This is a genomic window from Rothia kristinae NBRC 15354 (genome assembly GCF_001570865.1).
GTDB classification, from domain to species: Bacteria; Actinomycetota; Actinomycetes; order Actinomycetales; family Micrococcaceae; genus Rothia; species Rothia kristinae.
Genome location: NZ_BCSM01000008.1, coordinates 1 through 57,671, shown reverse-complemented (window position 1 = coordinate 57,671; position 57,671 = coordinate 1). Strand labels below are relative to the sequence as shown.

Below are 57,671 nucleotides of genomic sequence, written 5' to 3'. Positions count from 1 at the left end.
GCTTCTGCGGCCAGGCGGAAGGAGTCCCCGGTGTTCTCGTTGCGGCGGGAGGAGGTGCGCCGCCAGATGCGATTGTGCCCGCCGGCGGCGAGGATCACGGCGTCGGCCTGGATGACGTAGCGCAGGCCGGTCTCCTGGTCGAAGCCGTACGCGCCGAAGACCGCGCCGTCCTCGTTGACCAGCAGCCGGGTGATGTACACGGTGTCCAGGACGGGGATCTCCAGCTGCTCGGCCCGGTGGATCAGGGTCCGCTGGATCTCCAGGCCCGTGTAGTCCCCGGCGAAGGAGGTGCGCCGCCACGTGTGCGCGCCGAAGAAGCGCTGGGAGATCCGCCCGTCCTCCTCCCGGGCGAAGTTCATGCCGTATCGCTCCAGGTCCCGGATGCCCTGCTCGGCCCCCTGGGTGACGATCTGCACGATATCCGGGTGGGCCAGGCCGTAGCTCTCCCGGATGGTGTCCGCGACGTGCTGCTGCCAGGAGTCCTCCGGGTCCATGGTGGCCAGGGCCGCGTTGATGCCGCCGGCGGCCAGGGAGGTGTGGGCGTCGGCCTTGGGCCTCTTGCCCACGGCCAGCACGTCCCGGCCCAGCTCGGACAGCTCGATGGCGGCGCGCAGTCCCGCGCCTCCCGTGCCGATGACGAGCACCTCGGTGCTGACGTGACGCTCCTGGGCGGCCTGGTCCAGGCTCATGGCGAACTCCTTCGTTCGGGGGTGGTGGGTTGGGGGTGGTTTCGGGCGTGGGCCGCAGCGTCGGCGGCGACGGCGCGCGGGCCCGGGGTGCCGTCGGGGCTGGTGGTGGGGGTCTGGAGGCGGGGTGGGGGCGGGTTCCGGGTCCTGGTTCCTGATTCCGGGGTCCGGGTTCCGGGTGGAAGGGGCCTGCGGATCACCTGGGGCTGCCGGTCAGAACACGTCGGCGTGGTGCAGGTGCAGCCGGGTGTGGCGGTGGATCAGGTCCTGGCACAGGCCGGTGACCTCGGGCCAGTCGCTGCCGCCCACCCAGATCAGCTCGGGGCCGGGGTCGTCGGATCCCTCGGCGGGGACCCATTCGGCGACCCAGGCGGTCACGGCGTCGATGAGTCTGGCGCCGGGCTGCGGCGTCGGGCTCTGGGCGCTTTCCCGCACGAGCCAGTGCACGGCGAGTCCGGCGGGGACCTCGAGCTCCTCGATGTGGGCGGGTTCCCGGACCTCCACGAGCACCTGCCCGTGCACCCACGGCGGCAGCTGGCGGATCAGCTCCGCCATGAGGTCGATGTCGGAGCGGTTGCCGGCCAGCAGGACCGGTGCCTCATGCTGCATGGGGTTCCTCATCGACGGGGACATCACACCGCAACGGTAGTGCGAACCTCACGCTTAGGCCAGCCTTGCCTAACTTACTGACGAAGTGTCGGAGCTGAGGGGAGGGTGCCGCGCCCCGTGCGACCCTTCCCCTGCCTCTGACGCCTCCGGCCTCCCGCGAGACGGCGCATCCGTTCCCGCCCCTTCCCGCGAGACGGCGCTCTCGTTCCCAAAAACATGGAATCCGGGAACGAATGCGCCGGGTCGGCGAGGGAGGTGCCGCGGGAGAGAACGTCCGCGCCGAGTCATCACTTTCGTCGAGGCAGGCTCCGCGAGTCATCACTTTCGACCGGAAATCCGCGGTTTTTCGGTCGAAAGTGATGACTCGACGCTCGGGGGCGGGATCAGCGGAGGATGAGCACCAGTACGACGACGACCGCGAGCACCAGCACCGCGATCGTGCCGAACAGCGCCCCGCGGCCTTCGGACTCCCGACGCTGCACGTTGGGCCCGGTCATGAACTCGCTGCCGCTGGACCCGTCCAGGAAGTCGTAGGCGTTGTGCCCGGCGTTCTCGCGCGGGGTCTCCTGCGGTGGCCGGTGGCCTTCGTCGCTGTGGTGACGGCGGGATTCTGCGGACATCTTGGCTCTCCTCGATTCATCGGGGGGCTAGGCCCCCACACTAGCAACCGGTGTGTTCCGGATGACGTTCACCTATGCGGCACCCCGCGCCACCCGTCGAAACCGCACGGTCACCCCGATGCCCCCCCCCGTACCGACGCCGCCGCCCTCCGCGACCCGGCGCATCCGTTCCCAGCCCCTTCCGCGAGGCGGCGCATCCGTTCCCGAAAACGCGGAATCCGGGAACGAAAACGCCGGGTCAGCAAAAGGGGTGCTCCCGGGTGGGAACGAATGCGCCGGGTCGGTGAGGGGGATGGGGGATGAGGCCCGTCCGGACGCGAGACGGCGCTCTCGTACCCGGCCCTCCGCGAGACGGCGCATCCGTTCCCGGAAACACGAAATCTGGGAACGGATGCGCCGAGTCAGCGAAGTGGTGGCCGCAAGAGGGAACGAATGCGCCGGGTCGGCGTCGGCGGACGGGCGGCCCGGACCGGCCCGTCCTATCCGGACCACCCCCGCCCCGGTCACCGGTCCTCGAAGCGGGGCTTGCGCTTCTCGGCGAAGGCGGCCATGCCCTCCTTCTGGTCCCGGGTGGAGAACAGCGCGTGGAAGGCCCGGCGCTCGAAGAGCAGGCCCTGTTCCAGGGGCATCTCGAAGGCCGCGGCCACCGCTTCCTTGGCGATCATCGTCGCCGGGCGGGACTGGGCCGCGATCGTCCGGGCCACCTCGAGGGCGGTGTCCAGGACGGCGTCGTCGGGCACCAGGCGGGAGACCAGACCGGCCCGCTCCGCCTCCGCCGCGTCCATCATCCGGCCGGTCAGCACCATGTCCATGGCCTTGGCCTTGCCCACCGCGCGGGTCAGCCGCTGGGAGCCGCCCATCCCCGGGATCACGCCCAGGGTGATCTCCGGCTGCCCGAACCGCGCGCCTTCCCCGGCCACCAGGATGTCGCACATCATCGCCAGCTCGCACCCGCCGCCCAGGGCGTAGCCGTTCACCGCGGCCACCACCGGCAGACGCACCCCGGCGAAGCGCCGCCACCGGGAGAACCAGTCCGCGGCCAGCATCTCCGGGTAGCTCCTGCCCGCCATCTCCTTGATGTCCGCCCCGGCGGCGAAGGCCTTCTCCGACCCGGTCAGCACGATCACCCGCACCTGCGGGTCCGCCTCCCACGCCTCGGCGGCCTCCACCACCGCGTCCATCACCTCGGCGTTCAGCGCGTTCAGCGCCTTCGGCCGGTTCAGCCGCAGCAGCCCGACGCCGTCGCGCACCTCGGTCGGCACCACCGGCTCCGCCTGCTGTTCCCGTTCCCCGCTCATCTCCCGCTCCTCGCTCATCTCGGGTTCCTCCTCCGTCGCGGCGCCGCCGTGGCCCGGCGGCTCACCGGGCCCGCCTCACCGACCCTCAGGCTCCCTCGGCCGGCTCCTCCGGGGCCTCCTCCAGCCCCAGATCCGCCTGGCCCGGCACCGGGGCGAAGAACCCCAGCACCGCCTCCCGGGTGACCTCCTCCAGGGTGGCCGGCTCCCACCGGGGGTTCCTGTCCTTGTCCACCACCTGGGCGCGGATGCCCTCGGCCATGTCGTGGCCCAGGATCGCGTGCCCGCTGGTGCGGAAATCCTGGTCCAGGGTCGCCGCGATGCTCATCTCCCGGGCCCGGCGCAGCGCCTCCAGGGCCGTCTTCATCCCGGTGGGGCTGTTGCGGCGGATCGCCGCGAGCGCCTGGGCCGCCAGCTCATCCTCCGGCACCTGCTCCACCCGGCGGATCAGCCCGTCCCGGATCTGCTCCACGGTCTCCCCGGCGAAGACCTCGTCCACCCACACCCGGGCCTCCTCCAGCCCGGAGACCGGCGGCTCGACGGCGAAGCCCTCGACGACGTCGGCCACCCGCTCCGGATCCGCCACCGACTCCAGCGCGCGGGCCAGCTCCGCCAGCCTCTCCTCCGGCACGTACGCATCGGCCAGCCCGAGGTACAGTGCGTCCGCGGCGTCCCCGTGCCGCCCGGTCAGGGCGAACAGCTCCCCCGTGCGCCCCGGCGCCTGGCCCAGATGCCAGCTGCCGGCCACGTCCGGGGAGAAGCCGATTCCGGTCTCCGGCATCCCGATCCGCGTGGTCTCGGTGACCACCCGCACCTGCGCGGGCGCGGACACCCCGACGCCGCCGCCGAGCACCAGCCCGCTCATGAACGCCACCACCGGCTGCGGGTGCTCGGCGATGCGCAGGTCCAGGGCGTACTCGGCGCGGAAGAACGCGAAGCCCTGCTCCGGGTCCTCGGTGCACGCCCGGTGCAGGGCCCGGATGTCCCCGCCCGCGCACAATCCGCGCTCCCCCGCCCCGCGCAGCAGCACCGCGCGCACCGCATCATCCCGGGCGAAGGCGTCCAGGGCGGCGTCGGTGCGGCGCACCATCTCCGTGTCCATCGCGTTGACGGCGCGCGGCCGGTTCAGGGTGATGATCCCCAGATGCCCCCGGGTCTCGACGAGGACGGTGGGCTCGGTCTCCGGTGCGCTTGCAGGTGCGGTGGTGCTCATCGACTGCGGTTTCCCTTCCCGATGCTCTGTGCGGTGGTGGATGGTTCGAGGCGCGGCCGCTCAGCCCTCGCGCTGGCATCTGGACGCGGCGGCCGCGGCCTTGCCCTGCGCGGCGATCTCCGCCCAGTCGGCCTCGGACAGGGCCGTCAGCGGGGAGAAGGTGGAGGGCCCGGCGAGCATCTGCGCCCCGTCCATGACGATGTTCTGCCCCGTCAGGTACTCGCAGGCGTCGGACAGCAGGAAGATCACCAGATTCGCCAACTCCGCCACGGTGCCCGCGCGCCCGGCCGGCACGGCGTCCAGATCCGTCATGTCCCCGCGCACCCGCCGCCCCGAGCCCAGCACCACGGAGGTGTACTCGGTGGGGATGGCCCCCGGGGAGACGGCGTTCAGGCGGATCCCGTGCCGGGCCCACTCCACCGCCAGGGACCTGGTCATCGCGAGCACCGCGGACTTCGCCATCGCGCTGGGAACCACGAAGGCCGAGCCGGTGTGCACCCAGGAGACCAGGGTGGACAGGACGGTCCCGGGCAGCCCCTGCTCGATCCACCGGCGCCCGACGGCGTGGGTCACATGGTAGGAGCCCTTCATCACGGTGTCCGTGATCGCCGCGAAGCCGCGGGGGGAGAGCTTCTCCGTGGGGGAGATGAAGTTCCCGGCGGCGTTGTTGATCGCCCCGGTCAGCGGACCGTGCTCCTCCCAGATCCGCTGCACCGCGGCCTCCACGGCCTCGGCATCCCGCACATCCACAGATCGGAAGGTCACGACGCCGGGGTGCGGCCGGTCCGCGATCCCCCGGGTGATCTGCTCCGCGGCGTCGGCCAGCACGGACTCCCGGCGGCCCCAGATCTGCACGTGCGCGCCGTGTGCGGCCAGCTGCTCGGCCACACCGCGGCCCAGGCCGGTGCCGCCGCCGGTGAGCAGGATGCGCTGCCCGGCCAGCAGGTCCGCCCGGTAGGGCGAGGGCGGGCCAAGCGCGTCAGCAGCGCGGGCTGAGGGTGCGGCGGCGGATTCGGTCACGGTGGGGCTCCTTCCAGCGGCTCGCCCCGACGGCGCTGCCGGGGCGGCAGGCGAGCCCGCCCACGGCGTGCCGCCCATCACAGCCACCCTACCGGGGACGGCGGAAGATCGCCCCCTCCTGCGGGTGCAGGGTCACGCGCCGCGGGGCCGGCTCCCCCGCGGCATCCACCAGCCCGGCGGGGACCCGGACCCTGGCCCGCCGGGCCCCCGCCCGGAAGTTCACGGCGGCCCAGCCCTGTTCGAAGCGGCGGGACCACACGGCATCGCGCCGATGCCCGCGCCCCACCGCGGCCCCCAGCTCCCAGTGCTGCTCCGGCAGGAACGGCGCACCGGAGTAGTCGTCATGGGCGGTCGCGGTCACGGCCGTGCGCCCGCCCCCGCCGAAGACCCACAGTGCGGCGACGGCGTAGCGCAGCCGCGCGGCATCCTCCCGCCCGGCGGCCGGCACCCGGGCGATGCACAGCCGGTCCCCGCGCAGCGGCGGGATCTGCGCCTGCACCGTGGGCGGGTCGAAGAAGTCCTCCGGGGACCACCCCAGCCACACCTCCTCGAAGCCCCCGCCGTAGGCGCTGTGCCGCTCCCACCGCCCCTCCTCCCGCCGCGACTCGGCGATGTTGGGCACCAGCAGCCGTCCGATCCCGTTGAGCGCGACCCCCGCCTCCTCCACCAGGGTCTGCACCCCGGCCCGGATCTGCGCCATCGTCTCCACATCGCGCAGGGGCAGGCCCAGACCGTAGTAGTCATCGAACACGTCGTTGTCCGCCATGACGCCGTGGAAGGGGGAGCCGCGCATCTCCTCGACCACGTTGCGCACCCACCGGCGGCGATAGGACGGGTCCCAGACCCGCATCTGCCAGTGCCCGCCGTAGCCGTTCCACTGGATGCGCGAGCCATCCCGCCGACGGGCGAACCACGCGCCCTCCCGCTCGGCTTCGGCCTCCCGGCGGGAGACCCCGGAGCTGAAGACCGGGCCCGGTTCGTAATCGCGAACCGAGGACAGGCATTTGTAGCTCAGCAGCAGGGTCCCCGGGCTGCGCTCCCGCAGGTACGCGGCGGCCCCCGTCTCCCAGGGCTGCAGGATCGCCACCGCGTAGCGTCCGACGGCGGCCTCCAGCTGCTCCCGGGGGATCGGGCCGCCGTAGCGGACCCACGCCGCTCGGGAGCCGGGCCCAGGCCCGGGATCCACCGCGTCGGGGCGGAACCGCCCCGGAGGGAAGGCCGGAGGGAACTGCCCCGGGTGGCCGGCGGGCGCGCCCCTCGCCTCCCCCCTCCCCGGGTTCACCGGATCTCCAGGGCCCGGCGGGCCCGCTGGCCGCTGAGCTCACCGGAGAGGACCCGCTGCTCCACGGACGGGAACCCGCCCAGCTCCCGATAGAGGTCGTTGTACCGGGCCATGACGTCCGACAGCTGGAAGAATCCCTCCACGCGTCCCCGGGCGCTGGCCGCGAGACGGGCGTACCGCGCCGGATCCGAGATCACCCCGGCCACCGCATCGGCCAGCATCGGCGCGTCCCCGGGCCGGGTGAGCACCCCGCACCCCTGCCAGGTGCGACCGTCCGGGTGGGTCAGCTCGTCGTCGATCAGCTGGGACATCCCGCCGACGTCGGAGCCGATCACGGGGATGCCCGCGCTCATCGCCTCCAGCGCCACCACAGGCTGGCCTTCGTTGTAGGAGGGCATCAGCAGCAGGTCGTAACGGCCCAGCTGCGCCCGCACGTCCACGGTGCCGCGGAAGCTCACCCACCGCTCCAGGTGCAGCTCCTCGATCTTCTGCCGGCACAGCTCGTAGTACTCCGGCACGTGATCCGTGGGCCCCAGCACATCCAGGGTGAAGTCCTCCACCCCGCGGGAGATCAGCAGGTGCAGGGCATCCAGCAGGTCCGCGAGCCCCTTGATGGGCACCACGCGGGCGATGAACACCAGCTTCCAGGTGCGTCGGGCGGCCCCCTCCGGGGTCAGGGCAGCGATCCGCTGCGTCTCCTCCAGGCGCAGGGCGTACTGCTCGTTGAACTCGGAGAGCACCGTCCCGTTGGGCAGGATGCTCACCCGCCCGGGGTCATCCACCGGAGCATCCAGTCCCCGCGCCTCCTCCAGCGCCTTGGGGTACAGGTAGGTGATGCGATCCGTGCTCGGATAGCAGAACCGGCCCATCTCGATCCACCAGGCCATCCACGCCCGCTGCACGGGCGTGACCGCCTCGAAGTCCCGGTAGTCCCCGGTGCGCACCGGCAGGGCCATGTTCCGGCCCAGGAGGGTGTTGACGGTGTCGCGCACGTAGAGGTTGTGCTCGGTGAGCAGGAACGCGGCGTCGTGGTCCCGGGCCGCGGCCGCCGCGACCAGCGACGCGTACCCGGTGGTGTGCGCGTGGTATACCCGAGCCCGCGGCATCGTCTCGGCCAGCAGCGCATAGAGGATGGACATGAAGTCCCGCACCAGCCAGAACGTCTCGGACAGGGACAGACCCAGCCCGGACAGCCGCTCGCGCACCGCCGTCATGAACTCCTGCGTGCCCAGCACCCGCCAGGCCTCCATGGTGCGGGTGCGCGGGTTGAATCCGGCGTCGTAGAGCCGCCACAGCGGCTCCGGGTCCCCCGTGCGCGCCAGCGTCCGGATCCCGTCGAAGAACCAGCCGGAGACCCGCCGACGCTGCCCCCGGTCCATCCCGACGGCGCGCGCTCCCGCGGCTTTGAAGTCCTGCGCATGCTCCTCCATGGACAGGTGGATCAGCCGCACCCACCGCACGTTCTCCGGCATCCCGTACAGGTCCTCGCTCGGGGCGGCGGAGTCCCAGGCGATGTGGATGATCCCGTAGGAGATGTCCGGATTCATGGTGACGATGTCATGCACCACCGCCGAGACCCCGCCCTTCAGGAAGGGGTAGGTCGATTCCATGATGATGGCGACGTCCACATCCTCGCAGTCCTCGCTCGACGTGTGCACGCGCGGCTGCCTCGGTGTTCCAGTCTGCATATCCGTCCCCCAGACGATGATTGATGTGCGGCCCCCAGCGGGCCGCCGGTGGCGCCGCGTCCCGGCGCCGTGGATCGCGCGTTCCTCGGAAACGCCGGCAGGTGACCCCCGCCGCGCTCCGGCTCCCCTCCCGGTGCGCGGGGCGGGCTCACCAGGCGAGGGCCTGGCGCCAGAACAGCGTGTACTCCGGCACGGACCATACCCGCCGGTAGCCGACGTAGGCGGCCACCGCCAGGACGGCGTCCACCCCGATCAGCACCGGATACGCCCCGGCCGGTCCCAGCAGCGCCAGGGCCAGGCAGCAGGCCGCCAGATGCACCGCGCAGAGCACCTGGGCGCCGACGCGCCGCCCGATGTAATCCAGCTGGTAGGTCAGCAGCGTCACGGTCATGAACAGCCAGGACGCCGCCAGCACGCTCAGTCCCCACGGGAAGGACCCGGGCAGCGCCGCCCCCAGCACGAGCGCCGTCGGGATGGCCCCCACCGCCCCGATCGCCAGGGTGCGGCGCACCGCGGACTCCACGGCTCCGGACAGCTGGGCGGAGCGACGGGTCATCGCGGCATACGGCTCCCCGTGGATGGCCGTGCGCAGGCGTCCGACGGCGCGGTCCACCCCCGGGGCGTAGAGCTGGAAGTAGCAGTTGTACGCGAGGATCGCCGGCAGCAGGGCGAGGAACACCGCGACCACGTCCATCCGGGGGCCGACCACCAGGAACAGGATCAGCTTGTCCGCCCACAGGACCGAGCCCAGCAGCGCGCCGCGGACCATATCCCGCAGCGCCGGAAGCGCCCCCGGGGAGCGCAGCGCCCGCACCTGCGGCAGGGCGGCGCGCAGGAAGACCAGCTGCGTCACGGTGCCCAGCACCGGGGGCAGCCACCACACGGTGGGCATCGCCAGCAGGGCCAGAGCGTAGGCCAGCCACGCCGCGGCCCACACGCCCTTGCGCTGCAGCACATTGCCCGGGACGAGGGACTGGACGAAGACCAGATGCAGGCAGATCAGCGCCGCGTAGGCCAGCAGCGCCGTCGGGCTCCACCGCAGCAGCAGCCCCGCCAGCGCGGTGAAGATCGCGACCACGGGCAGACTCAGCGCGAAGGTGCGCGCCCAGTGCTGGGCGAAGCGCCCGGTGACGGCCGCGCGGTCCTTCGCCTCGATGAGGTCACCCAGGCTCCGGTAGATCGGCAGGCAGCCGATCTGGCTCAGCCAGGGGACGGTGAGGCTGCTGGCCAGCACCACGGTGCTCAGCTGCTGCCCGCCCAGCTGCGCCGCGGCCAGACGCGGCGAGACGAGCGGGAAGATGGTGCTCAGCAGGATGACCGGCGAGAGGTAGAGCAGCAGCTGCAGCCCGGTGCGGGCCCGCGAGGCGGGCGCCGGCTCGGTGGACCGGGAGGGCGGATCTCCCTGCTGATGACGAGATGGCACAGTGATGCCCGATGACACAAGCTACCCCCATAGCTCTTCCGCGGTCTCACCCGCGGGTCGCGGCGCCGGAGAGCGGCGGACGCCGACTCCGACGATGAGAAGCGGCCCCCCCGGCCGCTTGTCCGTCACCCTACACCGGGGGCGGGGACCCGGCACCGGTTCATGCCGGAGCTCACCTTCGAGCCGCGGGCCGCCCGACCGCCCGCGAGCGAGCTCCGCGGCGGCGCCGGGGCCGTCGTCGGGCGGCCGGGCGGAGCGGTTGTGGGTACGGTGGTGCGCATGAGAATCGCCACCTGGAATGTGAACTCGATCCGCGCCCGCACCGACCGCGTGGAGGCCTGGCTGGACCGCTCCGATGCGGATGTGCTGGCGATCCAGGAGACCAAGGCCAAGGACGAGTCCTTCCCCTTCGCGGTCTTCGAGCGGCTGGGCTACGACGTCGCGCACTTCGGGCTGAGCCAGTGGAACGGGGTGGCCATCGCCTCCCGGGTGGGTCTTGAGGACGTGCAGCGCACCTTTCCCGGGCAGCCGGCCTTCGGCAAGCCCGGGCAGGAGCCGGTGCAGGAGGCCCGTGCGATCGGCGCGACCTGCGGCGGCGTGCGGATCTGGAGCCTGTACGTGCCCAACGGGCGCGGTCTGGATGACCCGCACATGGCGTACAAGCTGGAGTGGCTGAAGGTGCTGCGCGAGGACGTGCGCGGGTGGCTGACGGAGGACCCGCGGCTGCCGCTGGCGCTGGTGGGGGACTGGAACGTGGCCCCGGAGGACGGGGATGTGTGGGACATCGACTTCTTCCGCCGCAACGGGATGACCCACGTCAGCGCCCCGGAGCGGGAGGCCTTCGCCGCGTTCCTGGACGAGGCCGGCCTGAGCGACGTCGCCCGCCCCTACACCCAGGGCGAGAAGGACTACACGTACTGGGACTACACCCAGCTGCGCTTCCCGAAGAACGAGGGCATGCGCATCGACTTCCAGCTGTGCTCCCCCGCCCTGGCCGAGCGCGTCACCGGCGCCTTCTACGACCGCGAGGAGCGCAAGGGCAAGGGCGCCAGCGACCACCTGCCCGTCGTCGTGGACTACCAGGACTGACGGCGCCGCCCCAGCCTCGCCTCCCTCTCCCTCCCTCCCCCCCCGGAGGAACCGTTGGGGAGGGGTTTCGGTGTTCGGGAGCGTCCTCGGGGCTCCCGCACACCGAAGCCCCTCCCAAACCCTCGGATCGGAGCCGGGAGGCGGGGCGGGGTCAGCTGGGGGTGGTGCGGCGGATGAAACGGGTGAACAGGGCCTGGGCCAGCGCGTCCTCGCGGGACATCATCTCCGGGTGCCACTCCACCGCGGTCAGATCCATCCGATCCCCGGGGCAGTCCAGCGCCTCGATCACCCCGTCCCGGGCGCGGGCGCACACCCGCAGACCCTCCCCGAGCCGGTCGATGACCTGGTGGTGGTACGAGTTGACCAGGGCCGACGCCGGGTGCTCGCCGTCGTCTCCAGCCTCACCGTCGGTGCCCGTCCCAGGCTGCCCCACGCGGCGCATTCCGGCGGCTCCCGGATCCTGGGTGCGCGCCTCGGCCAGGGCCTCGGCCAGGAACGTGCCCGGCTCGACGTCGATCGCGTGCACCCCCAGGGCGGGGTTGCCGGTGGAGCTGTGCTGCTGGGTCGTGCCGGCGTAGCGCAGGTCCTGGACGAGGGTTCCGCCGAAGAACACGTTGACCAGCTGCATGCCGCGGCAGATCGCGAACACCGGCAGCCCGGAGTCTCCCGCCAAGCGCAGGGCCTCCAGCTCGTAGGCGTCGCGCACCGGGTCCACCGGGCCGCAGCCGATCAGCGGATCCTGGCCGTAGCGCTGCGGGTCGACGTCCACCCCGCCCGCCAGGATCAACCCGTCCAGGGCGTCCAGCTGAGCCGGGAGCACGGACAGATCCGGGGAGGGCGCCATGAGGAAGGGCGCCCCGCCGGACGCCGCGACGGAGCGGGGGTAGTCCTCGTTGACGGTGATCCGCGGGTAGCCCGGGAACTGGTAGTGGGCGACGGCCTCCAGGTTGGTGATGATCCCGATGACGGGCCGGCGCCCGGTCCCCTCGCTCATACTGCGTCCCTCCAGAGACCCCTCAGAGATGCGAGAAGACCGCCCCGCATAGAAGCCTACGGGGCGGTCTTCGGTGGCTCCGACCGGCGTCGATCCGGTGACCTTACGATTTTCAGTCGTACGCTCTACCAACTGAGCTACAGAGCCTCGGCGCATCCTGTACCGGATATGCCGCGACGGCGCCTCACCCCCGGTGTGACCGGGAGGAATACGCCGCCTGAGCGACCCTGACGGGACTTGAACCCGCGACCTCCGCCGTGACAGGGCGGCGCGCTAACCAACTGCGCTACAGGGCCTTGTTGTTTTTCCAACGAGAGAAGAGCCTACCGGAACCCCCTCCGCCGGGCAAATCCACTGCCGTGTGATCTGCAGTACCCCCAACGGGATTCGAACCCGTGCCGCCGCCGTGAAAGGGCGGTGTCCTAGGCCGCTAGACGATGGGGGCCCGGACCGGCGCGGTCCACCCGCGCCGAAGCAGACACCAGCATACGGGGGCGGGGCGCACCGCGCCAATCACTCCCCCGCAGCCGGGGCCGCGGGGATCAGCCCCAGACCACCGACGCCTCCGGGGCCTGCTCCAGCCGCGGATCCTCCCGATCCGGGACGATCATCACGGGCCGGTCCGAGCTGTGCAGCACCCCCTGGGACACCGAGCCGAGGATGATCCCGCGCAGCCCGCCGCGCCCCCGGGTGCCCACCACGGTCAGATCCGCCTTCTGCCCAGCCTCCAGGAGCACCTCCACCGGGGAGCCGTCGATCAGCTCGGCGTCCACCGTCAGATCCGGGTAGTACTCGTGGATCCAGGCCTTGACCTTCTCCTGCAGGTCCGCGACCTCGCGGTAGATCGCCTCGAAGTCCACGGCCGCCGGCACCCAGCTCAGCGCGCCGGTGTACGGGGCCAGCGCGTTGACCAGGGTCAGCCCGACGCCGTAGCGCTGGGCCTGCTCCGCGGCCTCCAGGATCGCGATGCGCGCCTGATCCGACCCGTCCGAGCCGACCACCACGCGCTGGCTCGGGGCCAGCACCTGCAGATCCTTGCCGGCCTGCTGAGCCCACGGCAGCGGCACGACGACGACGGGGCAGTGCGCCCGGGCCGGCAGGGAGGTGGACACGGTGCCCAGCAGGCGGCCCATGAAGCCGCGGGCCGTGCGGGAGCCGACCACCACCAGCTCGGCGTGCTCGGAGAAGTCCACGAGGATCGTCGAGGCGTCCCCGGTCTCCACCGTGGCCCGCAGCGGCACCGTCGTCTCCCCCACCCGCGAGCGGGCCTCGTCGAGGATCTGGGCGACCCCGTCCTCCAGGGCCTTCTCATCCACCACGGAGTATCCGGCGTCGAAGCCGGAGCCGGTGAACACCGGCAGGGAGTACGCGGTGACCAGGCGCACCGCCGCCGCACGGCGCTCGGCCTCCGCGACCGCCCAGGTCAGCGCGCCGAAGCTCTGCTCGGAGCCGTCGATGCCGACGACGATCTCCCCGCGCAGCTCCTCGGCCGAGGGGGAGCTGGCGCGCTGAGCCACCGCCTCCCGCCCGAAGCTGCCGCCATCCTGCCGAACGCCGTTGTTCTCGGTCATCTCCATCTCTCCTTGCGACTGCGAAGACGAGGGTTCTCGATGCCTCCAGTCTAGGCCGGCTGGGGCCCTGCCAGCCCGAGATGACGCGGCGGAAGCCCTCAGTCCCGGGCGTCCGCCGAGGCCCCGGAGCGGGAGATGTCCACCATCTGCTCCCGCTCCACGACCTTCACCCGCTGGCGCGGGTTCCCGGCGGCATCCTGAGCGGCCGCACCCAGCGCCTTCTCGTGCGCGTCCAGGGCGTGCCAGCCCTCCCACGTGGTGAACTCGACGCCGCCCCGGTCCAGCAGGGCCGGCACGGCCTCCGGCTCCGGGTGCGCGGCGGTGAAGGCGCGGTCCTCGAGCAGGTGCGTGATGGTCTCCAGGGCATCGGACTTGGTGGAGCCGATCAGCCCCACGGGCCCGCGCTTGATCCAGCCCGTCGCGTACAGCCCCGGCACCGGCGTCTCGGTCTCGTCCACCACCCGGCCCTCCACGTTGGTGATGACCCCGCGGGTGCGGTCGAAGCCGATCTCCGGCAGCTCGGAGCCGAAGTAGCCGATGGCCCGGTACACGGCCTGCACCGGGTACTCCAGGATCTCGCCGGTGGGCCGGATGCCGCCGGCGCCGTCCAGCTCGTTGCGCTCCATGCGGATCGCGGCGACCTTCCCGTCCTCATCCCCTACGATCTCCGCCGGGGACTGCAGGAAGTGCAGGTGCAGGCGCCGGGAGGCGTGCTCGGTGCGCTCGGCCTGCTCGGCCTTCCACTTGTCGATGGTCTTGATCAGGGCCTTGATCTGGTTGTTGGACTCGATCGCGGCCTGCGAGGCCTCGTCGTACTGGAGGTCCTCCTCGTGCAGCACGATGTCCACGTCCCGGGACTTGGCCAGCTCCCGCAGCTCCAGCGGGGTGAACTTCATCTGGGCCGGCCCACGGCGGCCGAAGACGTGCACATCGGTGACCGGGGAATCCTTCAGCCCGGCGTAGACGTTTTCGGGGATCTCGGTGGTCAGCAGGTCCTCGGCGTGCTTGGACAGCACCCGCGCCACGTCCAGGGCGACGTTGCCGTTGCCCAGCACCGCGATCTCCTTCGCCCGCAGCGGCCACTCACGCGGCACATCCGGATGCCCGTCGTACCAGGCGACGAAGTCCGCCGCGCCGTAGGAGCCGTCCAGCTCGATGCCGGGGATGTGCAGGGATGCGTCGTAGAAGGCGCCGGTGGCGAAGATGACGGCGTCGTAGTGCTCGCGCAGCTGCGCCAGGGTCAGGTCCGTGCCGTACTCGACGTTGCCGAAGAACCGGATGTCCGGATTCTCCATGATCTTGTGCAGGGAGTTCACGATGCCCTTGATGCGGGGGTGATCCGGGGCCACGCCGTAGCGGATCAGGCCGAAGGGGGCGGGGTAGCGGTCGAAGATGTCGATGCTGACGCGCACCTGCCCCTCGGCGACGGCCTCGGAGCGGGACAGCAGGTCCGCGGCGTAGATCCCGGCGGGGCCGGCCCCGATGACGGCCACGCGCAGGGGGCGCTGGTCTTGAGACAAAGCGTTGTTTCCTTTCGGTCGACCGCGAGGGGCGCGGACTCCCGGCTGGAGCGCGGCCCCGTGGGCATCGCCTCGCCAGTCTAGTCAGGCTCGCCTCACCCGAACAGACCCGCTCAACCCGGCGTCAGGCGGCGTCACATGCGCGATCGGGGCGACACCGTCGCCGGGGTGCGCCACGCGGTGGGTGAACCCGGGTGCGAGGGTGCGAGCGCACACATTACCTTGGTGCGTATGACGCAGAGCACCGACACCACAGCCCCCGAGCTGACCTTCGACCCCTCGATCCGCCCGGGCGATGACTTCTACCGCCACGTCAACGGCCCCTGGATCGCCGCCCATGAGATCCCCGCCGACCGCGGCATCGACGGCGCCTTCCACCACCTGCGCGACCTCGCCGAGGAGCAGGTCCGGGACATCATCACCGAGATCGGCCGGCGCGACCCGGATTCGCGCATCGGGCGGCTGTACAACTCCTTCATGGACGAGCAGAGCATCGAAGCCGCCGGCACAGACCCGCTGGAACCGGACCTGGCGCTGCTGGAACAGGCCGAGGACCGGGACGGGCTGGTGCTGGCCCTGGCCGCGCTGGAGGCCTCCGGCGTCGGCGGGCCCGTGGGCCTGTACGTGGCCAACGACGCCAAGGACGCCACCCGCTACGTCCCGAACCTCACCCAGTCCGGGATCGGCCTGCCGGACCGGGACTACTTCTTCGAGGACAAGCACGCCCAGATCCGGGAGGCCTACCGGGCGCACCTGGAGCGGATGTTCGCGCTGACCGGGACCGCCGAGCGCTTCGGCACCACCCCGGCCGACGCCGCCGCCCGGGTGTACGCCCTCGAGGAGAAGATCGCCTCCCACCACTGGGACCAGGTGACCCTGCGCGACGCCAACAAGCGCTACAACCCGCACTCCTTCGACCAGCTGGATCAGGCCTTCCCCGGCTTCCCCTGGACCCGGTGGATCGAGGGCATCGGGGGCACCCCCGAAGGCTTCGCGAAGGTCATCGTGGGCCAGCCCTCCGCCCTCGAGGGCCTGGCCCGGCTGTGGGTCTCGGAGGACCTGGAGGACTGGCGGCTGTGGGCCGTGTGGCGCCTGATCCACGCCCGCGCCCCCTTCCTCGGGACGCAGATCGTGCAGGAGAACTTCGAGTTCTACTCCAAGACCCTCACCGGCACCGAGCAGATCCGGGACCGCTGGAAGCGCGGCGTCGGCCTGGTGGAGGCCCTGCTGGGCGAGGAGGTGGGGCAGGAGTACGTGGCCCGGCACTTCCCGCCGGAGCACAAGCAGCGGATGCTCCAGCTGGTCCAGCACCTGATCGAGGCCTACCGCGAGTCCATCTCCTCGCTGGACTGGATGACCGAGGCCACCCGCGAGCGCGCCCTGGACAAGCTGGACAAGTTCACCCCCAAGATCGGCTACCCGGATTCCTGGCGGGACTACTCCGGGCTGAGCATGGATGATGATCTGCTGGAGAACGTGCGGCGCGGCTCGCGCTTCGAGCACGAGTACGAGCTGGGCAAGCTGGGTCAGCCGATCAACCGCGACGAGTGGGCGATGACCCCGCAGACGGTCAACGCCTACTACCACCCGCTGATGAACGAGATCGCGTTCCCCGCCGCGATCTTGCGTCCCCCGTTCTTCGACATGGACGCCGACGACGCCGTGAACTTCGGGGCGATCGGTGCGGTGATCGGCCACGAGATCGGGCACGGCTTCGACGATCAGGGCTCCAAGTACGACGGCGACGGCAACCTCAACGACTGGTGGACCGCGCAGGACCGGGCGGAGTTCGACAAGCGCACCGGCGAGCTGGTGCGCCAGTACAGCGGGTACGTCCCGGAGGGGCTGGACCCGGAGCGGGACGCCGTCAACGGGGAGCTGACCCTCGGGGAGAACATCGGCGACCTGGGCGGTCTGGGCATCGCACTGAAGGCCTACCGCCGGGCCCTGGCCGAGCAGGGGCTGGACTTCGACTCCGCGCCGGTGGTGGATGGGCAGACCGCGCTGCAGCGGCTGTTCGTCGCCTACGCGCGGGTGTGGCGCTCCAAGGCCCGCCCGCAGACCCTGCGGATGTACCTCTCGATGGACCCGCACTCCCCCGCGGAGTTCCGGTGCAACGGGATCGTGCGCAACATCGACGCCTTCTACGACGCCTTCGAGGTGGGGCCGGAGGATGAGCTTTGGCTGGATCCGCAGGAGCGGGTGAGCATCTGGTGACCGGCGTCGGAGACCGGGGGCCGGGGGCCGCGCCGCGGATCGATCTGAACTCGGATTCCGGGGAGTCCTTCGGCTCCTGGACCATGGGCGACGACGCGGCGATGGCCGGGCTGGCCTCCTCGCTGAACGTGGCCTGCGGCTTCCACGCCGGGGACCCGTCGGTGGCGCGGGCGACCTGCCGGGCCGCCGTCGAGCACGGAACCGCGATCGGGGCGCACGTGGCCTACCCGGATCTGCAGGGCTTCGGCCGACGCCGCCTGGAGATGGCCCATCACGAGCTGGTGGATGCGGTGATCTGGCAGATCGGGGCGCTGCAGGCGATCGCCCGGGCGGAGGGCGCGCAGGTCTCCTATGTGAAGCCGCACGGGGCGCTGTACAACGTCATCGCCCGGGAGCGGGGGCAGGCCGCCGCGGTGGCCGAGGGGGTGGCGACGGCCCTGCCGGGCGCGGCGATCCTGGTGCTGCCGGGATCGGTGATCGAGGAGGAGGCTCAAGCCGCGGGGCTGCGCCCGGTGCGCGAGGCCTTCGCGGATCGGGGCTACCTGCCGGACGGCTCCCTGGTGCCGCGCCGGGAGGCGGGCGCGGTGCTGCACGACCCGGAGCAGATCGCTGCCCGCGTGCTCCGGATGGTGTCCGAGGGCGTGGTCCAGGCCGTGGACGGCACCCCGGTGCGGCTGGGCGCGGAGTCCGTGTGCGTGCACGGGGACACCCCCGACGCCGTCGGGATCGCCCGGGCGGTGCGGGGCGCCCTCCAGGAGGCCGGGGTGGAGATCGCCCCCTTCACGGCTCAATAACCCGTTTGTGGAGTGGTTGGCGGGTTGTGGAGTGATGTAGCCGCTCCATAACCCGCCAACCACTTCGCAGATCACCGATCACCTGCTCGGAGCGGTCCACGGCGGCAGGCCGCGCTCCAGCTGGCGGACCAGGATAGCCTCCCCGAGGATCCGTCGGAACTGCGGCCAGCCGCTGTGCAGCTGAGGCCACCCGGCCCGCAGGATGAACCATCCGAGGTTCTGGATGGCCTTCTCCCTGGATCTCTCCTTCACGATGACCTCCGGAGCCGGGCCGTAGTCGGTGTACTTGAGGGAACCGTCGATCTCCAGGGCGAGCATCAGCTCCGGCCAGGCCATGTCCAGGAAGAACCTCCCGCTGGCGGTGTTCACCCTGACCTGCAGCTGCGGCAGCGGCATGCCCGCCTCCGCGATGCGGAACCGAGCGATGGTCTCCGCCACGGACCCGGCCAGCCCGTCGGCCCGTCCCAGGACAGCCAGTCCACGGCGGTTCCCATGCCTCCCCGGGGAGTGGGTGAGTTCCCGCTCGATGGCGGCCCTCTGCACCCCGCGGGCCAGGATCTGATCCAAGATCACCAGGGCGGGAAGCGCGTCCAGACTGCGCGCGCACTCCACGGCCGTGGTCTGCAGAGAGGTCACCGGCAGCCCCAGATCGGTGATCTGCCGATCCTCGGAGAGCCCGCGCAGCAGATGCCCCTTGACCAGCGGCGACGACGGGTTCGGGCGGGGATCGCCGCAGATGTGGATCTCCTCGGGCACAGGAGACAGGTGCAGCCCCCAGGCCAGGGCCGCTGAGGTCCTGGAGAAGGTGATCGGCCCGGTGCTCACGCTGGCGTAGGCGAGATGCCTGGCCAGGGCCCGGCGCTCCGGGGTGAGCCGTACCCAGTGCTCGCGGTCCAGATAGCAGCCGCGCCAGACCTTCACCCAGTCCCCGCGGCGCAGCGGGTGTTCGGATTCTCCCTCGCGGCGCATCCGGGAGACGAGGTGCAGGTCATCGGCGGTGATGAGGCGCTTCCTGTCCATGGGACCACTGTCCCCCCGGGAACAGGACGCGGGGAGCCGACGTCGGAAATCTGTGGATAACCCCCGGCCAACTCCCGTCTGTGGAGTGGTTGGCAACTTAGGGAGTGGCTACACCGCTCCACAACCCGCCAACCGCTCCACAGATCCCGGAGATCATTTCCCGGCGGGCAGGGGGTCGTGGCGGTGGCGCCAGATCTGGGTGATCCACAGCAGGACCAGCAGGTAGTGGGCGAGCATCGGCAGGCCCGCCGCGATCTGGGCAGGACGGGAGACGTAGTCCAGGTTCTCGGTGGTTCCGGCCACCGTGGCCGCCAGCCACAGCGGCGAGTAGTACAGGCCGACGAAGGCCGCCCACGCCAGCACCTGCGCGGCGGTGCGGCGCCAGTCCCGCTCGCGGAAGGCCCACGGCAGCGCGTCCACCAGGAAGGCCGCCACGATCAGCGGCAGCCACGTGTTGTGGTGGGACCAGGAGATCGGGGACATCTCCAGCATCAGGAACGCCGTCAGGCCGATCACCGACAGCCGCATCCCCCGCCGATCCAGCACCGGGATCACCGCGGCCGTGCCCACCAGCAGCACCGCGATCAGCAGCCAGTGCAGCCCCGACAGCAGCGCCGTCGGCATCTGCGCGTGGTACCCCTCCAGGGTCAGGTGCATCAGCCAGCCCTGCACCGAGATGTTGTCCGGGTAGTTGATGTTGCCCACCCGGGTGGGATCCGAGACCGCCGAGGTCCAGAACTGCACCGCCTGGTGCGGCAGCAGGAGGAAGCCCAGGGCGATCGTGCCCAGGAAGGACGCCCCGAGGGTCAGCACGCCCTTCACGTCCTTGCGCATCAGCGGAATGAGCCCGAAGACCAGCGGGGTGAGCTTGATGCCCCCGGCGATCCCGATGAAGAACCCGCGCGGCAGGCGGGTGGCCGGTCGCAGCAGATCCCCCAGCACCAGCAGCATGATCAGCGGATTGATCTGCACCAGCCCGATGCCGCGCCGCCACGGCCCCGAGAGCAGGATGACCGCGGTGAGCACGGCGATCGTCGTCGTGCGGCCCAGCTTGTCCTGGAAGGGGATCCGCCGGCCGCGGTGGTTGACGTAGTCGTACACGATGGCCGCGAACCACCACGCCACCGCCACCGAGAACGCCAGCATGATCGCCTGACCCAGCCACATCGGGATGAAGGCGAAGGGCAGCAGGATCAGCGCCGCGAACGGCGGATAGGTGAACGGCAGGAAGCCCCCACCCAGGGGCACCAGATCCCGGTCGTACAGGTCCGCGCGCACGCCGTCGCTGCCGAAGATCGTCGCAGCGCCCGTGCGGTACACGGAGAAGTCCAGCCCGCCCACCAGCATCGAGTACGTCAGCTGCGCACCCACCACCGCGACGACGACGACCCACGCCCCGATCTGCCAGGCGCGCGAGGGCCCGGGAACCGCGGCATCGCGGTCTCGGCGGGAAGGCTGGGGACTCGACGAGGCGGCGGGGGAACTCACCCTGCCAGGGTACCGTGCCGCTCGCCGCGCACCGCATGCACCGCGGTGACCACCACCAGCGCGTACAGGACCGCGGCGGGCAGGGTGCTCGCCGCTCCCCCGGTGCCCCAGCCGAACATCCCGGCGACCCACGGCCCCAGCAGCAGCGGACCGATGAAGAAGCCGACGCCGGCCACCCACGCGGCCGCGTCCAGCCAGATCCGCGCGCCCCGGGAGACCCCGCCCCACAGGCTGGGGCGCACCTCCCACGCCCACGCGAACACGGCCACCGGCAGCCACACGAAGTGGTGGATCCAGGAGATCGGGGAGATCTGCAGCATCAGGAACGCCGTCACGGAGACCTCGGAGAGCACCAGACCCCTCCGGTGCAGCAGCGGCAGCAGGGCCGACGTCGCCACCAGCAGCACCAGCACCAGCAGGACGCGCAGCAGGCTCAGCGCCGGCCCCGCGAGGTGCAGGTGCGTGAGCCACCCCTCCACGGAGATGTTGCGCAGATCGCCGAGCCCGCCGACCCGGGAGGAGTCCCACAGGGCCCCGGCCCAGAACTGCGCGGACTCCTCGGGCAGCAGCAGGAATCCCACGGCGACGGTCCCGGCGAAGCTCGCCGCGAGGGTCGCCAGGCCCCTGAGATCCCGACGCATCAGCAGGATCAGGCCGAAGGCCAGCGGGGTGAGCTTCAGCCCGCCGGCGATCCCCACGAGCACTCCCCGCGGCACCCGGGTGCCCGGACGCAGGAAGTCCGCGAGCACCAGCGCCAGCAGCAGCGGGTTGATCTGGCCGAAGCCGAAGTTGTCCTGCCACGGGGAGCTCGCGCAGATCAGGGCGAACACGAGCCCGACGATCGCGGCCGTCCCCAGGCTCGCCTGCCCGGGCAGGAGGACGCCGCGGCGGTTGACCGACGCCACCAGGACCCACGCCAGGCACGCCGCGACCGCGAAGGTCAGCAGCGCCACAAGCACGGAGCCCGAGAACCAGCTGATCCACGCCAGCGGCGCCATGACCAGGGCCGCGAACGGCGGGTAGGTGAAGGGGAGGGAGGAATCTCCGATCGTGGAGATGGGCCCGCCGTACAGGGAGGGCGCGGCCCCCGGGTCCCCGACGACGATGCGCGCGGCCTCCCGGTAGACCTTCAGATCCCCGGACCCTCCGAACACCGCCGAGGAGAACTGGCTCCACAGCATCCACGCGACGAAGGCCCACACCGCGGCGCGCAGCAGGACGAGGGCTCCCCCGCGGGCGGGTGGGCGAGCCGGCCGGTCCCGGTGACCCGCGGAGTCCGCGTCGGCCGGGGTGGATCCCGGACGGGCCCGGTTCATCCCCGGGCGGTCATCGCTCACCGGGCGAGACGGGAGGACCGGCCGGCTCCTCCGGAAGCGGCGTCGTCCTCATCGGCGGGGGCGATGGCGTCGGCGTCGTCCTCGAGGTCCTCCCGGGGGCGGTCCTTGGGGCGGGCGACCAGGTTGGTCGGGCCCTGACCGGCGGGACGGCGACGGCGACGGGTGCGCCGCGGGGCGGCCTGCGGGTCACGGGCCTTCTTGGGCATCCCGAGGATGCGGAAGAACAGCTCCGCGACCAGCACCGCGAAGGCCGCGTAGTACAGGTAGGGGGACGGGTACAGGGAGTAGACCCGCATGATGTTCCCGACCGCGGTGAGCACCAGGGCGGCGAAGCCCAGCAGCATCAGCACCGCGTGCACGACGCCGAAGCGCGGGGCGTCCTTGGTCCGCCACGCCAAGTACACCGCCATCAGCCCGAACAGCAGCGGGAAGAAGACCTGCCCGGACAGGGCGATGGTGTCCCCGGTGTACTGGTACATGCCCATCGCCTGCAGGATGGCGGCGGCGACGAGGGTGACGACGGCGGGTAAGGATCTCACGGGCGCCCAGTCTAGCCGCTGGCCCCGGGTTCCCGGCCGGGGTTCCCTGCCCGGCGTCTGCGCTCCCGGCCTCCACCGCGCGGGCCGGTAAACTCGCATGGGAGAAGCATGATTCGATGACGGCCCCGGGAGGCGCGACGACGGTGACGGTCCGGACGCGAGGCGAGCAGCAGGCACGACGCCCGGGCGGCGGCAGGTCCAGCTGGCACCGCCGAGCCTCCCGCCCGGTCACGGTGTGGATGCTCGTGCTGCTGTTCGCCGTGTTCTTCCACCGGTGGCTGCCCGAGGCCCGATGGACCCTGGTGCACCTCGTGGCCCTGGGGCTGATCGCCAACTCCATCCTGATCTGGTCCCAGCACTTCGCCGAGGCCCTGCTCAAGCACCGCCTCCCGGACTCCGCCCGCCCCGCCCAGCTGCGGCGGATCCGGACGCTGAACCTCGGCGTCGTCGTCCTGATCGCGGGGATGATGCTCACCCCGTACCCCGCCGTGCACGTTCCGGCGGTGCTCGGCGGGGCGGTGCTGGTGGGCGGGGCCGTCGCCTGGCATGCCGCCTCCCTGGGGCGCCAGCTGCGCGCGGCCCTGCCGGCTCGCTTCGCGGTCACGGTCCGGTGGTACATCACCGCGGCGTGGCTGCTGCCGGTGGGCGCGGTGCTGGGGGCGGTGCTCGGCGTCGCCGATCTCAGCGCGGCCGGGCACGCCCGGGTCCAGCTGGCTCACGAGGCGGTGAACGTGCTGGGCTTCGTCGGGCTCACGGTCACCGGGACCCTGCTGACCCTGTGGCCCACGATCCTGCGCACCCGGATGCCGCAGAGCTCCCTGCCGCGCCTGCGTCTCGCGCTGGGGCTGCTGCTGGCCGGCGTCCTGGGCGCCGCGACCTCGGCCCCGGTCGGCTGGCGCTCGACGGCGGCCGCGGGCCTGGGCGCCTACGCCCTGGGTGTTGTGGTGCTGCTGGGGTGGCTGGTGAGCGTGGCCCGCACCCGTGCCCCGCGGGACTACGCCGGGCTGTCCGTGCTGGCCGGGATCTGCTGGCTGCTGGCGGGTGCCGTGTGGACCGGGATCCTCGTGCTGCGCGCCGACTGGGCGGGTCTGGATCTGACCCCGGTGACGCCGGTGTTCGTCGCGGGCTTCCTGGTGCAGGTGCTGCTGGGGGCGATGACCTACCTGCTGCCGGCCACCATGGGCGGAGGGCCCGCCGCGGTGCGCGCCGGGAACCGGGAGCTGACCCGGCTGTCCTGGCTGCGGGTGACCGTGGTGCAGCTGTGCCTGATCCTGTTCGTCCTGCCGCCCGCGCTCACCGGGTCCTGGGTGCGGGCCATCGCCTCGATCCTCGGAGTCCTCGCCCTGGCGGCCTTCCTGCCCCTGATGATCCGCGCCGTGCGCGCCCAGGTGGCCGCCCGCCGGGCGATGATCGCCGCCCGGGCGGCCACAGCCGATCGGGGGCGTCCGGGCGATTCCGAGCCTGGAGCGGAGCCCGGGTCCGCGGCGGGGTCGGCCCCGTGGGCGCGGCCGGGCTCCGGGCCTGCCGCCCGGACGGACCCGGCCTCCGAGGCGTCCGGCCACGCCGCGGGGTCCCCGCCGAGCCCCCGGCGGGATCACGGCGTCGCGCCCGCGCACCCGCGGCGGGAGATCCTCGCCGGGGCGGGCCTGACCGCGCTGGGCGTGGCCGCGGGCCTGGCCCTGGACCCCTCGGGTCTGCAGCGGGCGCTGCACGGGCTGGGTCGGGAGCCGGCCGGCACGGGGCACACCACCCGGGTGGCGGTGAAGGCCACCGCCGCGATGCGCTTCGAGCCGGCCGAGATCACCGTGCCCGCCGGGGACCGGCTCATCCTGGAGGTCACCAACGCGGATGAGACCACGGTGCACGACCTCGTCCTGGACGGCGGAGCCACCTCCGGGCGGCTGGACCCGGGGGCCTCCGCGTCGGTGGACGCCGGGGTGATCACCCAGGATGTGGACGGATGGTGCTCGATCGTGGGGCACCGGCAGATGGGCATGACCCTGCGCATCCGCGCCGACGGCGCCTCCTCCCCCGGCGAGGAGTCCTCGGGGCGCGGGGACTCGTCCGCTGACGGGCAGGGCGCGGGCACCGAACCGGCCCTGGACCTGCAGGCCGCCCCGGGGAAGGATCACCGCACCCGCTCCGCGGTGCTGGCCCCGGCCGCCGTCGACGGGCTGGAGCCGAACGGGACGGGCGGGGTGATCCACCGGGTGACCCTGACCGTCACCGAGCAGACCCTGGAGGTGGCCCCCGGGGTGGCGCTGCGCGCGTGGACGTACAACGGGGATTTCATGGGACCGACCCTGCGCGGGCGGGTCGGGGACACCTTCGAGGTGACCCTGGTCAACCGCGCCTCGATGGGCCACTCGGTGGACTTCCATGCCGGGGACATCGCCCCGGATCAGCCGATGCGCACCATCGCCCCGGGGGAGTCCCTGGAGTACCGCTTCACCGCGCACGGGGCCGGGATCTGGCTGTACCACTGCTCCACCGCGCCCATGTCCAGTCACATCGCTGCGGGCATGTTCGGGGCGGTCGTCGTCGACCCGCCCGAGCTGCCGACGGTGGATCGGGAGTTCCTGCTGGTGCACAGCGAGACCTACCTGAAGACCACCGGCCGGAAGGACGACGCCGATCGGCAGCTCACCGAGGTGGACCCGGCCCGAGTGCCCACCGGGGTGCCGACCTTCGCGATGTTCAACGGCCACGCGACCCAGTACGCCGCCGAGCCCTTGGAGGCGCGCACCGGGCAGCGGGTGCGGATCTGGACCCTGGCGGCCGGGCCGAGCCTGGGGATGAGCTTCCACGTGGTCGGCGGGCAGTTCACCACCGTGTACAAGGAGGGGGCGTACCGACTGCTGGAGGAGCGCGACGCCTTCGGGCGCACCGGCGGGCGGGCCCAGGCCCTGGACCTGGCCAGCGCGCAGGGGGGCTTCGTGGAGCTGACCTTCACGGAACCCGGCACCTACACCTTCGTCAACCACTCCTTCGCGCAGATGGAGCGCGGCGCCCGCGGCCTGATCCGGGTGGAGTGAGGCTCCGGCGGCGCACCCCTCCACCGAGCCGGCGCATCCGTTCCCAGAAACGCGAAAACCGGGAACCGATGCGCCGCCTCGCGGAAGACCGAGCGGGACATGGGTACGGATGCGCCGGGTCGCGAGAGGCCGGGCTCGGGCGGAAGGGTCAGTCGGTGGCGGCGGGGCGGTCCGTGGCCGAATACTGGGACCAGGAGCCCGGGTACAGTCGCGCCCGCACCCCCGCGCTGGCCAGGGCCACGATCTCGTGGGTGGCGGTCACCCCGGAGCCGCAGTACACGATCGGCGTCTCCTGTGCTTCGGGGTCCACCCCGGCCTCGGTGAGCCGCGCGCGGATCTGCTCCGGGGTGCGTAACAGCCCGTGCTCGTCGATCAGGTCCCGGTGGAACAGGTTGCGCGCCCCCGGGATGTGCCCGGCGCGGGGATCCACGGGCTCCTCCTCCCCGCGGTAGCGCTGCGGGGCGCGGGCATCGAGCACGACGCCGCCCGAGGACGCCGTCTCCTGGGTCTCGTCGATGTCGGCCAGCCAGGAGTCCTCGAAGGGTGCGGCGGCGAAGGCCCCGGACTCCTCCGGCTCCGTCTCATCCGGCCCGACCTCCAGGGCGTCCTGACCGTGCGCGGCCACCCAGGCGGGCAGCCCGCCGTCGAGCACCGCGGCCTGGTGCCCGGTGGCCCGCAGCAACCAGACCAGCCGGGAGGCGGAGGCGCCGGAGGCGTCGTCGTAGGCGATGACCAGGGTGTCCTCGGCGATGCCGCTGATCTCCATCGCGGCGGCGAAGCGCTCCTCCATCGGCAGCGGGTGCCGTCCCTCCTCGGGGGAGGCGGGGGCGGCGAGCATGAAGTCGAGGTCCACGAACACGGCCCCGGGGATGTGCCCGGCCTCGTAGGCCTCCTCCCCGGAGCGCCCGTCCAGGTACCAGCGCACGTCCGCCACGCGTACGGGACGCCCCTCGATGGGCGCGGTGCGCAGGCGCTCGTCCTCGGCGGCCAGCTGGGCCTCCAGCTCCTGCAGCCGCTCGGCGGTCAGCTGCTCGGGGTTCTCCAGGGCGCGGGCCGCCTCGCGGGCGGCGGCCCGGTGCCGGGCGTTCTCGGCGGCGGCGTTCTCGGCCGCGCGCTGCAGGGAGGCGAGGTCGGCGACGGAGACGATCCAGGGCAGCTCGTGGGTCATGGGCCTCATCCTACGCGGGGGACCAGTGACGGCCCATAATGCGCATTGTTCGTACTAGATTGGAGGGGCAGCCGTGATCAGGGAGGATCCATGACAGTCCGCAGACCGGAAGACACCACCGTTCCCGCCGACTGGGACCCCCGTTCCCCCGAGGTGCAACAGGATCAGATCGCCGCCTACGACGCGCTGCGAGCCCACTGCCCTGTGGCCCACGACGACTACCTGGGGTACACCCTGCTCAGTCATGCCGACGTCGCCGCTGCGGCCCTGGACCCGCAGACCTTCAGCAACCGCGTCTCCGATCGGCACGTCGCGGTGCCCAACGGGTTGGACGGACCCGAGCACACGGCCTTCCGCCGCATCAACGACGCCTACTTCACCCCCGAGCGCATGGCCGCCGCCGAACCCGTGCTGCGCACCGTGATCCGCGAGCTCATCGCCGAGCTGCCCGCCGGACACCGCGTGGACGCGGCCGGGGAGTTCGCCCGCCAGTACGCCCTGCGCATCACCGCCGCCTTCATGGGGTGGGAGGAGGAGTATCGGGAGCCGCTGAGCGCGTGGGTTCAGCGCAACCGGGAGGCCACGCTGCGCCGGGACCGCGCGGAGATCGGTCGGGTGGCCCTGGAGTTCGACGGCACGATCCGCCGGATGCTCGCCGACCGGACGGGCTCCGCCGGGCTCGATGCCGAGGGCCGTCCGCGCGACGTCACCGCCCAGCTGATGCGCGACGTCGTCGAGCTGCCGGACGGCGCCCGCCCGATGACCGAACCCGAGCTGATCAGCCTCATCCGCAACTGGACCGTGGGCGAGCTGTCCACCATCGCGGCCTGCGCCGGGGTGCTGGTGCAGTTCCTCGCCTCCCACCCCCGCGAGCAGGAGCGGCTGCGCAGCGATCCTACGCAGATCCCCGCGGCCGTGGAGGAGATCATGCGGCTGCGGGACCCGCTGGTGAGCAATCGGCGCGTGACCACCCGCCCCGTGGAGGTGGGTGGCCGGCGCCTGCCCGCCGGGGCACGGGTCACCCTGAACTGGACCTCCGCCAACAGGGACGAAGCCGCCTTCCCCGACGCCGCGCAGTACCGACCGGACCGCGATCAGTCCGCGAACCTGGTGTACGGAACCGGAATCCACGCCTGCCCCGGCGCACCCCTGGCCCGGCTGGAGCTGCGGCTGCTCGTGGAGGAGCTGCTCGCAGCCACGACCGCGATCGAAGAGGCCGGGCCCACCGCCAACGAGGTCTATCCCGTGGCCGGGTTCTCCTCGGTGCCCGTCATCGTCCGCCGCTGATCGCCGACCGCGCCGGGCGAGGGCGCGCCGCGCGTCGGCATCGCCTCAGCCGTCGCAGGTGCGGGCGTACTTCTCCTGCTGCAGCCGCATGATCTTGTCCACGTAGCTGCGGGTCTCCGGGTAGTTCGGCACGCCCTTCGCGTCCTTCACGGCGTTGGGTCCGGCGTTGTACCCGGCCAGGGCGTAGCGGATGAGGGCGTCCTCGTCGTCTCCGGCCAGGTCCGCCAGCTCGGTGCGCAGGTACTTCATGTACCGGCCCTGCGCGGCGATCGCGTCGTGCTCGTCCATCGGGTCCCCGTCCCCGCCCCAGATGTCCCAGGTGTCCTGGGTGAACTGGGCGATGCCCATGGCCCCGGCGTGGGAGTGGGCGTCCGGATTCCAGCCGGACTCGGCGTCCAGCTGCGCGGCCAGCACTCGCACGGGGAAGCCGGATTCGCGGGAGGCGCCCTCCAGGTCCGTCACGAGGTCCTGCGGGATGGGGCGGGAGTCCGCGGCGGTGCAGGTCTCATCCGCGGGCACGTAGTCGGTGACGGCCAGACCCACCGCGCCGACGACGAGCAGCCCGAGAGCCGCGAGCACCTGCCAGTGCTGAACGGCGGCACGCAGGGCACCCCGTCCCCGCCCGCCGCGGGCCCTCTCCTGTGATTCGCTCATCGCGCCCCAGCATACGGGACGCCCCGTCGTCGTCCGGGTGGCGACGCCGGGGGCGCCGTCGCCGCTGGGAGGCTCGGACTGTGCGCGTCCCGCTTTGCCGGCCTCCGGTGCGAAGCGCAGGATGGAATCAGCGATCTCCGGCGCAGACCGGGAACCCGGCCGCGGAAGGAGGAGCGAGGATGAACGCGGATCCCGAACAGGAAAGCCGGGAGGAGCGTCTGGGGGTGGTCGGGCAGGCCGCGCAGCTGATGCTCACCCACGGCAGCACCACCTCGGGGACGGTGCAGGCCGTCGAGGATCTCTCCCGTCGCCTGGAGGTGCCGGTGCGCCTGCTGCCCGAATGGGACGGCTCCGTGCTCGCCTCCCCGGACGGCCGGCTCCACCGGCGCCTGATCGGCTCCCCGACCGGGGTGCACATGGGCGTGGTCGTGAACGCCATGGCGCAGCTGCGCGCGCAGCCGAAGCCCTCGGCCCGCGAGCTGTCCCGGCGCCTCGAGGACGCCGCGTCGACGCCTGCCTACCCGCTGCCGATCTTCGCGCTGGCCTGCATCACCGGCGCCTGCTCCCTCGCGGCGATCTTCGGTGCCCGGCTGCCCGTGTCCTATGTGCTGGTGGCGGTGGCCGCCGGGCTGGGCGCGGTGATCCGGCGGTGGCTGGGTGGGCGCGGCGTCGGGCCGATCGGCCAGGCCTTCGCCGCCGCGCTGCTCGCGGGACTGGCCGGGGCGCTGACCGTGCACCTGGGCACCGCCAGCGACGCCCGCCTGGTCGCGGTCTGCCCGGCGATGGTCCTGGTCCCCGGCCCGCACCTGCTCAACGGGATGCTGGATCTGGCGGCTCGGCGCATCACCCTGGGCTGGGCCCGGCTGGTCTTCGGCACCCTGATCGTGGTCGGCATCAGCATCGGGCTGCTGCTGGGCCTGGCCCTCGGCGGGGCCCAGCTGCCGGTCCACGCGGCCGGTCGCTCGGTCGCCTGGTGGATCGACGTGCCGGCGGCCGCGGCGGCCGCCGCGTCCTATCCGGTCTACTTCTCCCTCCAGGCCCGCTACATCCCGCACGCGGTGCTCGCCGGGGCCGCGGCCCACGCGGTGCGGTGGGTGCTGCTGGGGCCGGTGGGCGCCGGCGTCGTGGTGGGTGACTTCATCGCCTGCCTGGTGGCCGGGCTGGTGGTGGCCCCCGTGGTGCTGACCCGGCACGTGCCCTTCGCGGGGATCGGCTTCGCGGCGGTCGTGGCCCTCGTCCCCGGGGTGTTCGTGTTCCGCACCGTGGCGGGGCTGATGGACCTGGTGACCGGGCCGAGCCAGGATCTACTGCTCAGCGTGACGACGGACGCGGCCACGGCCGCCCTGAGCCTGGCCGCCATGACCCTCGGGCTGCTCACCGCCCACGGCCTCGCGGTGCGGCTGCGCCCCCGGCGGCTGCGCGCACGGTCATAGACCGGTTCCGGGGACTCCCGGGGCCCGGACCGCGGGCCGGATGCCGCGAGGCGGCGCATCCGTTCCCGGAATGGAGTTTTCGGGAACGGATGCGCCGCCTCGGCGCTGAAGCATCGGCTCGCTCGGGCTCAGAGCACCTCGGCCAGGCGCCGCACCCCCTCGGTCAGGCGGTCCGGGGCCACCGAGGAGAAGGCCAGGCGCAGGTTCCGGGCGCCCGGGCGGGTGCCGGCGTCGTCCACCGCGCCCCCGGCCGGATCCGTCCCGGGCGTGCGACCCATCGTCGGGTCATCGTGGAAGGCCGTGCCGGGGACGAACACGACGCCGTTGTCGATCGCCGGGGCCAGGGCCTGCGAGGCGTCGTCGTACCGGCCGCCCTCCGGCAGGGTCAGCCAGGTGAAGAAACCGCCGGTCGGCGTCGTCCACCGGGTGCCGGCCGGCATGTGCTCGCGGCACGCGGTGAGCACGGCGTCGCAGCGCTCCCGGTACAGCGCGGCGGTGCGGCGGGTGTGCGACTCCCACAGCCCCTGCCCCATGAACCCCAGGACCAGGCGCTGGGAGAGCACCGACGGGCAGATCGTCACCGCCTCCCCCGCGATCTGCAGGAACTTGCGCACCCGCGGCGGCGCGACCATCCAGCCCACGCGCACCCCCGGGGAGAACACCTTGGAGAAGGACCCCAGGTAGATCACGGCCTCCGGGTCGTAGGAGTGCAGGGACGGCAGGCGCTCACCGGAGAAGGACAGCTGACCGTACGGGTTGTCCTCCACCACCAGCACGTCCTGCTCCCGGCAGACCCGCACCAGCTCGGCCCGGCGATCCTGCGCCAGCGTCACCCCGGTGGGGTTCTGGAAGTTCGGGATCGTGTAGAGCAGCTTGACGCGCTTGCCCTGCTCCTTCAGCTCCCGGATGCGGGTCTCGACGGCGGCCGGATCCAGGCCGTCCTCGTCCAGGGGCACCTGGCGCACATCCACCTGGTAGCCCTCGAACACCCCCAGCGCCCCCGTGTACGTGGGGCCCTCCGCGAGGATGACGTCGCCCGGATCGCAGAACAGCTTGGTCACCAGGTCCAGACCCATCTGGGAGCCCGCGGTCATCTGGATCTCCTCGACCCGCGGGTGCGAGCCCTCCGAGCGCATGAACTCGGTGACCAGCTCGATCAGCGGCTCATACCCCGCCCCCGAGCCGTACTGCAGGACCTCCAGACCCTCCTCCGCGATGATCCGCGAAGCCATCTCCCCCAGCTCCTGCAGCGGCAGCAGCTCCAGGTCCGGGTTGCCCCCGGCCAGGGAGACGATGCCGGGGCGCATCGCGACCTCGAAGACGTCGCGCACCGCCGAGGGACGGAAGCCCCCGGCGCGCTCGGCGAAGCCGCGCATCAGCCGCGCGTCGGCGCCGGTGGCGCCCTCCATCAGCTCCTGGATGCTCGGCACCTCAGGCCTCCTTCCGGCCGGTGGTGTCGGGGGTTCCGGCGACGTCGGCCACGGGCACCACCCGAACCTCGTCGCGCCGGGCCCGTCCGGGGCGAGCGCCGTAGACGGCGTCGGCCTCCCCGTAAACCGGGGAGCCGGCGTCGGCCCCCGCGCCGAGCGAGAGCAGGGTGATGAACTCGTAGACGATGTGGGCGGCGGCGATGCCGGTGATCTCGGCGTGGTCGTAGGCCGGGGCGACCTCCACGACCTCCGCACCTACCAGGTTCAGCCCGCGCAGGCCCCGCAGGATCTCCAGGATCTCCCGGGAGGTGGCCCCGCCGGCCTCGGGGGTGCCGGTGCCCGGGGCGTGGGCGGGGTCCAGCACGTCGATGTCCAGGGAGACGTACAGCGGACGGTCCCCGATCCGCTCGCGCAGGATCTGCACGACCCGGTCCACCCCGAGCCGGTAGATGTCCGCCGAGGAGACGATGCCGAAGCCGAAGCGGGCGTCGTCATCCAGGTCCTCGGTGCCGTACAGCGGGCCGCGGGTGCCCACGTGGCACAGGGCGTCCGTGTCCAGCAGGTCCTCCTCGAAGGCCCGGCGGAACGGGGTGCCGTGGGTGTACTCGGCGCCGAAGTAGGTGTCCCAGGTGTCCAGGTGCGCGTCGAAGTGCAGCAGGGCGATCTTCCCGTGGCGCTCGGCCAGGTTGCGCAGGTTGGGCAGCGCGATGGTGTGGTCCCCGCCGATCGTGACCAGGCGGGTCCCGCCCTCGGTCAGCTCCCGGGCCCCGGCCTGCATCGCGGCCAGCGCCTCCTCGATGTCGAAGGGGTTGCCGATGATGTCCCCGGCGTCGGCCACCTGCACCCCAGCGAAGGGCGAGTGGGACTGCGCCGGGTTGAAGGGCCGCAGCAGCCGCGAGGACTCCCGCACGTGGTTGGCGCCGAAGCGGGCGCCGGGCCGGTAGGAGACGCCGGTGTCCCACGGCATCCCGGCGACGACGACGTCGGCGTGCTCCACCTCGTCCAGGCGAGGCAGTCGGGCGAAGGTCCCGCTCCCGGCCCAGCGAGGCACCTGCGCGGCGTCCACCGGGCCGAGGATCTGCCGCCCGTCCGAGGCCGTGGTGGTGACCCGCCGGGGACGCGCGGAGAAGCTCGCGGCGGGGGTGGGGGTTCCGATGGATCCGGTGGTTTCGGTGGGGTCTTCAGCGGGGTGCTGGTCCGTCATGGGATGCTGCTGCCTTTCGACGACGAGGATGTGATCTGCGTCGTTTCCCATTGTGCAACAGAAGTTGCCCCAGCGCTTCCCCTTCTTCGAGGACCCGCACTCCCGACGCCCTCCTCCTGCATCGACCCGGCGCTCCCGTACCCACCCCTTGCGCTCGAGACACCCTCACCCCCACCGACCCGGCGCCCTCGTACCCACCCCCTCACCGACCCGGCGCTCTCGTTCCCGAAAACGCGAAAACCGGGAACGGATGCGCCATCTCGCCGGAAGAACCCGTACGAACGGGAACGGATGCGCCGGGTCGCGGGAGGGACGCGCCCGAACGGGCGCGGAGCCCCGCTCAGGCGTAGCGGCGGGCGATCTCCAGGGCGCGGGTCACGTAGCCGCCGCCGAAGAGCACGGCGTGCAGGAGCATCAGGTGGATCTGGTGCAGGGCCACCCGGTCCTCCCAGCCCTCCTGCAGCGGATGGACCTGCTGGTACCCCGCGATGATCTCGCGCAGATGCGGCGCGCCGAACAGGGACAGCGCCGCGAGGTCGGATTCGCGGTGCCCGCCGAAGGCGGTCGGGTCGATGAGCACCACCTCGTCCTCGGTCCACAGCACGTTCCCGGACCACAGGTCCCCGTGGCAGCGGGCCGGGGCGTCGTCGTCATCGAAGTCCCCGGCACGCAGGCGATCGCACAGCTTCCCGAACAGCGCCCGCTCATCCGCCCCGAACCTCCCCGCGCGCACCAGCGGCGCCACCCGGGCGGCGGCGCAGAACTCGCCCCAGGAGCCCCACGAGCCCAGGCGCAGGTCCAGCTGCTGACCGGCGGGCCCCTGGTAGCCGTCCCCCTCCCAGCCGTCGGGACCGGCGCCGAAGGCCGGGGCTCCGGCATCGTGGGTCACCGCGAGCGCCTGGCCGAAGGCCCCGGCCACGGACTTCGACGGCGCGGCCTCCCGGATCCGCTCCAGCTCGAGCCCGCCGTCGGGCCGACCCAGGACCCGGCAGATGCGCACCCCGCCGTCCGGCTCGGCGCGGGCCAGCCAGTCCAGCCCCGCGGCCTCCCAGTCGGCGGCGCGTCCCGTGGTGTTCTTCACGAAAGTGTCCATCCCTCCGGTTTATCACGGCGGATGCGCATAGGGTGGGGGTTCCCGAGCGGTTCCCCCGCCGTTCACCCTGCCGTCGATGCGACCTGTTGGGATGGAGCCGTGAGCTTCCTGATCGCCCACCGCGGGCACAGTGCCAGAGCACCCGAGAACACGATGGCGGCCTTCCGCGCCGCCGCGGACGCCGGCTTCGGCTGGATCGAGACGGACGTCGACCTGCTGGGCGATGGCACCGCCGTGCTCATCCACGACGCGACGCTGGAGCGCACCACCGACGCCGTCGGGCCGGTGGCCGAGCTGATCCGCACGGATCTGGCCGGGATCGACGCCGGCTCCTGGTTCTCCTCCGCGCACGCGGGGCAGCGGGTGCCTCAGCTGGGCGAGCTGATCGAGCTGGCCGAGGTCCGCGGGCTGAATCTGAATCTGGAGCTGAAGCTGTCCGATCCGACGCCGCGGCGCACCACCCGGTTCCTGGAGACCGTGACCGAGCACCTGGATCGGCTGGCGCCGGAGCGGGAGGTGATCGTCTCCAGCTTCAACCATGAGCTGCTGGCCGCGTTCCACCGGGCAGCCCCCGGCTACGCCACGGCCTGCCTGTTCGAGCCGCTGCAGATGGCCCCGTGGAGCCGACGCTCCGAGTGGCGCGAGGCGGTGCGCAGCACCGGGGCGACGTGGGTGCACCCGCACCACCGGGACCTGAGCCGGGCCACCGTGCGGTTGCTGCACGCGGAGGGCCTGGGCGTGAACACCTGGACGGTGAACGATCGGGGCCGCTCCCGCAAGCTCGCCGCGTGGGGCGTGCGCGGGATGTGCACGGACGGCCCGGAGCGGGTCATCCGCCAGTTCGCCCGGATCCCCGCCGGGCGGCACAGCGCCTGAGCCGCGCCGTGCCCGGGGCCGCCGCCTGAGCCGCGGCCGACGCCGCCCCCGCACCCTGGGAGCACCACGCCTGCCCCGCGCAGCCCGGGACCGACGTCATCCCCCGGGCACCCGGCGGGTCACTGGTAGGTGACCACCCAGGGCTTGGGCTGCAGCTCGTAGGTCTGCTGCGGGGTGAACATCGGGGTGTCCTCGTCGTAGAAGTTCTTCCAGGACATCCAGATGCCCTTCGGCAGTCCCTCCTGCAGGGCGTTCCAGGTCTCCTTCTTCAGCTCCGGGGTGCCGTGCCCGTCCGCGTGCAGGGTCAGGGCCAGCTCCTGGTGGGAGGTGTCGATCTGCTCGCGGTTGGTGATCATTGTCCCGGCGAACTGGTGGATGACCACGGCTTTCTGCGGCAGCTCGTGCTCGCGGGTGATCGCGGCGATGTCGTCCAGGGTCCGGTTGATCTCGGAGGCGTCCACGGTGCCGATCTGCTGCAGCGGCAGCTCGTCCGGGGCCAGGCGCCACTCCGGGTCCAGGCCGACGCCGACGTTCGGCTCGGCCAGCAGCTCCTTGTACTGCTCCACCTGGCTGGGGAAGTCGGAGCGGCCCGGCTGGAAGTCCAGGACCACGTAGATCCCCTCCTTCTTGGCCACGTCCATGAGCGGCTTGAGCTGCTCCACGGGGATCTCATCCGAGTAGTCCCCGTCCGCACCGGGGGCGCTGGAGGCGGTGGTGGTGATGATCTCGAAGGCCGGGATTACCTTCTCCTTGCTGTACTGCTGGTAGTCCTCGGCCATCTTCTTGACCCGCTGCGCGGATTCCTCCGGGGACCGCTCGCCCAGCGCGCCCAGGGAGGGCCCGTTGGGGGAGCCGTACAGGGCGACCATGCGCCGGTCCGGGAACATGGTGCGTCCGCCGCCGACCAGCTGCGCGTCCTTGCCGCTGGTGGTCGGGCTGGCCGACGCCGACGTCGAGGCCTGGGCCCCTCCGGCGGACCCGGACGCGGAGGCGGCGGCGGAGCCCGATCCGGAGGCGGCGTCGTCGGAGTCGGCGGAGGAGCCGCACCCGGACAGGGCGAGGGCCGCGGAGGCGAGCAGGGCGATGGCGGCCGCGGGGCGGCGAGCTGAGACGAGGTGGTTCATGTCGCTTTCGGGTGGGTCGGTGCGATGACGTTCTGCCCAGCCAGCGTAACGAGAACCGCCCTGACCTGCCCATCCGTGTCACTCGCCCCCCGGTGCTGCCGCGCCGAACCGTCATCGGCGTGGGTTCCGACGGGCCGATCAGCCACGCGGGTGACGGTTCGGCGCAGATGGCAGGATCGTTGGGGAGATCACGACGCCGCCCACCCCACCAGGAGCGACCCATGAAGGCCCTGCCGGTCCAGCAGTCCGAGCGCGACCCCGAGCTCGGCGCCCGCCTGCGCAACCACCGGCTGCGCGCGCACATGACGATCGAGCAGCTGGCGGGGGCGGCCGGGCTGACCAAGGGCTTCCTCTCCCGGGTGGAGCGGGACCAGACCTCCCCGTCCGTGGCTTCCCTGGTGAAGATCTGCCGGGCGCTGCGAGTCCCGGTGGGTCAGCTGTTCGAGGAGCCGCCGACGACGGTGGTGCGCCTGGCGGAGGCCCCGCACGTGGATCTGGGCGGCACCGGGATCGCCGAGCGGCTGGTCTCGGCCCCGGAGCTGGAGGGCGCGCAGGTGATCCGCGCCAGCGTCGCCCCGGGCGGGGAGGGCGAGGAGGCCCTGTACACGGTGGAGTGCGAGACCGAGCTGCTGCACGTGATCTCCGGGCGCTTCCTGCTGCGCACCGCCGCCGGGGAACACGCCCTGGGCCCCGGGGACACGGTGACCTTCAGCGGGCGCGAGCCGCACTCCTGGCGCAGCCTGGGCGAGGAGCCGGCCGAGGTCCTGTGGATCCTGCTGGCCCCCTGACCGGCCGGGCCTCAGGGTTCCGCCGAACCGTCACCCACGTGGCTCAACAGCGCCCCGGAAGCCACGCCGATGACGGTTCGGCGCAGGCAGCGCAACACGGTGGTGATCCGCACCCAGTATCGTGAGGCCACGCACTTCATCCAGACTCAGGAGACCCACGTGAACGTCGCCGTCATCATCCTGTATCTGCTGCTCATGCTGTTTCTCGGCTGGGTGGGCAAACGCCGGGCCCGCAGCACCGAGGACTACCGGGTGGCCGGGCGGCGCCTGGGCCCGGTCTTCTACACGGGCACCATGTCCGCAGTGGTGCTCGGCGGGGCGGCGACCATCGGCGGCGTCGGGCTGGGCTGGACCTACGGGCTGTCCGGGGTGTGGCTGGTGACGGCGATCGCCGTGGGAGTCATCGTGCTGTCCCTGCTGTTCGCGGGCCGGCTGCAGCGGCTGCGGGTGTACACCGTCTCCCAGATGCTGGGGCTGCGCTTCGGCGGGCGGGCGGTGCGGGCCTCCTCGATCGTGATACTCGGGTACACCCTGATGCTCGCGGTGACCTCCACCTCGGCCTACGCCAGCGTGTTCGGGGTGCTGTTCGGCATCGACCGCGCCTGGGGGATCGCCCTCGGGGCGGTCGTGGTCATCGGGTACTCGATCCTGGGCGGGATGTGGTCCATCACCCTGACGGACCTGCTGCAGTTCGCGATCATGACGGTCGGGATGTTCCTCCTGCTGCTGCCCTTCTCCCTGCACGCCGCGGGCGGCTGGTCCGGGCTGGAGCAGCGCCTGGACGCCGCGCACTTCGATCTCGGGGCGCGCGGGCCCGGGTACATCGTGACGATGTTCGTGGTCTACACCCTGGGCATCCTGGTGGGCCAGGACATCTGGCAGCGGGTGTTCACCGCCCGCTCCCCGCAGGTGGCCCGCTGGGGCGGGACCGCCTCGGGCGTGTACGTGCTGCTGTACGGGGTGGCCGGGGCCGTGATCGGGATGGCCGGGGCCGTGGTGCTGCCGGACCTGGCCTCCGGGGATGAGGCCTTCGCGGCCCTGGCCGAGGGCTACCTGCCGGTGGGCCTGGGCGGGCTGGTGCTGGCCGCCGGGGTGGCCGCGATGATGTCCACCGCCTCCGGGGCGCTGATCGCCTCGGCCACGGTGGCGCGGGTGGACGTGGTGCCGCTGCTGCGCTCCCTGGCCGGCGGCGGGTCCGCGGCGGAGGACGCGACGTCGCACCCGGACACCGAGCAGCTGTCCCTGGAGGTCACCGGGGAGTCCGAGGCCGCGATGGCCCTGGACCGGTGGTACGTGCTGGGGCTGGGCGTGGTCGTCACGATCATCGCGATGCTCGTGCCCAGCGTGGTCACGGCGCTGACCATCGCGTACGGGATCCTGGTGGGCGGGCTGCTCGTGCCGATCCTGGGGGCGCTGGTGTGGCAGCGGGCCACCGGGGCCGCCGCCGGGTGGTCCATGGTCGTGGGCACCGTGGGCGTGCTGGTGTCCATGGCGGTGTTCGGGGTGGAGGCCAACGCCCCGATCTACGTGGGTCTGGCGGCCTCCCTGGTGGTGTTCGTCGGGGTCTCCCTGGCCACCCCGCCGACGCCGCGGCACGTGCTGGGCGCCTGGCGGGAGCGCCTGGCGCGGTAACCCCGCGCGCCCGCGTCCCGTACCCGCCGCCCCCCTGCGCCGAACCGTCGCCGCCGTGGGTTCTGACCGGGTCAGAGCCCACGCCAGCGACGGTTCGGCGCATCTCCTTCAGGATCAGTGCGCCGTCGTCGGCAGCTCCTCCGGGTAGGCCGGCCACCACATGCGCTCCTGGACCGCGGCGATCACGTTCTCCGGGGCGTTCTCGGCGACGCCGGCGCGCACGGCCTCCTCGACCACGGCCACCGCGACCTTCGCGGAGGAGGCCCGCAGGTTCTCCACCGGCGGCAGGATCGGGGCGCCGGGCTGGGAGGCATCCACCTGGTCGGCCACCGCGGAGGCCGCGGCCAGCAGCATCCCGTCGGTCACGTGCTTCGCTCCGGCGACGATCGTGCCCAGGCCCAGGCCCGGGTAGAGCAGGGCGTTGTTGCCCTGGCCGAAGCGGTAGGTGGTGCCCTTGTAGTCCAGGTCATCCACGGGGATGCCGGCGGCCACCAGTGCGCGGCCGTCGGACCAGCGGATCACGTCCTGCGGCATGGCCTCGATGCGGGAGGTCGGGTTGGACAGCGGCAGGATGATCGGGCGATCGCACCCGTCGGCCATCGCGGAGACGACCTCCTCGGTGAAGGCCCCGTGGTCGGTGGAGGTGCCGATGAGGATGGTCGGCTTGACCTTGCGCACCACCTCGGCCAGCCCGACCTTCCCGTCCTGGCGCTTCCAGCTCTTCACCTCGTCGGCGGGGCGGGCGTAGGCCTGCTGGTAGTCCGGCAGGTCGTCCATGTCGTCGGTGACCAGGCCGTTGATGTCGATCAGCCAGATCCGGGCGGTGGCCTCCTTCTCGCTCAGCCCGTCCCGGATCATGCCGGCGCGCAGCTGGTCGGCCATCCCGGTGCCGGCGGTGCCGGCGCCGTAGACCACGACCTTCTGGTCGGAGAAGTCGGTGCCGCTCACCCGCATCCCGGACATCACGGCGGCGGTGACGATCGCGCCGGTGCCCTGCATGTCGTCGTTGAAGATGCGGTAGTCCTCAGCGTTGTCCTGCAGGATCCGCCGGGCGTTGGAGGGGCCGAAGTCCTCGAAGTGCAGCAGGGCGTGCGGGAACAGCTCGGAGGCGACCTTCAGGTACTCCGCGATGAGGCGGTCGTATTCCTTCCCGCGCACCCGGGCGTGGCGGTTGCCGAGGTACGTGGGGGAGTTCAGCAGGTCCTCGTTGTCGGTGCCGGCGTCCAGGTTCACGGCGATCACGCGGGAGGGGTCGATGCCGGCGGCGGCCGTGTAGATGGCGAGCTTGCCGATGGCGATGTCGGTGCCGTTCACGCCCCAGTCGCCGATGCCGAGGATCTGCTCGGCGTCGGAGCAGACGATGAGGTCGACGTCGTCCGGGCCCAGGCCGAGGGTCTGGAAGCTCTCCCGGATGTCCTCGATGCGGTCCACGGAGAGGTAGACGGCGCGGGACTGGCGGTAGTCCTGGGACCAGTTCTCGATGGCCTCGCCGATCGTGGGGTCGTAGACGATGGGCAGCAGCTCCTTGAGGTGGTCCACGAGGAGCTTGAAGTACACGGTCTCGTTCCGGTCGTGCAGCTGGTCCAGGTAGATGTACTTCTGCAGGTTCGTCTGGAACTGGCCGAGCTGGGCCCAGCAACGGGCGGCCTGGGCGTCCAGGGTCTCCACTCCGGAGGGCAGGCGTCCGGTCAGGCCGAGCTGCCTGCGCTGCTCGTGGGTGTACGCGGTGCCGCGGTTGATGATGGGGTCCGTCATCGCTTCGGGACGCAGGGCCATGGGAAATCACGCTCCTGAGGTGGTTCGGGCGGAACCCGGCGGCTCCGCCTCGGTGCTTCCATTCTCGATCGTAGGCCCGCGTTTCTGGGAGCATCCAGGGAATTCCTCGCGCGATATCCGGCGTCGTCTGCGTCACGCCGCGGGTTTCCTCCCGGTAGACTCCAGTTCATCCACAGGCAACAGCCGGCTCCCGCGTCGGCGCCCCCGAGCATCCCGATCCGCAGCACCCGCAGGAGGCCTGACGTGACCCAGCACCCCGAGACCGCGCCCGACGTCGCGACCCCCAGCGCCGTGGCCGCCCCGGACGACGGCGCCGAGGTGCGCACCGAGCCCCGCCGCAACGCCGGCTACGCGATCCTGAAGACCCTGCGCGGCTACGGCATCGACACGGTCTTCGGGATCCCGGGCACCCACAACCTGGAGTTCTACCGGCACCTGGAGGGCCTGGGGATCACCCCGATCACCACCCGGCACGAGCAGGGCGCGGCTTACGGCGCGGACGGCTGGTCCCTGACCCGGGGGCTGCCCGGCGTCGTGATCACCACCTCCGGGCCGGGCCTGCTGAACTCCCTGTCCGGGGCGGCCACCGCCTACGCCGAGTCCCGGCCGATGATCCTGCTCTCCCCCGGGCGCCCGCGCGGGCACGAGTTCCGGGACATCGGGGCGCTGCACGAGACCAAGAACCCCACCGGCGCGGTCGGGGCGATCGTGGGGGTGTCCCGCCGGGTCAATTCGGCCCTGGAGGCGGTGGAGATGATCCACAACGCCTTCGTGTCCTTCGCTCACTCCCGGCCGCGGCCGGTGCACATCGAGGTGCCGATGGATGTGCTCGCGGAGGAGGGCGGCTTCGAGGAGGCGGACCTGGCCCCGCGCCCGCTGGGGTCTCCACAGCCGGCCCCGGCCCACGACGTCGCGCGGGCGGCGAAGCTGCTGGCGGCCTCCGAGCGTCCGGTGATCGTGGCCGGCGGCGGCTCCCTGGCGGCGGGTCCGGCGCTGCTGGAGCTGGCGGAGCTGCTGGAGGCCCCGGTGGTGACGTCGGTGAACGGCAAGGGCGCGATCCCGGAGAAGCATCGGCTGTCCCTGGGGGCGGATCTGCGGCTGTCCGCGATGCACGAGTTCTGCCGTTCTGCGGACGCCCTGCTGATCGTGGGCTCGAAGATCGGGGAGGCCGAGCTGTGGGAGGGGGATATCCGCCCGGCGGGCCCGGTGATCCGCCAGGACATCGAGCGCTCCCAGATGCTCACCAACATCACCCCGGACCTGGAGCTGCCGGGCAATTCCGCGGCCGTCGTGCCGCAGCTGGTGGAGGCGCTGCGCGCCGAGCTGGCGGGGAGGCCGGCGCGGCCGGAGCGGGATCTGCGGGAGGTCTTCGACGCCCTGGATGAGGAGGGTCGGGCGATCGCCCCGGAGCTGGCGCAGCTGAATGAGCTGATCATGGAGGTGCTGCCGGAGGACACGATCATCGCCGGGGATTCCTCCCAGGTGACGTACATGGGCACCACCACGTTCTACCGGGCGCAGCGACCGAACTCGCTGCTGTTCATGGCCACCTACTCCACGCTGGGCTACGGCCTGCCGGCGGCGGTGGGGGCGAAGGTGGCCGCCCCGGAGCGTCCGGTGGTGTGCCTGCTGGGTGATGGCGCGCTGATGTTCGCGATCCAGGAGCTGATGACGGCGGTGGAGCAGGAGCTGGATCTGCCGATCATCTGCGTGGACAACGGCGGCTACGGGGAGATCCGCGCCAATGAGCGGGCCGCCGGGCTCGCCCCGGTGGCGGTGGATCTGCGCCAGCCGGACTGGGTGAAGCTCGCGGAGGGCTTCGGCGCCGTGGGCGTGGAGGCCACCATGGACACCCTGGCCGACGCCGTGCGCACCGCCCTGCGCACGCGCGGCCCGTCCCTGATCCACCTGAGGATCGGCCGGACCCTGAAGTAGCCTCGGTTCGCGGCGGCCCGCCAGGACCTCGGTTCCCGGCGGGCCGCTTCCCTGCCGACCCAAGACGCAGGGACGGAGGCACCCCTGGATACGTACGCCCTAACCCGGATGTTTCATCGGGCAGCGGCGCCGGTGTGACGGGCGCCGCTGCCGTTGAGATCGGCTGATTCTTGCAGGTGGGTACGACAAGGGCCGGGATGTCGCTTCCGGTGGGCGTCGTCTTCCACGGAACGAGGACGGTGCTGGCTCGAAGGGACGGGGGTGGCGCTGGTCAGGGTGGGGCCATGGTCGCGAGTTTGTCCCATGCGGTGGTGAACAGGACTGCCCAGGACGCGGTGTCCTTGATGTGGAGAAGACGTTGACGGGCGGATCGCGCGAGTGTTGCGGCGATGGTGAACAGACGGTGCCGCAGTGTTTTGGGTTCCCACCGGCGGGCGGCGTGTCCGTTCAGGGCGAGCATTCCCATCCAGGCGAGCAGATCGTTCGCGAGTTGCACGATGAGCAGCCAGATCCGGTTCTGGGCGAAGCCCTGCAACGGGAGGTTGTGCAGGCCGGTGTCCTTGGCGATCCGGATGCGGTCCTCACACCTGGCCCGCCGACGGTGGCGTAACTCCAGCTCAGCGAGCTGTCCACGCTGCGTATTGGTGACGAACGCGGTCAACCGGTAACCGTCGATGTCCTCGAACCGCAGCTGAGCTCCGGGGTGGGGACGTTCGCGACGGACGATGACGCGCATGCCCGGCGGGTAGCCCTTCAGCGTGAGCAGGTCGGTGAGCTCAGCCACGTGCGCGCCCTCACGCACGGCCCCGTCGGCGTCGTACGCCGGCTGCCACACGCGCTCGGGCACGAGCCGGTACAGCTGCGGCATCGCGGCCGGCAGGGTCCATCCGATCGAATACGACACCCCGCGCCGGTGGCAAAACCACAACAGGTCACGGGTGCCACCAGCGCCATCGGTGCGGATCAGGACCTTCTTACCCGGCCTCCTCGGGTTGATCCCTGGTGTGGCGGCCAGCGCTTGCTTGATGACTGTCTCGTGGTCCGCGGCCGTGTTCGATCCGGCGTTGCCCGGGCGCAGGAGCACCGCCAACGGTTCCCCGGTGCCGTCGCCGCCGTGGTCCACGAAGGCGCACAGCGGGTGGAACCCGTAGCCGCGTTTGAACGTCGGCGCAGCCTGTTCCTTGTCCGAGTGCGCCGTCACCAGAGTCGCGTCAAGGTCAATGACCAGCGGATTCGCCGCTGACGCGTCGTGGCTCGGGGCGCGGTCACCGGCCAGACGCCACGCGTGTTCGCGCGCTGTGGCACGGGCTCCAGCGATGGCCTTCTCGGCCTTGTCGACCTCAGCGGCCAAGGCCGCGATAGTCCGGCTGATCGTGGCGTCCGAAGCGACCGGCCCGTACACGCCGGGTTCGGCCCGCAACAACGCCGCGTCTCGGCACGCGTCCCCACCCAACGCCAACGAAACCGCCAGATCCGTCACGACCTTCGCCGGATCGTGCCTGACCAGCGGCTTCCGCCATGGTCGCAGCGCCTCCCTCAACGCCACATCCAAGCCCGAGACCCGCACCGTGCGCGTCAACAGCACCCCGCCCGCATGCGCCACCGCGGGAACGTCCGCAGCATCAACCCGGACATGCGGGTACAGCCCGCTACGCTTACTCACCTGAGAAGTGCCCCTCTGATCCTGCAAGTATCGACTTCAGCAATCGACATCCTTGCAGGTCAAGGGCACTTCTCGCGTTCAGGGGTCACCTACCCCCATGAAATCTCCGGGCTCGGTCCAGGCGTTGCGCCAGAGCCTGATCATGGCTGGGTAGGCCTTGCCCCACTTCTCCGCGAACTCCTCGAACGCTGCCTCGGCCGCCTCCGGGGTGGGGGCTTCGTAGACAGGCCTGAGGTTGACGGCGATCTCGGGCCAGTGTCGCTTCGACGCGTAGCCGAAACTGTTGCGCAGCAGGTGGATCAGACAGGTCTGTACCTTCGCGGCCGGGAAGACCTGTCCGATCGAGTCGGGCAGGCCCTTGAGTGGTTGTGCCAGCTTGGTTCGGCCCCGTTGTGACGGCCTGATCTGGCCCCGCGTGCGACTTGCCGGGGTGTTGATGGTCTGAATTGGCCCCGCCCCTCCACGCTGGTCCCCATCCACTGGTGTGAGGCGAGGAGGCCGAGATGGGGTCACGAGTGCAGCTGTACGCCGACATCCACCACGACGCGCGAGTCGATGGCCTGTCCATCCGCGAGCTCGCGCGCAAGCACGGGGTGCACCGCCGCACCGTCCGCCACGCACTCGCCGCAGCCGAACCACCACCCCGCAAGAAACCGGTCCGCACAGCACCGCGCCTGGACCCGTACAAGCCGGCGATCGACCAGATGCTGCTCTACGACCTGACCGCCCCGCGCAAGCAGCGCCACACCGCCACGAGGATCCTGGACCGGTTGCGTGACGAGCACGGCGCCACCGACCTGTCCTACTCCACGGTGCGGGACTACGTCCGGGTCAGGCGCGCGCAGATCGATCTGGAGGCCGGGCGCCGGGTGGAGGCGATGGTGCCGCAGGACCACGCCCCCGGCGCGGAGGCCGAGGTCCACCACCACACCCAGACAGGAACCCCATGACCACGAACACCAGCAGCTCCCGTCAGGGCGGTCTTCGTCGTCGTCACGGCCTCACCGAACAAGCCGCCCAGGCCGCGATCGACCAGGCCTGCCGCCGCCTACGACTGCCCACCATCCGGTCCGTCGTCGATGAGGCGATCACCACCGCCACCAAGGAACAACTCACCTACCAGGGCTTCCTCGCCGAGCTGCTCCTGGCCGAGGTCGACGACCGCGACCGGCGCTCTACCCTGCGCCGTATCAAGAGCGCCGGATTCCCGCGCGAGAAGTGGCTGGCCGACTTCGACTTCACCGCGAACCCGAACATCAACCCCGCCACCATCAACGAGCTCGCCACCGGCGACTGGATCCGCCGCGGCGACCCGCTGTGCCTGATCGGGGACTCCGGCACCGGCAAGTCCCACCTGCTCATCGCACTCGGCACCGCCGCCGCAGAACAGGGCTACCGCGTCCGCTACACCCTCGCCACCCGGCTCGTGAACGAGCTCGTCGAAGCCGCCGACGAGAAACAACTCACCAAGACCATCAACCGCCACGGCCGCGTCGACCTCCTCGTCATTGACGAGCTCGGCTACCTGGAACTCGACCGGCGAGGCGCCGAACTGCTGTTCCAGGTCCTCACCGAACGAGAGGAAAAGAACGCCATCGCGATCGCCTCCAACCAGTCCTTCTCCGCCTGGACCGACACCTTCACCGACCCCCCGCCTGTGCGCAGCAATCGTCGACCGCCTCACCTACAACGCCACCATCATCGAAACCGGCACCAACTCCTACCGCCTCGCCCACACCCGAGCCCGACAGGCCGGGTGGCACCCTGCAAATAGGCAGTCGCCTACCGCCGGATCCACCAGTTGGGTCCGGCGGGTAGGCGTCACTCCCTGAGTCAGTTGCTGAGAGCGGTGAGCTGTTGCGTGCCGACGGGTTCGCGGGTCTGGGTGGGGATGACGGCCATGCGGTTGGTGGTGGCGGCCACCGCGTCCAGCTGCTGTTGCTCGGAGCGTGCGCGGGTGGCGAGCAGTGGGCTGGTGGGGTGGGCTGCCGCGAGGGAGTTGTTCACGACCCACGCCCACGGGTGGATGTTGGCGCGTTCCAGGTCGCTGGCCAGGGCCTGCGCCTCGGTGACGGGGGTGGTCTCGGGCAGGGTGACCACGATGATCTTGGTGTGGTCGGGGTCTTGGAGCCGCATCAGCGGGGTGGTGACGTGGCCGCGCTGGTCGTCGTCGAGGTGGCGGGTGATGTCGCGGTGGTAGGAACCGGTGGCGTCCATCAGGAGCAGGGTGTGGCCGGTGGGGGCGGTGTCCATGATGACGAACTGGTCGCGGGCCTTGTTCACGGCGCGGCTGAACTGCTGGAAGACGGCGATCTCCTCGGTGCAGGGGCTCATGAGGTCCTCGGCGAGGGCGGCGCGGCCGGCGTCGTCGAGCTTGGTGCCCTTGGAGGCCATGACGTGGTCGCGGTACTCCTGGATGGCCTTCTCAGGGTCGATGGCGCTGACCTCGAGCCCGTCGACGTCGTTGCCGAGGGTGGTCGACAGGTGCGCGGCGGGATCGGTGGTGGTGAGCAGGACCTTCTTGCCGCGCTGCACCAGGGCGATGGCGATGGCGGCTGCGACGGTGGTCTTGCCGACACCGCCCTTGCCCATCGTCATCACGAGCCCATGGTCGGCCTCGGCGAGCTGGTCGACCAGGCCGGCAAGGTACGGCTGCTGGCCGATGCCCTGCCCGCCGGTGTCCTGCGCGTCGGCCTGCGGGGCGTCCTCGTCGTGGAACAGGGTGGCGAGCGCCTCCAGGCCGACCATGTTGACGCTCTTGAGGCTCACCGTGTCGCGCGGCAGGGCTGCCAGGGCGGCAGGCATGGCAGCGAGCGCCGCCTGTTCGCGGTCGTGGATGGCGCGGGACAGGTCGTCGGTGGCGGCCGCGGCGGGCAAGACGCCGTTGACGACCAGGTTGGCGGCGTGGATGTCGAGCTCGGCGAGCTCGTCCAGGGTGCGGGCGACCTCGCGCAGCGTGGACTGCTGGGCCCGGGCGACGAGCACCAGGCGGGTGCTGGTGGGGTCGGTGAGAGCCTCGACGGCGGCGCGGTAGGTGGCGCGGTTCTTCTCGAGCCCGCTCATGGGCCCCAGACAGGACGCGTCGCCCTTGCCGTTGTCAAGGTAGCTGGTCCAGCTGCCGGGCAGCTGCAGCAGGCGGATGGTGTGGCCGGTGGGGGCGGTGTCGAAGATGACGTGGTCGTAGCCGGCGGTGGCCTGGGTGTCGGCGAGCAGGTCGGTGAACTCGTTGAACGAGGCGATCTCGGTGGTGCAGGAGCCCGACAGCTGCTCGGTGATGGCCTCGATCTCCTTGATGGGCAGGACCGCGCGCACCGGTTCCAGGATCTTGTTGCGGTAGGCCTCAGCGGCCTCGTCGGGGTCAATCTCCAGCGCGTCGAGGCCGGGCACCTGCGGAATCGGGGTGATCTTGTTGCCGATGGTGGCACCGAACACCTGGGCGATGTTGCTCGCCGGGTCGGTGCTGACCAGCAGCACCCGCTTGCCCTGGTGGGCGAGGTGCACGGCCGTGGCGCACGCGATGCTGGTCTTGCCGACACCGCCCTTGCCAGTGAAGAAAAAGTGCCGGGGCGGGTTGTCGAGAAACTGGGTCACCATAATCTCCTGAAAGTTCGAGTCGGGGTCAGCAGCAGCCGGACACGGTGCTGGTAGTGGCGGGCTGCCCACAGCAGCCAGTGGACGCGGCGGGGGCTTCCTGCTGCGGGCCGCAGCATCCGCCCTGGGGCTGGGCGTCCTTCGTCGGGTTCAGGCCGGCGTAGCGCTCCAGCTCGTCGCGGCGCGGGTGGCGGCCGGCCAGCACGGTGACGTCGTCGACCAGCGTCAGGGGTAGCCCCTCGGAGCCGGCGGCCTGCAGGAACTTGACGACCACGGGGTGCTCCGCGAACTGCGCCGGCTCGCTGGCCAGATTGGCGCGGTGGACGTCCACCCCCTGCGCCTTGAGGGCGTTGACCGCGGCGGTGAAGTCGACCAGCTCCTGGTCGAGGTCGGGGCCGCAGACCCCGGTGTTGCAACACAGTGCAGGTTCGAAGACACGGATGACGGGCATGGGAAACCTCCGGCTCGGGTGGAGGACGACCATCACGCATTGATGACCGTCGATATGAGTGAGCATGGCACACATATCGACAGGTGTCAATATGAGCGGGTAGCATGTCTGCATGACCGAACTGCTGGAAGCCCCGATGGCCGCCGCCGAGGCCTGCGCGCCGGGTGGTGGCACGATCTCGATGGAGCAGGCGGAACGGGTTGCGCTCGTCGTGAAGGCGCTCGCTGACCCGGTGCGGCTGCGGATCCTGCACCACATCGCGGCCAGCCGGTGCTCCAGCGTGTGCGCGTGTCACATGTCCGAGGTGTTCGGCGTGACCCAGCCGACGCTGTCACACCACCTGAAGAAGCTGGTCGAGGCCGGGCTGGTGGACAAGGAAATGCGCGGCAAGTGGGCGCACTTCACCCCGCGACCCGAAGGGCTGGCCGCGTTGCACGAGTACCTCGCCATGCTGGGCTGAGGCCCGGCGACCCGAAAGGACATCCCCATGCACGTTGTGTGCGTCGGCGGCAGCGATGCCGGCATCTCCGCGGGGCTGCGTGCCCGCGAACTCGACCCGTCGACCGAGGTCACCGTCGTGGTGGCCGACGCCTACCCGAACTTCTCCATCTGCGGGATCCCCTACTACATCTCCGGCGAGGTCGGAGACTGGCACCACCTGGCACACCGCACCCGCGCCGACCTGGAGGCCGCGGGCCTGCACCTGCTGCTCGACACGCGCGCCACCCGCATCGACGTCGACGCCCGTCAGCTCGAGGCCATCGGACCCGACGACACCCCCGCCCTGGTCGACTACGACGCGCTGGTGGTCGGCACCGGCGCCCGGCCCGTGCGTCCCCCGATCACCGGACTCGACACCCTCGGCGCCGCCGACGGCGTCCACCTGTTGCACTCCATGGGCGACACCTTCGCCCTGGGCGACTCCCTCGGGAAGCTGCAGCCGCGCACCGCCTTGGTTGTCGGCGCCGGCTACATCGGCCTGGAGATGGCCGAAGGCCTCACCACCCGCGGCATCCACGTCACCCAGGTCGAGGCCGCCCCCGAGGTACTGTCCACCCTCGACCCCGAACTCGGTACCCTCGTCCATGCCGAACTCGTGCGGCACGGGGTCGATATCCACACCGGTACGAGCGTCACCGGCATAGCCAAGGGTGCTGACGGCCTGCACGTGACCGGTCAGGCCAGAGACGGCGAAGCCCTGTCGTGGGATGTGGACCTCGTTCTGGTCGTGGTCGGTGTCACCCCCGAGACCGACCTGCTCGTCCGATCTGGAGCACAGACCGGGCCCCGCGGTGCGGTGCTCGTCGACGAGACGATGGCCACCGGCCTGCCACACGTGTGGGCCGCCGGCGACTGCGTCGCCACCCACCATCGCCTGCTCGGCACCACCTACCTCCCACTGGGCACCACCTCCCACAAACAGGGACGGGTCGCCGGCGAGAACGCGCTGGGCGGCAACGCCCGATTCGCGGGCAGCATCGGCACCCAGGTGCTCAAGGTGTTCGACCTGGTCGCAGCCCGCACCGGGCTGCGGGAGCACGAAGCCATCGCCGCCGGGTTCGACCCCGCCAGCACCACCTCGGCGCCCGACGACCACAAGGCCTACTACCCGGGATCCCACCCCATCACCATCCGCATCACCGGCGACCGCGCCACCGGCAGGCTGCTAGGTGCCCAGCTCGTCGGGCACCTGACCACCGAGACCGCCAAGCGGGTCGACACCTACGCCACCGCGCTCTTCCACGGCATGGACGTGGCCGGCATCAATGACCTCGACCTCGCCTACACACCGCCGCTGGGCTCGCCCTGGGACGCCATCCAGATCGCCGCGCAGGCATGGGTGACCCAGCACCAGCCAGCGAGCACTCGCGCCCAACCCTGACCCCCTGCAGTAATGAGCGCCCCCGCCGAGCGTGAACCCCGGGGGCGCTCCTCAGCGCGCGCTCACCACCCGCCCACACCCCCGACGGGCCAATCGTCAGCACGCCGCCGCCAAGCCATCCCCACCCCCGCCATGACAGGTGACCTCCACCCGGCCTAGCTCCACGGCCGCACCCCGACGCACCCGAAAGGGTTGAATCTCGACGACGAACACCCCGTGACTTGTCATATTGACGGTTGTCTATATAATGAGGACGTTCATATCGATGATCGTCAATGTGAGGTAGTCATGGCCGTAAACACCACCGAACCACCGTCCACAGGGCCTTGACCCCGAATCGTGGACACGGTGTCGTTTCGGTTATGCCGCTTCCGTGAGCGTAGCGGAGGCGGCGGTTTCGTAGGCATTCGGGACGATGTTGCCGATCGCGGAGTGGCGTCGGCGGGTGTTGTAGCGGTTCGCCCATCGAAACACGGCCCGGTAGGCGGTGGGCGCGTCGGGGAACGCGGCGCGGCCTTCGAGCAGCTCACGCTTGAGGGCCGCGTTGAGGCTTTCGGCGAGGGCGTTGTCGGCCGATGAGCCGACCGCTCCCATCGACTGTCTCACCCCGAGCTGCTCGCACAGCGCTGCGTAGGACTTCGATGTGTAGACCGAGCCGTGGTCGGAGTGGAACACCGCCCCGGCCAGCGTCCCACGCTCGCACCAGGCGACCTTCAGCGCGTCCTCGACGAGCTCGGTGCGCATGTGCCCGGCCATGGCCCATCCGATCAGCTTCCGGGAGCCCAGGTCGATGCAGGAGGCGAAGTAGAGGTTCGTGCCGTCCTCGAGGGGCAGGTAGGTGATGTCACCGACGTAACGGCAGCACGGCGCGCCGATGCTGAAGTCGCGGCCGATCAGGTCGGGGAACCGCCTGCCGGACTGGTCCGGAATCGTGGTCCTCACGCGTTTGCGCAACCGGATTCCGGCCAGGCCATGCTCGCGCATCACCCGGGCCACGCGCTTGTGGTTGACCCGGTCACCGGCCGGCACGTCCTCGTTGAGGTCGGCCGTGATCCGGGGCGCGCCGTAGGCGCGGTCCCCGCCCCGGGCCGGGTCCTGCAGCACCCGGATCCGCGACACCAGCGCCGCGTCGGCCGCCGCCCTGGCCGCCCGTGCCGGCTCGGCGGCCAGCCAGGCGTAGAACGACGACCGGGCGATCTCGATGACCTCGCACAACCGCTTCACGCCCCAGGCGTCCTTGTGGTCCTCGACGAACTGGAAGCGGTTCACCAGTTCGTCTCCCCGGCGAAATACTTCGCCGCCTGGCGCAGGATGTCCCGCTCCTGGGCCAGCTTGGCCTGCTCGGCCCGCAACGCCGCGTTCTCGGCCTCCAACCGGGCGATCCTCGCCCCCGGCGACCCCGGCCGGCCCTGCGTCGGAGCGGCCGTGGCCGCACCCGCCGTCGTCCCGGAGCCGAACTTGTCGACCCATTCCTTCAACGCGCCCCGGGACACGCCCAGATCCGCTGCGATCCCTTTGAGCGTCGCGCCCGGGGTGGACTCGTACAAGTCCACCGCCCGGCGACGGAACTCGTCGGTGTAGTTCTTACTGGCCATCCTTGGATTCTCGCTTCTCCCAGCATCGTGCTGGGTTCCGCGTGTCCAAGATCAAGGGTCAAGCCCCGTGGCATGTCCGGCATGAACCACGACATGGGCAGCATGAACCACAACATGTCCCCGTCCTCGCAACCGACGAGGTGACGCCTGCTGGGTTTCGTGGTGAGATGGAGCCATGAGCGATGTGGCGCGCACTTCGGTGCTGGTGGTCGACGACGAACCGGTGCTGGCCGGCACGGTGAAGAACTACCTGGAACGGGCCGGCATGGCCGCAGACACGTGTGCAGACGGGAACGAGGCGGTGTCGCGGATCCGGGAGGAGCAGCCGGATGTCGTCATCCTCGACCTCGGCCTTCCGGGCCTCGACGGAGTGGAGGTCTGTCGCAAGGTGCGCACCTTCAGCGACTGCTACGTCCTGATGCTGACCGCGCGAGCTGACGAGGTGGACATGCTCATCGGGTTGTCCGTGGGCGCGGATGACTACCTCACCAAGCCCTTCAGCCCGCGCGAACTCGTCGCACGCGTCCAGGTGATGCTGCGTCGCCCGAGATCCACGGCTTCGGTATCCGTCGCCCGCAGGATCGGGGAACTGGTGGTGCATCCCGACTCGCGCGAAGCTTTCATGGATGGTGTGGCGGTGGACCTGACACGCACCGAGTTCGACCTGCTGAAGGCGCTGTCCGCGCATCCCGGACGTGTGTTGAGCCGGCGTCAGCTCACGGACATGGTCTGGGGCGAGGACTGGGTCGGCGACGACCATCTGGTCGATGTCCACGTGGCACACCTTCGCAAGAAGCTGGGTGAGGAGGCCGCCGATCCCCGCTACGTGCTGACTGTGCGGGGCGTGGGCTACCGGATGGGCCGAGGCTGATGGGAGGACGGCCATCAGAGCTGTGGCCCGGGTTGTCGTGGGGTCGACGGGTGGTGTGGACCCAGTTCGCCGTCCTGGTCACCATGAGCGTCACGCTGGTCCTGACCGCCCTGGAGATGGGCCCGCCGTTGTTCAAGAAGCACATGGCCGAGGCCGGGCACACCCAGCCCATGGTGCTGGACCATGCCGAGCGTGCCTTCCATGACGCCGGTGCGGCCTCCCTGGGATTGGGACTTGCCGCCGCGATGATGATCGCGGCGGTGACGTCATGGGTGCTGAACCGCAGCCTCATCCGAGGGCTGGATGCCCTGGCCGAGGGGGCTGAGAGGGTCGCGCACGGCAACTACGACGACCCCGTGCGCATGCCGCCACTGGGGCGCGAACTCGAATCCGTGGCCCATGAGTTCAACCGGATGGCGGCCCAGATCGCGGCCACGGAGGCCACCCGACGACGCATGTTGACCGATCTTGGCCATGAGCTGCGAACGCCCCTGTCCGTGACGCGGGTGACGCTCGAGAGCCTCCAGGACGGAGTCGCCGTGTATGGGCCGGAGGTCCTTGAGGTCCTCCAACGCCAGAACGAGCGCATCACGGCGCTGGCGGCCGACATCTCCGAGGTCTCCAGGGCAGAGGAGGGGCGGATCCCCTTGGAACTACGGCTGACCCGCATCGATGACCTGGTGGAATCGGCGGTCACCTCGTGTGCGAAAGCCTGTGCCGAGGCAGGTATCCAGCTGGTGACCCGTGGCAACTGCCCCGTGGAGGTGGATGTCGACCCTGCACGCATCGGCCAGGTCCTGGACAACCTGCTGCGCAACGCCGTCCAGCACACGCCACGCGGGGGTGAGGTATGTGTGACGAGCTGGTCTGACACGGACTCGGTGTCCATCCAGGTCAGCGACACCGGCGCAGGCATACCCGCCGGTGAGGTGCCCCACGTCTTCGAACGCTTCTTCCACCAAGGATCACGCAGGGTCCGTGACGTCGACGGCGGAACCGGAGTCGGCCTGACCATCGCCAGAGCCGTCGCCCGGGCACATGGGGGCGACGTGCTGGCGGCCAGTCCGGGGGTGGGCTGCGGTGCGTCGTTCACCCTGGTGCTGCCACGAAGTCTTGATCGAATCTCCACACTTCCCTGACCCGGTCACAATGCGGGGCGGGAAGAGTCGTGGGCATGAACACGATCACTCGCCGACAGGCCTTGCTCGCCGGCCTCGGCCTGGCATCCACCAGCGCCCTGGCTGCATGCGGCGCCAAGCAGCCCTCCCCGGCCAGCACCACCCCGGCCACATGGGCCATCCCGACCCAGACACCACTCGCCACCCCGGCCGGGGCGACGACCGTCACCCACACCCTGACCCCGCGCCCTGTCACCTTGGACCTGGGCGGTGTCCTGGCCAAGACCTGGGCCTACACCGACGAACTCGACGGGAACGTCCTGCGCGGCAAGGCGGGCGACCTGTTCCGGGTCACGGTCGACAACCAGCTCCCCACAGCCACCTCGGTGCACTGGCACGGCATTGCCCTGCGCAACGCCTCCGACGGTGTGCCTGGTGTCACTCAGGACCCCATCGCCGCCAAGAGTGCCTTCACCTACGAGTTCGTCGCACCCCATGCCGGAACCTACTTCTTCCATCCCCACAGCGGAGTCCAGATCGACCGGGGGCTGTACGCTCCCCTCGTGCTGGACGACCCACGCGATCCGGGCGACCACGACGCGGAATGGGTCCTGGTCCTGGATGACTGGACCGATGGGGTTGGCAAGTCACCGGATGCGATCTTCGCCGACTTCAAGGCCAACAGCGGCCCCCTGTCCCAAGGAATGAACCACGACATGGGAGGCATGGACCACGGCAGTTCCCCCTTGGGCGATGCCGGAGACGTGAGCTACCCGCACTACGTCGTCAACGGCCGGATCCCGGCCGCACCGCGCACCCTCACGGCACGCCCCGGGGACAAGGTCCGGCTACGGCTCATCAATGCCGGAGCCGACACGATCTTCAAGGTCGGCCTGTCCGGGCACCGACTCACCATCACCCACGCCGACGGTTTCGCCGTGCAGCCGGTCGAGGCGACGGCCATCTACCTCGCCATGGGAGAAAGGATCGACGCCACCGTCACCGTCGGCGACGGCGTCTTCGTGCTGCAGGCCGCCCCCGAGGGCAAGACCGGTACTCCCGCCCGCGCCATCGTCAAGACCGGCGCCGGCAGCATTCCGCCGGCCACCACCCGAATCCCCGAACTCGGAGGAAAGGCTGCCCTGGGCACCGCCCTGCGCGCCGCCGACGCAGCCAAGCTGCCCGACAAGGAACCGGAGCAGACCCTCGAGGTCCAGCTCAACGGCCAGATGAAGCCCTACGCCTGGGGCATCAACGGCAAGAAGTTCGGTGAGGACACACCCCTGTCGATCAGCCCGGGACAGCGGGTCCGGATGCGGATGACGAACATGACGATGATGGCCCACCCGATGCACATCCACGGCCACACTTGGTCCCTGCCGGGCAGCAACGGACTGCGCAAGGACACCGTGCTGCTGCTGCCCATGCAGACCATCGAGGCCGACCTGCAGGCCGACAACCCCGGAGCCTGGATGCTGCACTGCCACAACATCTACCACGCCGAGATCGGCATGATGACCAGCCTGCGCTACTGACCCCAGCCCACGCCGATGCGGTTCCCGCGTCACCCCGGGAACCGCACCGCCGCATGCCCGCACATGCCTCCGACGTCTTGGTCAAACCTTCATCATTTGCCCCGGTCCAGCTTCATGGACGCTCGACAGTCTGGATGGTGACGGCAGCCAGCCACACACGACGAAGGAGACCACCATGTACACAAGCCCCACCCAGCTCAACCGCAGTGACAGCGACGCTCCCCGCCCCGCCGCCGACCCGGTACTCGAGCCCGTGCAGCACCGGCACGATCCGAAGATGACAGGCCACGGCAAGAGCCACCACTGGATGCACCTGCTGATGTGTGCCCCGATGCTGCTCATCGTGGCCGGATACCTGTGGACAGGTCGTGCCAGCCTCGCCGCAGGCGGCGTCATGGCCGCCGTCATCCCCGCCCTCGGCTGCGTAGTGATGATGTGGCTCATGATGCGGATGATGAACCACGGGGCCGATCATCACTGAGCCAAGAACCTCGCACCACGCGCCCACCAGCACCACAGAGCACCACCACTCAACGGACGAGGAAGACCATGACCAGCCCTACCCCACCCGACGAGCCCATCACGGCTGAAGGGGACTCCTTCACCTGCCCCATGCACCCCGAGGTCACCAGTGACCACCCTGGCCGCTGCCCTAAGTGCGGCATGTTCCTCCAACCGGACGGACAGCCCCCCGCGCCAGCAGCACACCAGCACACCCACCCCGGGCAGCCTGCTGCCCACCAAGAGCACGGCGGGCAAAGCGCCCCGCCACCACAGGCCGACACCGGCCCACGCGATGGCGAATGGACCTGCCCCATGCACCCCGAGATCCGGCAGGATGGGCCGGGCGAGTGCCCGATCTGTGGCATGGCGCTCGAACCGGTCTCGGTGGGCATCCACGACGGACCCAACCCAGAGCTGGCAGACATGCGCCGCCGTCTCCGCGTGGCAGCCGTGCTCAGCCTGCCCCTGGTGGTGCTGGCGATGGTCCCGGCCCTGGCCGTCGGGGCGTGGGTGCCCTGGGTCGAACTCGCGCTGTCCACCCCCGTGGTGTGGTGGGCCGGGTGGCCATTCTTCGCACGTGGCGCCCGATCAGTGGCCAGCCGGCACCTCAACATGTTCACCCTCGTCAGCCTCGGTGTGGGTGCCGCGTGGTTCTACAGTGTGGTCGCCGTCCTGGCCCCGGGGATCTTCCCGGCCATCATGCGTGATGACGGTGGCCGGGTCGGAGTCTACTTCGAGGCCGCCGCCGTGATCATCACCCTGGTGCTGCTGGGGCAGGTACTCGAACTGCGGGCACGCGACCAGACCTCGGGTGCCATCCGCGCCCTGCTGGACCTGTCGCCAGCCACCGCGCACCGCATCAACCCCGACGGAGGAGAAGAGGAAGTGCCATCCGCGGACCTGCAGGTCGGCGACCATTGCCGGGTCCGCCCCGGTGAGAAGATCCCAGCAGACGGCATCGTGGTCGACGGCCACGCCTACGTCGACGAATCCATGATCACCGGCGAGCCGGTACCTGTTGACAAGAACCCCGGCGACCGTGTGATCGGCGGCACCATCACCAGCGACGGCAGCCTGGTCATCGAGGCCACCGGCCTGGGCGCCGACTCGACCCTGGCCCGCATCGTCGACCTCGTGTCCCAGGCGCAACGTTCCCAAGCCCCCATCCAAGGGCTCGTCGACAAGATCTCCGCTGTGTTCGTGCCGGTCGTGATCGGCATCGCACTGATCACCTTCGCCGTCTGGGCCACGGTCGGGCCACAGCCCCGGCTACCGTTCGCGATCGTTGCTACAGTGTCCGTGCTCATCATCGCCTGCCCTTGCGCGCTTGGCCTTGCCACACCCATGTCCATCATGGTCGGGGTTGGTCGCGGAGCCCGCGATGGCGTCCTGGTCAAGAACGCCGATGCACTCGAACGACTGCAGAAGATCGACACCTTGGTGGTCGACAAGACCGGGACCCTGACCCAGGGCCATCCCAGCCTCGTCGACCAGAAGGTCGTCGCCGGCCACCACGCCGAGATCGTGCTGGCCATGGCGGCCGCTGTCGAGTCCGGGTCCGAACATCCCTTGGCCCGCGCGATCGTCGACGCGGCGCGAGAACGCGACGTCACCGTACCGACCGCCACTGCATTCACCGCCCACCCGGGTGGCGGCGTCGAAGCATTGGTCGACGGTCACCAGGTCATGGTCGGCAGCCCTGCCTTCCTCACGACCCAGCATGCCGACACGACCCCCCTGACCGACGACATCGACGCCTTCCGTCGCCAAGGAGCCACTGCCGTCATCGTGACTGTCGATGGTCAGCCTGCAAGCATCCTGGCCATCGCCGACCCACTCAAGCCCACCACCGCCCAGGCCATCGACGACCTACGTCACCGTGGCATGCGGATCGTGATGCTGACCGGGGACAACGCCACCACCGCCCACGCCATCGCCGACGAGCTCCACATCGACGAGGTGATCGCGGACGTGCTTCCGGATCAGAAGCATGGGCACGTCCAGCGGTTCCAGGAGCAAGGTCACACGGTCGCGATGGCCGGTGACGGCGTCAACGACGCCCCTGCCCTGGCCGGGGCGGACGTTGGCGTCGCCATGGGCACCGGGACCGACGTCGCCATCGAGAGCGCAGACGTGACCCTCCTCGGCGGCGACCTCGCAGCCCTGGTCAAGGCCCGCGACCTGTCCGTCGACACTATGCGCAACATCAAGCAGAACCTGCTGTTCGCATTCATCTACAACGTCATCGGCATTCCGATCGCCGCGGGAGTGCTCTACCCCGCCTTCGGCTGGCTGTTGTCCCCGATGATCGCCGCAGCCGCCATGGCCCTCAGTTCGGTGAGCGTCATCACCAACTCCCTGCGCCTGCGCCGACACCACTGACATGAACTGCCCCCCATAAGCTGCCCGGAGTTCACTCTGGGTTGGCTTCTCGCACCCAACCGGGGCCCAGCCAGACCGACAACCCGGGGCCAAATGAAGTTGACATAGCCACCTTGAGCCCGTCACAGACCACGAAGAACACGTCCTTGACCCCGCGGTTCTTCAGTTCGGTCAGGCAGGCGAACCAGAACTTCGCCGACTCCCCGTCCCCGTTGCCTGGCCAGATCCCCAAGATGTCC

At 71.1% G+C, this 57,671-nt stretch carries 44 protein-coding genes, 3 tRNA genes and 4 pseudogenes (1 of these 51 running past the window's edge); 19 read left to right on the top strand and 32 right to left on the bottom strand.

Going from position 1 to position 57,671, the window contains the following annotated elements; all coding sequences use genetic code 11:
- The 9 genes from KKR01S_RS06275 to KKR01S_RS06235 all read right to left on the bottom strand — a co-directional run.
- Window positions 1-689: the 5' portion of an L-aspartate oxidase gene (locus tag KKR01S_RS06275; RefSeq protein ID WP_061225571.1), read on the bottom strand. It extends 1,060 nt beyond the left edge of the window; the window shows 689 of its 1,749 coding nt (coding positions 1-689); the start codon lies at window positions 687-689; its stop codon lies off the left edge, out of view.
- A 210-nt stretch (window positions 690-899) separates the two neighbouring features.
- Entirely contained in the window at window positions 900-1,295 is a 396-nt protein-coding gene (locus KKR01S_RS06270) for an SIP domain-containing protein (protein ID WP_061225570.1), read from the bottom strand.
- Between the two features lie 383 nt (window positions 1,296-1,678).
- Entirely contained in the window at window positions 1,679-1,915 is a 237-nt protein-coding gene (locus KKR01S_RS06265) for a hypothetical protein (RefSeq protein ID WP_058731071.1), read from the bottom strand.
- A gap of 503 nt (window positions 1,916-2,418) precedes the next feature.
- Window positions 2,419-3,231, bottom strand: coding sequence for an enoyl-CoA hydratase (locus KKR01S_RS06260; protein WP_081101603.1), 813 nt, complete (start codon window positions 3,229-3,231; stop codon window positions 2,419-2,421).
- A gap of 67 nt (window positions 3,232-3,298) precedes the next feature.
- On the bottom strand, window positions 3,299-4,423 hold the full coding sequence (locus tag KKR01S_RS06255; protein WP_058731070.1) for a 3-hydroxyisobutyryl-CoA hydrolase: 1,125 nt from the start codon (window positions 4,421-4,423) through the stop codon (window positions 3,299-3,301).
- A gap of 60 nt (window positions 4,424-4,483) precedes the next feature.
- Window positions 4,484-5,443, bottom strand: a complete 960-nt coding sequence (locus KKR01S_RS06250) for an SDR family oxidoreductase (protein WP_061225569.1) — start codon at window positions 5,441-5,443, stop codon at window positions 4,484-4,486.
- Window positions 5,444-5,531: 88 nt separating this feature from the next.
- Window positions 5,532-6,629 (bottom strand): putative glycoside hydrolase, encoded by a 1,098-nt coding sequence (locus KKR01S_RS06245; RefSeq protein WP_061225592.1) that lies wholly within the window; start codon window positions 6,627-6,629, stop codon window positions 5,532-5,534.
- A 92-nt stretch (window positions 6,630-6,721) separates the two neighbouring features.
- Window positions 6,722-8,383, bottom strand: coding sequence for a GT4 family glycosyltransferase PelF (gene pelF / locus KKR01S_RS06240; protein ID WP_224799766.1), 1,662 nt, complete (start codon window positions 8,381-8,383; stop codon window positions 6,722-6,724).
- 178 nt (window positions 8,384-8,561) lie between these two features.
- On the bottom strand, window positions 8,562-9,836 hold the full coding sequence (locus tag KKR01S_RS06235; protein WP_061225568.1) for a hypothetical protein: 1,275 nt from the start codon (window positions 9,834-9,836) through the stop codon (window positions 8,562-8,564).
- Window positions 9,837-10,115: 279 nt separating this feature from the next.
- Between KKR01S_RS06235 and KKR01S_RS06230 the strand changes: the two genes are divergently transcribed.
- A complete protein-coding gene (locus KKR01S_RS06230; protein WP_061225591.1) occupies window positions 10,116-10,925 on the top strand; it encodes an exodeoxyribonuclease III in 810 nt (269 codons plus the stop codon).
- Window positions 10,926-11,076: 151 nt separating this feature from the next.
- Here KKR01S_RS06230 and KKR01S_RS06225 read toward each other — a convergent pair whose 3' ends face one another.
- The 6 genes from KKR01S_RS06225 to KKR01S_RS06200 all read right to left on the bottom strand — a co-directional run bounded on the left by KKR01S_RS06225 (window position 11,077) and on the right by KKR01S_RS06200 (window position 15,010).
- Window positions 11,077-11,919 (bottom strand): gamma-glutamyl-gamma-aminobutyrate hydrolase family protein, encoded by an 843-nt coding sequence (locus tag KKR01S_RS06225; protein ID WP_061225567.1) that lies wholly within the window; start codon window positions 11,917-11,919, stop codon window positions 11,077-11,079.
- 74 nt (window positions 11,920-11,993) lie between these two features.
- Window positions 11,994-12,066, bottom strand: a tRNA-Phe gene (locus KKR01S_RS06220).
- Between the two features lie 75 nt (window positions 12,067-12,141).
- Window positions 12,142-12,215 (bottom strand) — tRNA-Asp (locus tag KKR01S_RS06215).
- 76 nt (window positions 12,216-12,291) lie between these two features.
- Window positions 12,292-12,364, bottom strand: a tRNA-Glu gene (locus KKR01S_RS06210).
- Between the two features lie 97 nt (window positions 12,365-12,461).
- The gene (locus KKR01S_RS06205; protein WP_061225590.1) at window positions 12,462-13,490 is read right to left on the bottom strand and encodes a universal stress protein; all 1,029 of its coding nucleotides are present in this window, start codon (window positions 13,488-13,490) and stop codon (window positions 12,462-12,464) included.
- A 98-nt stretch (window positions 13,491-13,588) separates the two neighbouring features.
- Window positions 13,589-15,010 carry an FAD-dependent oxidoreductase gene (locus KKR01S_RS06200; protein ID WP_061225566.1) on the bottom strand — a complete coding sequence of 474 codons (1,422 nt, stop codon included), beginning with the start codon at window positions 15,008-15,010 and terminating at the stop codon, window positions 13,589-13,591.
- Window positions 15,011-15,241: 231 nt separating this feature from the next.
- Between KKR01S_RS06200 and KKR01S_RS06195 the strand changes: the two genes are divergently transcribed.
- Together KKR01S_RS06195 and KKR01S_RS06190 are read left to right on the top strand one after the other, a co-directional pair.
- Window positions 15,242-17,227 (top strand): M13 family metallopeptidase, encoded by a 1,986-nt coding sequence (locus KKR01S_RS06195; protein WP_061225565.1) that lies wholly within the window; start codon window positions 15,242-15,244, stop codon window positions 17,225-17,227.
- Entirely contained in the window at window positions 17,224-18,021 is a 798-nt protein-coding gene (locus KKR01S_RS06190; RefSeq protein ID WP_081101602.1) for a LamB/YcsF family protein, read from the top strand. Before KKR01S_RS06195 ends, KKR01S_RS06190 begins: the two co-directional genes overlap by 4 nt.
- 78 nt (window positions 18,022-18,099) lie before the next feature.
- Here KKR01S_RS06190 and KKR01S_RS06185 read toward each other — a convergent pair whose 3' ends face one another.
- From KKR01S_RS06185 to KKR01S_RS06170, 4 genes are all read right to left on the bottom strand, one after another.
- Window positions 18,100-19,041 (bottom strand): hypothetical protein, encoded by a 942-nt coding sequence (locus KKR01S_RS06185; RefSeq protein ID WP_058730443.1) that lies wholly within the window; start codon window positions 19,039-19,041, stop codon window positions 18,100-18,102.
- A 153-nt stretch (window positions 19,042-19,194) separates the two neighbouring features.
- A complete protein-coding gene (locus tag KKR01S_RS06180) occupies window positions 19,195-20,529 on the bottom strand; it encodes a glycosyltransferase 87 family protein (RefSeq protein ID WP_100463756.1) in 1,335 nt (444 codons plus the stop codon).
- A complete protein-coding gene (locus KKR01S_RS06175) occupies window positions 20,526-21,845 on the bottom strand; it encodes a glycosyltransferase 87 family protein (RefSeq protein WP_133143478.1) in 1,320 nt (439 codons plus the stop codon). The genes KKR01S_RS06180 and KKR01S_RS06175 overlap by 4 nt, the downstream gene beginning before the upstream one ends.
- Window positions 21,846-21,862: 17 nt before the next feature.
- Window positions 21,863-22,405, bottom strand: coding sequence for a hypothetical protein (locus KKR01S_RS06170; RefSeq protein ID WP_058730446.1), 543 nt, complete (start codon window positions 22,403-22,405; stop codon window positions 21,863-21,865).
- A gap of 116 nt (window positions 22,406-22,521) precedes the next feature.
- Between KKR01S_RS06170 and KKR01S_RS06165 the strand changes: the two genes are divergently transcribed.
- The gene (locus tag KKR01S_RS06165) at window positions 22,522-25,440 is read left to right on the top strand and encodes a multicopper oxidase domain-containing protein (protein ID WP_131800590.1); all 2,919 of its coding nucleotides are present in this window, start codon (window positions 22,522-22,524) and stop codon (window positions 25,438-25,440) included.
- A 148-nt stretch (window positions 25,441-25,588) separates the two neighbouring features.
- Here KKR01S_RS06165 and KKR01S_RS06160 read toward each other — a convergent pair whose 3' ends face one another.
- Window positions 25,589-26,608 (bottom strand): sulfurtransferase, encoded by a 1,020-nt coding sequence (locus tag KKR01S_RS06160; protein ID WP_081101600.1) that lies wholly within the window; start codon window positions 26,606-26,608, stop codon window positions 25,589-25,591.
- Between the two features lie 90 nt (window positions 26,609-26,698).
- Between KKR01S_RS06160 and KKR01S_RS06155 the strand changes: the two genes are divergently transcribed.
- Entirely contained in the window at window positions 26,699-27,895 is a 1,197-nt protein-coding gene (locus KKR01S_RS06155) for a cytochrome P450 (protein ID WP_058730448.1), read from the top strand.
- A gap of 45 nt (window positions 27,896-27,940) precedes the next feature.
- On the opposite strand, the gene KKR01S_RS06150 is transcribed toward KKR01S_RS06155, so the two are convergent.
- Window positions 27,941-28,549: a lytic transglycosylase domain-containing protein gene (locus KKR01S_RS06150; protein WP_081046026.1), complete on the bottom strand. Its 609-nt coding sequence runs from the start codon at window positions 28,547-28,549 to the stop codon at window positions 27,941-27,943.
- Between the two features lie 179 nt (window positions 28,550-28,728).
- Between KKR01S_RS06150 and KKR01S_RS06145 the strand changes: the two genes are divergently transcribed.
- On the top strand, window positions 28,729-29,982 hold the full coding sequence (locus tag KKR01S_RS06145; RefSeq protein WP_058730450.1) for a threonine/serine exporter family protein: 1,254 nt from the start codon (window positions 28,729-28,731) through the stop codon (window positions 29,980-29,982).
- A 128-nt stretch (window positions 29,983-30,110) separates the two neighbouring features.
- Here KKR01S_RS06145 and KKR01S_RS06140 read toward each other — a convergent pair whose 3' ends face one another.
- The 3 genes from KKR01S_RS06140 to KKR01S_RS06130 all read right to left on the bottom strand — a co-directional run bounded on the left by KKR01S_RS06140 (window position 30,111) and on the right by KKR01S_RS06130 (window position 33,709).
- Window positions 30,111-31,412 (bottom strand): aminotransferase-like domain-containing protein, encoded by a 1,302-nt coding sequence (locus KKR01S_RS06140; RefSeq protein WP_242650359.1) that lies wholly within the window; start codon window positions 31,410-31,412, stop codon window positions 30,111-30,113.
- A 1-nt stretch (window position 31,413) separates the two neighbouring features.
- Window positions 31,414-32,616, bottom strand: coding sequence for an agmatinase (speB, locus tag KKR01S_RS06135; RefSeq protein WP_081046027.1), 1,203 nt, complete (start codon window positions 32,614-32,616; stop codon window positions 31,414-31,416).
- 340 nt (window positions 32,617-32,956) lie between these two features.
- On the bottom strand, window positions 32,957-33,709 hold the full coding sequence (locus KKR01S_RS06130; protein WP_061225563.1) for a fructosamine kinase family protein: 753 nt from the start codon (window positions 33,707-33,709) through the stop codon (window positions 32,957-32,959).
- Between the two features lie 99 nt (window positions 33,710-33,808).
- Between KKR01S_RS06130 and KKR01S_RS06125 the strand changes: the two genes are divergently transcribed.
- Window positions 33,809-34,585, top strand: coding sequence for a glycerophosphodiester phosphodiesterase family protein (locus KKR01S_RS06125; RefSeq protein WP_058730452.1), 777 nt, complete (start codon window positions 33,809-33,811; stop codon window positions 34,583-34,585).
- 119 nt (window positions 34,586-34,704) lie between these two features.
- Here KKR01S_RS06125 and KKR01S_RS06120 read toward each other — a convergent pair whose 3' ends face one another.
- Entirely contained in the window at window positions 34,705-35,709 is a 1,005-nt protein-coding gene (locus tag KKR01S_RS06120; protein WP_061225562.1) for an apurinic/apyrimidinic endonuclease family protein, read from the bottom strand.
- Window positions 35,710-35,930: 221 nt separating this feature from the next.
- Between KKR01S_RS06120 and KKR01S_RS06115 the strand changes: the two genes are divergently transcribed.
- Window positions 35,931-36,497: a helix-turn-helix domain-containing protein gene (locus KKR01S_RS06115; RefSeq protein ID WP_061225561.1), complete on the top strand. Its 567-nt coding sequence runs from the start codon at window positions 35,931-35,933 to the stop codon at window positions 36,495-36,497.
- A gap of 195 nt (window positions 36,498-36,692) precedes the next feature.
- Window positions 36,693-38,129: a sodium:solute symporter family protein gene (locus KKR01S_RS06110; protein WP_242650360.1), complete on the top strand. Its 1,437-nt coding sequence runs from the start codon at window positions 36,693-36,695 to the stop codon at window positions 38,127-38,129.
- A 114-nt stretch (window positions 38,130-38,243) separates the two neighbouring features.
- Here the strand turns inward: KKR01S_RS06110 and KKR01S_RS06105 are convergent, their stop codons facing one another.
- Complete coding sequence (locus KKR01S_RS06105) at window positions 38,244-39,905, bottom strand: NAD-dependent malic enzyme (RefSeq protein ID WP_058730455.1); 1,662 nt, start codon at window positions 39,903-39,905, stop codon at window positions 38,244-38,246.
- Window positions 39,906-40,223: 318 nt separating this feature from the next.
- Here KKR01S_RS06105 and KKR01S_RS06100 point away from each other — a divergent pair, with 318 nt between their 5' ends.
- Complete coding sequence (locus KKR01S_RS06100; protein ID WP_439709795.1) at window positions 40,224-41,840, top strand: thiamine pyrophosphate-binding protein; 1,617 nt, start codon at window positions 40,224-40,226, stop codon at window positions 41,838-41,840.
- Window positions 41,841-42,111: 271 nt separating this feature from the next.
- On the opposite strand, the gene KKR01S_RS06095 is transcribed toward KKR01S_RS06100, so the two are convergent.
- Both KKR01S_RS06095 and KKR01S_RS11595 read right to left on the bottom strand, forming a co-directional pair.
- Entirely contained in the window at window positions 42,112-43,503 is a 1,392-nt protein-coding gene (locus tag KKR01S_RS06095; RefSeq protein ID WP_061225559.1) for an IS1380 family transposase, read from the bottom strand.
- Window positions 43,504-43,614: 111 nt separating this feature from the next.
- Window positions 43,615-43,866: pseudogene (locus KKR01S_RS11595) on the bottom strand (transposase); the annotation flags it as partial.
- Between the two features lie 140 nt (window positions 43,867-44,006).
- Between KKR01S_RS11595 and KKR01S_RS06085 the strand changes: the two are divergent.
- Together KKR01S_RS06085 and istB are read left to right on the top strand one after the other, a co-directional pair.
- Window positions 44,007-44,423, top strand: a pseudogene (locus KKR01S_RS06085) (IS21 family transposase); the annotation flags it as partial.
- Window positions 44,424-44,449: 26 nt separating this feature from the next.
- Window positions 44,450-45,251: pseudogene (gene istB / locus KKR01S_RS06080) on the top strand (IS21-like element helper ATPase IstB); the annotation flags it as partial.
- 85 nt (window positions 45,252-45,336) lie between these two features.
- On the opposite strand, the gene arsA reads toward istB, so the two are convergent.
- Both arsA and arsD read right to left on the bottom strand, forming a co-directional pair.
- Window positions 45,337-47,094, bottom strand: coding sequence for an arsenical pump-driving ATPase (arsA, locus tag KKR01S_RS06075; RefSeq protein ID WP_061225587.1), 1,758 nt, complete (start codon window positions 47,092-47,094; stop codon window positions 45,337-45,339).
- A 28-nt stretch (window positions 47,095-47,122) separates the two neighbouring features.
- A complete protein-coding gene (arsD, locus tag KKR01S_RS06070) occupies window positions 47,123-47,545 on the bottom strand; it encodes an arsenite efflux transporter metallochaperone ArsD (protein ID WP_008598604.1) in 423 nt (140 codons plus the stop codon).
- A 112-nt stretch (window positions 47,546-47,657) separates the two neighbouring features.
- Here arsD and KKR01S_RS06065 point away from each other — a divergent pair, with 112 nt between their 5' ends.
- Window positions 47,658-48,005, top strand: coding sequence for an ArsR/SmtB family transcription factor (locus KKR01S_RS06065; RefSeq protein ID WP_061225555.1), 348 nt, complete (start codon window positions 47,658-47,660; stop codon window positions 48,003-48,005).
- 27 nt (window positions 48,006-48,032) lie between these two features.
- A complete protein-coding gene (locus KKR01S_RS06060) occupies window positions 48,033-49,427 on the top strand; it encodes an FAD-dependent oxidoreductase (RefSeq protein ID WP_061225554.1) in 1,395 nt (464 codons plus the stop codon).
- Window positions 49,428-49,787: 360 nt separating this feature from the next.
- On the opposite strand, the gene KKR01S_RS06055 is transcribed toward KKR01S_RS06060, so the two are convergent.
- Window positions 49,788-51,022, bottom strand: a protein-coding gene (locus tag KKR01S_RS06055) for an IS3 family transposase (protein WP_099049741.1) whose coding sequence is annotated in 2 segments (ribosomal slippage) — window positions 49,788-50,713 and window positions 50,713-51,022 — 1,236 coding nt in all. Because the reading frame shifts where the segments join, the coding sequence is not laid out codon by codon here.
- Between the two features lie 175 nt (window positions 51,023-51,197).
- On the opposite strand from KKR01S_RS06055, the gene KKR01S_RS06045 reads away from it, so the two are divergent.
- The 5 genes from KKR01S_RS06045 to KKR01S_RS06025 all read left to right on the top strand — a co-directional run bounded on the left by KKR01S_RS06045 (window position 51,198) and on the right by KKR01S_RS06025 (window position 57,432).
- The gene (locus KKR01S_RS06045) at window positions 51,198-51,893 is read left to right on the top strand and encodes a response regulator (RefSeq protein WP_058730458.1); all 696 of its coding nucleotides are present in this window, start codon (window positions 51,198-51,200) and stop codon (window positions 51,891-51,893) included.
- Window positions 51,894-51,943: 50 nt separating this feature from the next.
- Complete coding sequence (locus tag KKR01S_RS06040; protein ID WP_242650647.1) at window positions 51,944-53,032, top strand: sensor histidine kinase; 1,089 nt, start codon at window positions 51,944-51,946, stop codon at window positions 53,030-53,032.
- Between the two features lie 35 nt (window positions 53,033-53,067).
- A complete protein-coding gene (locus tag KKR01S_RS06035; protein ID WP_028703847.1) occupies window positions 53,068-54,546 on the top strand; it encodes a multicopper oxidase family protein in 1,479 nt (492 codons plus the stop codon).
- Between the two features lie 175 nt (window positions 54,547-54,721).
- Window positions 54,722-55,027 carry a hypothetical protein gene (locus KKR01S_RS06030; protein WP_040159608.1) on the top strand — a complete coding sequence of 102 codons (306 nt, stop codon included), beginning with the start codon at window positions 54,722-54,724 and terminating at the stop codon, window positions 55,025-55,027.
- A 68-nt stretch (window positions 55,028-55,095) separates the two neighbouring features.
- Window positions 55,096-57,432, top strand: a complete 2,337-nt coding sequence (locus KKR01S_RS06025; RefSeq protein WP_061225551.1) for a copper-transporting P-type ATPase — start codon at window positions 55,096-55,098, stop codon at window positions 57,430-57,432.
- Window positions 57,433-57,544: 112 nt separating this feature from the next.
- Here KKR01S_RS06025 and KKR01S_RS10560 read toward each other — a convergent pair.
- A pseudogene (locus KKR01S_RS10560) lies at window positions 57,545-57,671 on the bottom strand (transposase); the annotation flags it as partial.

Coding starts and splice junctions, on each gene's coding strand:
- KKR01S_RS06025 (WP_061225551.1), top strand. CDS start 55,096: ATGACCAGCCCTACCCCACCCGACGAGCCCATCACGGCTGAAGGGGAC.
- KKR01S_RS06150 (WP_081046026.1), bottom strand. CDS start 28,549: ATGAGCGAATCACAGGAGAGGGCCCGCGGCGGGCGGGGACGGGGTGCC.
- KKR01S_RS06120 (WP_061225562.1), bottom strand. CDS start 35,709: ATGAACCACCTCGTCTCAGCTCGCCGCCCCGCGGCCGCCATCGCCCTG.
- KKR01S_RS06175 (WP_133143478.1), bottom strand. CDS start 21,845: ATGAACCGGGCCCGTCCGGGATCCACCCCGGCCGACGCGGACTCCGCG.
- KKR01S_RS06030 (WP_040159608.1), top strand. CDS start 54,722: ATGTACACAAGCCCCACCCAGCTCAACCGCAGTGACAGCGACGCTCCC.
- KKR01S_RS06185 (WP_058730443.1), bottom strand. CDS start 19,041: ATGGACAGGAAGCGCCTCATCACCGCCGATGACCTGCACCTCGTCTCC.
- KKR01S_RS06155 (WP_058730448.1), top strand. CDS start 26,699: ATGACAGTCCGCAGACCGGAAGACACCACCGTTCCCGCCGACTGGGAC.
- KKR01S_RS06065 (WP_061225555.1), top strand. CDS start 47,658: ATGACCGAACTGCTGGAAGCCCCGATGGCCGCCGCCGAGGCCTGCGCG.
- KKR01S_RS06145 (WP_058730450.1), top strand. CDS start 28,729: ATGAACGCGGATCCCGAACAGGAAAGCCGGGAGGAGCGTCTGGGGGTG.
- arsD (WP_008598604.1), bottom strand. CDS start 47,545: ATGCCCGTCATCCGTGTCTTCGAACCTGCACTGTGTTGCAACACCGGG.
- KKR01S_RS06105 (WP_058730455.1), bottom strand. CDS start 39,905: ATGGCCCTGCGTCCCGAAGCGATGACGGACCCCATCATCAACCGCGGC.
- KKR01S_RS06115 (WP_061225561.1), top strand. CDS start 35,931: ATGAAGGCCCTGCCGGTCCAGCAGTCCGAGCGCGACCCCGAGCTCGGC.
- KKR01S_RS06255 (WP_058731070.1), bottom strand. CDS start 4,423: ATGAGCACCACCGCACCTGCAAGCGCACCGGAGACCGAGCCCACCGTC.
- KKR01S_RS06195 (WP_061225565.1), top strand. CDS start 15,242: ATGACGCAGAGCACCGACACCACAGCCCCCGAGCTGACCTTCGACCCC.
- KKR01S_RS06060 (WP_061225554.1), top strand. CDS start 48,033: ATGCACGTTGTGTGCGTCGGCGGCAGCGATGCCGGCATCTCCGCGGGG.
- speB (WP_081046027.1), bottom strand. CDS start 32,616: ATGACGGACCAGCACCCCGCTGAAGACCCCACCGAAACCACCGGATCC.
- KKR01S_RS06165 (WP_131800590.1), top strand. CDS start 22,522: ATGACGGCCCCGGGAGGCGCGACGACGGTGACGGTCCGGACGCGAGGC.
- KKR01S_RS06230 (WP_061225591.1), top strand. CDS start 10,116: ATGAGAATCGCCACCTGGAATGTGAACTCGATCCGCGCCCGCACCGAC.
- KKR01S_RS06160 (WP_081101600.1), bottom strand. CDS start 26,608: ATGACCCACGAGCTGCCCTGGATCGTCTCCGTCGCCGACCTCGCCTCC.
- KKR01S_RS06265 (WP_058731071.1), bottom strand. CDS start 1,915: ATGTCCGCAGAATCCCGCCGTCACCACAGCGACGAAGGCCACCGGCCA.
- KKR01S_RS06045 (WP_058730458.1), top strand. CDS start 51,198: ATGAGCGATGTGGCGCGCACTTCGGTGCTGGTGGTCGACGACGAACCG.
- KKR01S_RS06035 (WP_028703847.1), top strand. CDS start 53,068: ATGAACACGATCACTCGCCGACAGGCCTTGCTCGCCGGCCTCGGCCTG.
- KKR01S_RS06130 (WP_061225563.1), bottom strand. CDS start 33,709: ATGGACACTTTCGTGAAGAACACCACGGGACGCGCCGCCGACTGGGAG.
- KKR01S_RS06260 (WP_081101603.1), bottom strand. CDS start 3,231: ATGAGCGAGGAGCGGGAGATGAGCGGGGAACGGGAACAGCAGGCGGAG.
- KKR01S_RS06110 (WP_242650360.1), top strand. CDS start 36,693: ATGCTGTTTCTCGGCTGGGTGGGCAAACGCCGGGCCCGCAGCACCGAG.
- KKR01S_RS06225 (WP_061225567.1), bottom strand. CDS start 11,919: ATGAGCGAGGGGACCGGGCGCCGGCCCGTCATCGGGATCATCACCAAC.
- KKR01S_RS06270 (WP_061225570.1), bottom strand. CDS start 1,295: ATGCAGCATGAGGCACCGGTCCTGCTGGCCGGCAACCGCTCCGACATC.
- KKR01S_RS06205 (WP_061225590.1), bottom strand. CDS start 13,490: ATGACCGAGAACAACGGCGTTCGGCAGGATGGCGGCAGCTTCGGGCGG.